The sequence below is a fragment of the Glycomyces tenuis DSM 44171 genome, assembly GCF_000427885.1.
GTDB classification, from domain to species: Bacteria; Actinomycetota; Actinomycetes; order Mycobacteriales; family Micromonosporaceae; genus Glycomyces; species Glycomyces tenuis.
Genome location: NZ_ATYW01000009.1, coordinates 227,260 through 272,968 on the forward strand (window position 1 = coordinate 227,260; position 45,709 = coordinate 272,968).

At 70.7% G+C, this 45,709-nt stretch carries 40 protein-coding genes, 1 rRNA gene and 2 pseudogenes (1 of these 43 cut by a window edge); 28 read left to right on the forward strand and 15 right to left on the reverse strand.

The features are described 5' to 3' along the window. Window positions 1-434 carry the 3' portion of a hypothetical protein gene (locus YWW_RS0112675; protein WP_035704444.1) on the forward strand. 4 nt of this gene lie to the left of the window's left edge, so the window shows 434 of its 438 coding nt (coding positions 5-438); its start codon lies beyond the left edge, outside the window; it ends in the stop codon at window positions 432-434. A 58-nt stretch (window positions 435-492) separates the two neighbouring features. Here the strand turns inward: YWW_RS0112675 and YWW_RS0112680 are convergent, their stop codons facing one another. Then, window positions 493-1,332 carry a beta-keto acid cleavage family enzyme gene (locus YWW_RS0112680; RefSeq protein WP_026930419.1) on the reverse strand — a complete coding sequence of 280 codons (840 nt, stop codon included), beginning with the start codon at window positions 1,330-1,332 and terminating at the stop codon, window positions 493-495. A gap of 1 nt (window position 1,333) precedes the next feature. Further along, window positions 1,334-2,821 (reverse strand): KamA family radical SAM protein, encoded by a 1,488-nt coding sequence (locus YWW_RS0112685; RefSeq protein WP_051325735.1) that lies wholly within the window; start codon window positions 2,819-2,821, stop codon window positions 1,334-1,336. A gap of 149 nt (window positions 2,822-2,970) precedes the next feature. Between YWW_RS0112685 and kdd the strand changes: the two are divergent. The 5 genes and pseudogenes from kdd to YWW_RS0112710 all read left to right on the forward strand — a co-directional run. Then, a pseudogene (gene kdd, locus YWW_RS30060) lies at window positions 2,971-4,008 on the forward strand (L-erythro-3,5-diaminohexanoate dehydrogenase); the annotation flags it as partial. A gap of 113 nt (window positions 4,009-4,121) precedes the next feature. Continuing rightward, window positions 4,122-5,696, forward strand: coding sequence for a lysine 5,6-aminomutase subunit alpha (kamD, locus tag YWW_RS0112695; protein ID WP_026930421.1), 1,575 nt, complete (start codon window positions 4,122-4,124; stop codon window positions 5,694-5,696). Then, on the forward strand, window positions 5,693-6,433 hold the full coding sequence (kamE, locus tag YWW_RS0112700; RefSeq protein WP_026930422.1) for a lysine 5,6-aminomutase subunit beta: 741 nt from the start codon (window positions 5,693-5,695) through the stop codon (window positions 6,431-6,433). The genes kamD and kamE overlap by 4 nt, the downstream gene beginning before the upstream one ends. Next, window positions 6,430-6,810: a 3-aminobutyryl-CoA ammonia lyase gene (gene kal / locus YWW_RS0112705; protein ID WP_026930423.1), complete on the forward strand. Its 381-nt coding sequence runs from the start codon at window positions 6,430-6,432 to the stop codon at window positions 6,808-6,810. The genes kamE and kal overlap by 4 nt, the downstream gene beginning before the upstream one ends. Then, window positions 6,807-8,147 carry a glutamate mutase L gene (locus YWW_RS0112710; RefSeq protein ID WP_026930424.1) on the forward strand — a complete coding sequence of 447 codons (1,341 nt, stop codon included), beginning with the start codon at window positions 6,807-6,809 and terminating at the stop codon, window positions 8,145-8,147. The genes kal and YWW_RS0112710 overlap by 4 nt, the downstream gene beginning before the upstream one ends. A gap of 12 nt (window positions 8,148-8,159) precedes the next feature. On the opposite strand, the gene YWW_RS0112715 is transcribed toward YWW_RS0112710, so the two are convergent. Continuing rightward, the gene (locus tag YWW_RS0112715; RefSeq protein ID WP_026930425.1) at window positions 8,160-8,759 is read right to left on the reverse strand and encodes a TetR/AcrR family transcriptional regulator; all 600 of its coding nucleotides are present in this window, start codon (window positions 8,757-8,759) and stop codon (window positions 8,160-8,162) included. 88 nt (window positions 8,760-8,847) lie between these two features. Here YWW_RS0112715 and YWW_RS0112720 point away from each other — a divergent pair, with 88 nt between their 5' ends. The 3 genes from YWW_RS0112720 to YWW_RS0112730 are packed head-to-tail and all read left to right on the forward strand — an operon-like array spanning window position 8,848 to window position 13,945. Further along, complete coding sequence (locus YWW_RS0112720; protein WP_026930426.1) at window positions 8,848-9,726, forward strand: SDR family NAD(P)-dependent oxidoreductase; 879 nt, start codon at window positions 8,848-8,850, stop codon at window positions 9,724-9,726. 52 nt (window positions 9,727-9,778) lie between these two features. Continuing rightward, a complete protein-coding gene (locus YWW_RS0112725; RefSeq protein WP_026930427.1) occupies window positions 9,779-10,960 on the forward strand; it encodes a low temperature requirement protein A in 1,182 nt (393 codons plus the stop codon). A gap of 36 nt (window positions 10,961-10,996) precedes the next feature. Further along, the gene (locus tag YWW_RS0112730) at window positions 10,997-13,945 is read left to right on the forward strand and encodes an ATP-binding protein (RefSeq protein WP_026930428.1); all 2,949 of its coding nucleotides are present in this window, start codon (window positions 10,997-10,999) and stop codon (window positions 13,943-13,945) included. On the opposite strand, the gene YWW_RS0112735 is transcribed toward YWW_RS0112730, so the two are convergent. The 3 genes from YWW_RS0112735 to YWW_RS0112745 all read right to left on the reverse strand — a co-directional run bounded on the left by YWW_RS0112735 (window position 13,927) and on the right by YWW_RS0112745 (window position 16,958). Then, window positions 13,927-14,742 carry an ABC transporter permease gene (locus YWW_RS0112735; protein WP_026930429.1) on the reverse strand — a complete coding sequence of 272 codons (816 nt, stop codon included), beginning with the start codon at window positions 14,740-14,742 and terminating at the stop codon, window positions 13,927-13,929. The two genes, YWW_RS0112730 and YWW_RS0112735, sit on opposite strands and share 19 nt — an antisense overlap. Beyond that, the gene (locus YWW_RS0112740; protein ID WP_026930430.1) at window positions 14,739-15,692 is read right to left on the reverse strand and encodes a daunorubicin resistance protein DrrA family ABC transporter ATP-binding protein; all 954 of its coding nucleotides are present in this window, start codon (window positions 15,690-15,692) and stop codon (window positions 14,739-14,741) included. Before YWW_RS0112740 ends, YWW_RS0112735 begins: the two co-directional genes overlap by 4 nt. A 267-nt stretch (window positions 15,693-15,959) precedes the next feature. Then, entirely contained in the window at window positions 15,960-16,958 is a 999-nt protein-coding gene (locus YWW_RS0112745) for a hypothetical protein (RefSeq protein ID WP_026930431.1), read from the reverse strand. 108 nt (window positions 16,959-17,066) lie between these two features. Here YWW_RS0112745 and YWW_RS0112750 point away from each other — a divergent pair, with 108 nt between their 5' ends. The 5 genes from YWW_RS0112750 to abc-f all read left to right on the forward strand — a co-directional run bounded on the left by YWW_RS0112750 (window position 17,067) and on the right by abc-f (window position 22,979). Further along, complete coding sequence (locus tag YWW_RS0112750; RefSeq protein WP_026930432.1) at window positions 17,067-17,960, forward strand: transglutaminase domain-containing protein; 894 nt, start codon at window positions 17,067-17,069, stop codon at window positions 17,958-17,960. Between the two features lie 84 nt (window positions 17,961-18,044). Continuing rightward, window positions 18,045-18,530, forward strand: a complete 486-nt coding sequence (locus YWW_RS30065; RefSeq protein ID WP_035700137.1) for a cation:proton antiporter regulatory subunit — start codon at window positions 18,045-18,047, stop codon at window positions 18,528-18,530. 3 nt (window positions 18,531-18,533) lie between these two features. Next, window positions 18,534-19,739 (forward strand): cation:proton antiporter, encoded by a 1,206-nt coding sequence (locus YWW_RS30070; protein ID WP_035700140.1) that lies wholly within the window; start codon window positions 18,534-18,536, stop codon window positions 19,737-19,739. Between the two features lie 32 nt (window positions 19,740-19,771). Beyond that, window positions 19,772-21,094 carry a M20/M25/M40 family metallo-hydrolase gene (locus YWW_RS0112765; protein ID WP_026930433.1) on the forward strand — a complete coding sequence of 441 codons (1,323 nt, stop codon included), beginning with the start codon at window positions 19,772-19,774 and terminating at the stop codon, window positions 21,092-21,094. A 262-nt stretch (window positions 21,095-21,356) separates the two neighbouring features. Next, complete coding sequence (gene abc-f / locus YWW_RS0112770) at window positions 21,357-22,979, forward strand: ribosomal protection-like ABC-F family protein (RefSeq protein WP_035700142.1); 1,623 nt, start codon at window positions 21,357-21,359, stop codon at window positions 22,977-22,979. Here the strand turns inward: abc-f and YWW_RS0112775 are convergent. Further along, a complete protein-coding gene (locus YWW_RS0112775) occupies window positions 22,963-23,799 on the reverse strand; it encodes an AraC family transcriptional regulator (protein ID WP_026930435.1) in 837 nt (278 codons plus the stop codon). The genes abc-f and YWW_RS0112775 overlap by 17 nt on opposite strands. A gap of 73 nt (window positions 23,800-23,872) precedes the next feature. Here YWW_RS0112775 and YWW_RS0112780 point away from each other — a divergent pair, with 73 nt between their 5' ends. After that, window positions 23,873-24,376 carry a VOC family protein gene (locus YWW_RS0112780; protein WP_026930436.1) on the forward strand — a complete coding sequence of 168 codons (504 nt, stop codon included), beginning with the start codon at window positions 23,873-23,875 and terminating at the stop codon, window positions 24,374-24,376. On the opposite strand, the gene YWW_RS0112785 is transcribed toward YWW_RS0112780, so the two are convergent. Beyond that, window positions 24,370-25,344 carry an aldo/keto reductase gene (locus tag YWW_RS0112785; protein ID WP_026930437.1) on the reverse strand — a complete coding sequence of 325 codons (975 nt, stop codon included), beginning with the start codon at window positions 25,342-25,344 and terminating at the stop codon, window positions 24,370-24,372. The two genes, YWW_RS0112780 and YWW_RS0112785, sit on opposite strands and share 7 nt — an antisense overlap. Before the next feature lie 264 nt (window positions 25,345-25,608). On the opposite strand from YWW_RS0112785, the gene YWW_RS0112790 reads away from it, so the two are divergent. Genes YWW_RS0112790 through YWW_RS0112805 form a run of 4 tightly spaced genes read left to right on the forward strand, consistent with a single transcriptional unit; the run spans window position 25,609 to window position 30,392 of the window. Beyond that, window positions 25,609-26,427 carry an undecaprenyl-diphosphate phosphatase gene (locus YWW_RS0112790; protein ID WP_026930438.1) on the forward strand — a complete coding sequence of 273 codons (819 nt, stop codon included), beginning with the start codon at window positions 25,609-25,611 and terminating at the stop codon, window positions 26,425-26,427. A gap of 40 nt (window positions 26,428-26,467) precedes the next feature. Next, window positions 26,468-27,790: a cysteine--1-D-myo-inosityl 2-amino-2-deoxy-alpha-D-glucopyranoside ligase gene (mshC, locus tag YWW_RS30075; protein WP_081687418.1), complete on the forward strand. Its 1,323-nt coding sequence runs from the start codon at window positions 26,468-26,470 to the stop codon at window positions 27,788-27,790. Continuing rightward, window positions 27,787-29,442 (forward strand): enoyl-CoA hydratase-related protein, encoded by a 1,656-nt coding sequence (locus YWW_RS0112800; RefSeq protein ID WP_026930439.1) that lies wholly within the window; start codon window positions 27,787-27,789, stop codon window positions 29,440-29,442. The genes mshC and YWW_RS0112800 overlap by 4 nt, the downstream gene beginning before the upstream one ends. 59 nt (window positions 29,443-29,501) lie before the next feature. Further along, a complete protein-coding gene (locus tag YWW_RS0112805; RefSeq protein ID WP_026930440.1) occupies window positions 29,502-30,392 on the forward strand; it encodes a phenylalanine 4-monooxygenase in 891 nt (296 codons plus the stop codon). On the opposite strand, the gene YWW_RS37775 is transcribed toward YWW_RS0112805, so the two are convergent. The 3 genes from YWW_RS37775 to YWW_RS0112820 form a co-directional block, all read right to left on the reverse strand. After that, window positions 30,382-30,516, reverse strand: a complete 135-nt coding sequence (locus YWW_RS37775) for a hypothetical protein (RefSeq protein WP_281171000.1) — start codon at window positions 30,514-30,516, stop codon at window positions 30,382-30,384. The genes YWW_RS0112805 and YWW_RS37775 overlap by 11 nt on opposite strands. Before the next feature lie 32 nt (window positions 30,517-30,548). After that, the gene (locus tag YWW_RS0112815) at window positions 30,549-31,211 is read right to left on the reverse strand and encodes a pyridoxamine 5'-phosphate oxidase family protein (RefSeq protein ID WP_245595416.1); all 663 of its coding nucleotides are present in this window, start codon (window positions 31,209-31,211) and stop codon (window positions 30,549-30,551) included. Between the two features lie 62 nt (window positions 31,212-31,273). Continuing rightward, the gene (locus YWW_RS0112820; protein ID WP_026930442.1) at window positions 31,274-31,882 is read right to left on the reverse strand and encodes a GNAT family N-acetyltransferase; all 609 of its coding nucleotides are present in this window, start codon (window positions 31,880-31,882) and stop codon (window positions 31,274-31,276) included. Between the two features lie 106 nt (window positions 31,883-31,988). Between YWW_RS0112820 and YWW_RS0112825 the strand changes: the two genes are divergently transcribed. The 4 genes and pseudogenes from YWW_RS0112825 (at window position 31,989) to YWW_RS0112840 (ending at window position 37,796) form a co-directional block, all read left to right on the forward strand. Then, a complete protein-coding gene (locus tag YWW_RS0112825; protein WP_026930443.1) occupies window positions 31,989-32,786 on the forward strand; it encodes a TetR/AcrR family transcriptional regulator C-terminal domain-containing protein in 798 nt (265 codons plus the stop codon). A gap of 44 nt (window positions 32,787-32,830) precedes the next feature. After that, a pseudogene (gene metH / locus YWW_RS30080) lies at window positions 32,831-36,352 on the forward strand (methionine synthase); the annotation flags it as partial. A gap of 190 nt (window positions 36,353-36,542) precedes the next feature. Beyond that, window positions 36,543-37,067 (forward strand): thymidine kinase, encoded by a 525-nt coding sequence (locus YWW_RS37980; RefSeq protein WP_342673574.1) that lies wholly within the window; start codon window positions 36,543-36,545, stop codon window positions 37,065-37,067. 72 nt (window positions 37,068-37,139) lie between these two features. Further along, window positions 37,140-37,796, forward strand: a complete 657-nt coding sequence (locus YWW_RS0112840; protein ID WP_026930444.1) for an HAD family hydrolase — start codon at window positions 37,140-37,142, stop codon at window positions 37,794-37,796. Between the two features lie 132 nt (window positions 37,797-37,928). On the opposite strand, the gene YWW_RS0112845 is transcribed toward YWW_RS0112840, so the two are convergent. Next, window positions 37,929-38,231 (reverse strand): winged helix-turn-helix transcriptional regulator, encoded by a 303-nt coding sequence (locus YWW_RS0112845; protein ID WP_081687425.1) that lies wholly within the window; start codon window positions 38,229-38,231, stop codon window positions 37,929-37,931. Window positions 38,232-38,406: 175 nt separating this feature from the next. Between YWW_RS0112845 and YWW_RS0112850 the strand changes: the two genes are divergently transcribed. The 3 genes from YWW_RS0112850 to YWW_RS0112860 all read left to right on the forward strand — a co-directional run bounded on the left by YWW_RS0112850 (window position 38,407) and on the right by YWW_RS0112860 (window position 41,169). Then, complete coding sequence (locus tag YWW_RS0112850; protein ID WP_026930446.1) at window positions 38,407-39,282, forward strand: NAD(P)-dependent oxidoreductase; 876 nt, start codon at window positions 38,407-38,409, stop codon at window positions 39,280-39,282. A gap of 128 nt (window positions 39,283-39,410) precedes the next feature. Next, window positions 39,411-40,289 carry an NAD(P)-dependent oxidoreductase gene (locus tag YWW_RS0112855; protein ID WP_026930447.1) on the forward strand — a complete coding sequence of 293 codons (879 nt, stop codon included), beginning with the start codon at window positions 39,411-39,413 and terminating at the stop codon, window positions 40,287-40,289. Between the two features lie 13 nt (window positions 40,290-40,302). Next, window positions 40,303-41,169, forward strand: a complete 867-nt coding sequence (locus tag YWW_RS0112860; protein WP_026930448.1) for an NAD(P)-dependent oxidoreductase — start codon at window positions 40,303-40,305, stop codon at window positions 41,167-41,169. Window positions 41,170-41,181: 12 nt separating this feature from the next. Here the strand turns inward: YWW_RS0112860 and YWW_RS30085 are convergent, their stop codons facing one another. Beyond that, complete coding sequence (locus tag YWW_RS30085) at window positions 41,182-42,036, reverse strand: helix-turn-helix transcriptional regulator (RefSeq protein WP_211228542.1); 855 nt, start codon at window positions 42,034-42,036, stop codon at window positions 41,182-41,184. Window positions 42,037-42,168: 132 nt separating this feature from the next. Between YWW_RS30085 and YWW_RS0112870 the strand changes: the two genes are divergently transcribed. Further along, on the forward strand, window positions 42,169-42,921 hold the full coding sequence (locus tag YWW_RS0112870) for an NAD(P)H-dependent oxidoreductase (protein ID WP_026930449.1): 753 nt from the start codon (window positions 42,169-42,171) through the stop codon (window positions 42,919-42,921). Window positions 42,922-43,030: 109 nt separating this feature from the next. On the opposite strand, the gene YWW_RS0112875 is transcribed toward YWW_RS0112870, so the two are convergent. Both YWW_RS0112875 and YWW_RS0112880 read right to left on the reverse strand, forming a co-directional pair. Beyond that, complete coding sequence (locus YWW_RS0112875) at window positions 43,031-44,326, reverse strand: KamA family radical SAM protein (protein ID WP_026930450.1); 1,296 nt, start codon at window positions 44,324-44,326, stop codon at window positions 43,031-43,033. A 213-nt stretch (window positions 44,327-44,539) separates the two neighbouring features. Beyond that, on the reverse strand, window positions 44,540-44,965 hold the full coding sequence (locus YWW_RS0112880) for an OsmC family peroxiredoxin (RefSeq protein WP_026930451.1): 426 nt from the start codon (window positions 44,963-44,965) through the stop codon (window positions 44,540-44,542). A gap of 676 nt (window positions 44,966-45,641) precedes the next feature. On the opposite strand from YWW_RS0112880, the gene YWW_RS0112885 reads away from it, so the two are divergent. Further along, window positions 45,642-45,709 (forward strand): 16S ribosomal RNA (locus tag YWW_RS0112885); the annotation flags it as partial.

Sequence of the window (45,709 nt, forward strand, 5' to 3'; positions counted from 1 at the left end):
ACACCCCCAAGCCGATCGGATACTGGCTCAAGCACCTCGACAACCTGATGGAACGGCAGTTCCAGGCCGCGCTCGAGGATCTCGCGCTCGACCGCCGCCACTGGCAGGTCCTGAACGTCCTCTACGGCGGCGCGCGGCCCTTCGAAGAGCTCGAAGCGGCGCTGGCGCCGTTCTGGGACGACGACGGGCCCGACCTCGAGGCGGTGCTCCACGGCGAGGGCGGCCTGAGCCCGCGCGGCTGGATCCGCCGCTCGGACCTGCTGGTGGGGCTCAGCTACGAGGGGTACGACGCCTATCAGAAGGTCGCCTCGCGCGTCGAGGAGACCCGCGAGACCATCCTGACCGGGATCAGCGCCGAGCAGTACGCCGAGACGCTCCGCGTCCTGTCCGTCATGTCCTCCAACATCGAGCGCGCCCTCCGCAGGCCCCGCTGACGGAGCGCCGAGAAGGGCGGCGGGGCCCGGCCGATCGCGGCCGGGCCCCGCCCGTCGCTCAGGCGGGATCGCGGACGCCCAGCAGCGTCCGCGCCTCCTCCGGCGCCATGGCCGGGCGCTGCACCAGGTCCGCCGCCTCCGCTGCCCGGCGGACCAGCTGGTCATTGCCCGTCACCGGCTGCCGCCTGGCGAACGACACCGTGTCCTCCATGCCCACCCGCAGGTGGCCGCCGTGCGCCAGGGAGGAGAACATGACCGGGAGGGTCGTCCTCCCGATCCCCGTGGCCGAGAACGTGGTCCCCGCGGGCAGGTGGCGGCGGACCGCCTCGGCGAAGGCCGTCACCGTCGAGGCGTCCCCGGCCGCGCCGCCCGGCACGCCCAGCACGAAGTCCACGTGCACGTGGCCGCCGTACGGCATGCCGTGCAGGTCCAGCAGCCGCTCCAGCGCCGCCACGTGCCCCAGGTCGAACAGCTCGTACTCGGGCACGATCGCCTTGTCCTGCATCCGCTCGTGCAGGCGGGTGACGAACGACCACCGGTTCAGGAACACGTCGTCGCCGAAGTTCACCGTGCCCATCGTGCACGAGGCCATGTCCGGCGCCGCGTCGAGCACCCTCAGGCGGTCCTCCTCGGGGTCGGTGACCGCCCCGCCCGTCGACAGCTGCACGACCAGGCCGGTCGCCTCACGCAGCGCCCCGACCGCCTCGCGCAGCCGCCCCGTGTCGAGCGTCGGCCGCGCCTCGTCGTCCCGCAGGTGCACGTGGATCACCGAGGCGCCCTCGCGTTCGCACGCCGCTGCCGTGGCCGTCAGCTCGGCGAGCGTGACCGGCAGCGCCGGGACCTCCCGCTTGTCGAGCTCGGCCCCCGTGGGGGCCACCGTGATGAGCGTCCCGGCCATGTCAGGCTCCGGCGTCGGCCGAGGAGGACGCCTGCCGCTCGCTCGCCTCCCGCGACCTGGCCGCCGCCTCGTCGCCGTCGGCCCTGACCCGCTCGGGCGACTTCATGTTCCGCCACCATTCCTGGCCGGCCTTCGGGAGCGTGTCGATCGGGTCGTAGAAGGGGTAGCGGCGCGTCAGCGCGTCGGGGTCTTCGGCCTCGATCGAGGTCCGGTAGTTCTTCGTCCAGTACGAGATGCCGAGCTCGCGGTCGTACTCCGAGAGCTGGTGGACCCAGCGCTTGCCGACCATCGGCACGTCGCAGATGATGCGCGGCGTCGCGTACCCCGGCAGGTAGCCCATGATCGCGGTCTGGAGGTCCTGCGCCTGCGCCACCGAGGTCCGCCAGTGCTCGGCGTTGGGGATCATGTCGCACATGTAGAAGTAGTACGGCAGGATGTTCGCCTCGCCCTGCATCGCGAAGCACAGGTCGAGCAGCGCCTCGGGGGTGTCGTTGACGCCGCGCATGAGCACGCCCTGGTTGCGCACGTCCCGCACCCCCGCGTCCAGCATCGCCGCCGCCGCGGCGGCGACGGCCGGGGTCACCGAGTTCACGTGGTTGATGTGCGTGTGGATCGCCAGGTTCACGCCCTGGCCGGCGGCGCGCTTGGCGACGCGGCCCATGCCCTCGACGATCTCGTCCTGGAGCCAGTGCTGCGGCAGGCCCATGAGCGCCTTGGTCGCCAGGCGCACGTCGCGGATCGTCTCGATGTCGAGCAGCCGGTCCAGGAAGGACTCCAGGTGCTTCCACGGCAGGTTCGCGACGTCGCCGCCGGAGACCACGACGTCCCTCACGCCGGGGTGCTCGCGCAGGTAGTCGAGGATCGCCGACTGCCGGTCGACCGGCTTGAGCGAGAGCCTGCGCTTGTCGACCGTCGGCGTGGAGTTCCCGACCAGGTCCATGCGAGTGCAGTGCCCGCAGTACTGGGGGCAGGTCGACAGGAGCTCGGCGAGCACCTTGGTGGGGTAGCGGTGGGTCAGGCCCTCGACGGCCCACATGTCGTGCTCGTGGAGCGAGTCGCGCGCCGCGAACGGGTGCGAAGGCCAGTCGGTGCGCCGGTCGGAGGCCACCGGGAGCATGTAGCGGCGGATCGGGTCGGCCGCGAGCGCGTCGGTCCACGAGCCCGGGGCGGTGTCGTCGAGCTCGGGCACCATCGTGTTGAGCATCTGCGGCGGCAGCAGCATCGACATCGTCGCCGAGTTCGCCATGTCCGCGGCCAGGTCCTCGTAGAACGACTCGTGCAGCCGGTCGCCGACCACCTCGCGCAGCTGCCCCACGTTCTTCACGCAGTTCACGCGCTGCCACTGCGCCGAGGACCACTGCTCGGCGGTGACGTCGGCCCAGCCGGGGAACCGCGTCCAGTCCGGTTCGACCAGCGTCCGCCTGCGGTATTGGTAAGGCTGCTCGATCGCGGTGGGCTGTTCGCCGTCGTGCGCTCGTCCGATCACCATCGCACCTCCATGTCCGGGATGTTGGCCCGGGAAACCTGCGAGACGGCGGATGGCCGTCTTGTGACGAGGATAACCTTCCGTTACAGTTGAGCGCCAGGTCTCGCATATTGAGATCCTATAAATTCCTTGCCATTGGAAGGGCGGCAACGATGTCGACAGGCTCACCAGTCGGATCGCACCGAGTCGTCAGCCCCGCCGGGGTGCTGCCACAAGCAGCGGATGAACTGGACGACAATCCCGATATAGCCGAAAACGAGGTCAGGGTCCGCGTCGAGCGCCTCAACCTCGACGCCGCCTCCTACCGGCAGCTCCACACCGCCCACCGCGGCGACGGCGCCGCCATCCGGGCCGAGGTCCTCGAACTCATCGAGCGCCGCGGCAAGATGCACAACCCCCGCACCGGCTCCGGCGGCATGCTCATCGGCACCGTCGACGCCGTCGGCGAACGCTCCCCGCTGGGCCTCAAATCTGGCCAGAAGATCGCCACCCTCGTCTCGCTCACCCTCACGCCGCTGCGCATCGACGACGGCCTCGAACGCTGGGACGGCCTGAGCGAACAGGTCCCCGCCTCCGGGCACGCCGTCCTCTTCGCCCGCTCCATCGCCGCCGTCCTCCCCGAGCACCTGCCCGAGCCGCTCGCCCTCGCCGTCTTCGACGTCTGCGGCGCGCCCGCCCTCGTCCGCCGCGTCGTCGCCCGCCGCGCCCACGCCCGCGCGGCCGTCGCCGTCCTCGGCGCCGCCGGCAAGTCCGGCTCGCTGTCCCTGGCCGCCGCCCGCGACGCCCGCGCCGCCACCGTCCTCGGCGTCGTCCGCGACGAGGCCGAGGCCGAGCGCCTCAAGGCCACGGGCCTCGCCGACCGCGTCGCCGTCGCCGACGCCACCGAGCCGCTCGCGCTCGCCGAGGCGGTCACCGACGCCCTCGACGGCCGCGGCGCCGACGTCACCGTCGTCTGCGTCGACGTCCCCGGCTGCGAGCACGGCGCCGTCCTCTCCACCGCCGCGGGCGGCACCATCGTGTTCTTCTCCATGGCCACCTCCTTCTCCGCCGCCGCCCTCGGCGCCGAAGGGCTCGCCGCCGACGTCGAGATGCTCATCGGCAACGGCTACGTCCCCGGCCACGCCGACTACGCCCTCCAGCTCCTGAGCGCCAACCCCGCGCTCATCGAACTGTTCGAGGACCGGACCGCTGTGCCAATCGATGGCTCGCAAGCGTCGCCAAGGGTGCCAATCGATGGCTCGCAAGCGTCGCCAAGGGTGCCGATCAACGGCCCGCAAGCGTCGCCAAGGGAGGGCGAGGCACGATGACCGCCGCACCGCTCCTCCCACTCGACCCCGACCTGGTCGACCGCGCCCGCCGCCTCGCCGCCCAGGCCGGACGGCCCGTCGTCGACATGGCCCGCGGCCGCACCACCGTCTCGGTCGAACGCGCCACCCTCCGCCTCGCCGGGCTCACCGGCGCCGACCCCGACGGCATCCCGTGGGTCAACCGCCTCGTCGACGCCGTCGCCGAGCAGACCGGCATCGAGCACGGCGCGGCCCTGCCCGTCTTCCACGCCCTCGCCCGAGGGCACCACCCCGACCTCACCCGCCTCGCGCACGCCAGTGCCGCCGGCGGCGTCGAGTTCGAACTGCCCACGGGCAGAGCGGCCGAGACCGCCCGCGAGCTCGCCCGCGCCGCCGTCGGCACCGGACTCGACCGGATCGACGCCCAGCGGCGCGCCCGCGCCGACATGGTCGCCGAGATCGGCGACCCGCCCCAGCGGCCCTGGATCTACCTCATCGTCGCCACCGGCGACATCTACGAGGACATGCCCCAGGCCCAGGCCGCCGCCAGAGCCGGGGCCGACATCATCGCCGTGATCCGCTCCACCGGGCAGTCCCTCCTCGACTACGTCCCCGAAGGCGCCACCCGGGAAGGCTTCGCCGGAACCTACGCCACCGGCGAGAACTTCCGGCTCATGCGCGCCGCGCTCGACGAGACCTCCCGCGAGCTCGGCCGGTACGTGCGGCTGTGCAACTACGCCTCGGGCCTGTGCATGCCCGAGATCGCCGCGCTCGCCGGGATGAACCGGCTCGACATGATGCTCAACGACTGCATGTACGGCATCCTGTTCCGCGACATCAACCCGATCCGCACCTTCGTCGACCAGCGCTTCAGCCGCCAGATCCACAGCAGAGCGGGGATACTCATCAACACCGGCGAGGACAACTACCTCACCACCGCCGACGCCGTCGAGGCCGCCCACACCGTCACCGTCTCCCAGCTGCTCAACGAGTACTTCGCGCACGAGGCGGGACTGCCCGACGAACTCCTCGGCCTCGGGCACGCCTTCGAGATCAACCCCGAACTGCCCGAGTCGTTCCGGCTCGAACTGGCCCACGCGCTGCTCGCGCGCCGGCTGTTCCCCGACGCGCCCCTGAAATGGATGCCGCCGACCAAGCACATGACCGGCGACGTCTTCCGCGGCAACCTCCTCGACGGCTTCTTCAACCTCGCGGGGGTCATGACCGGGCAGTCGATCCTGCTGGTCGGCATGATGACCGAAGCGGTCGTCACGCCCTGGCTCTCGGACCGGGACATCGCCCTCCAGAACGTCCGCTATGTCTTGAACGCCTGCTCAGGGCTGGTCGAGGACTTCCACCCGCCCGCCGGCGGCTTCATCGCGAACCGCGCCGGCCAGGTGCTCGGCGAAGCGGTCGATCTCCTGGAACGCATCGTCGACGACGGGCTCCTGAACGCCATCGCCGACGGCACCTTCGGCATCATGAAGCGCCCCGCCGACGGCGGCCGCGGTCTCGAAGGCGTCGCCGAACGCGCCGACGACTACTTCAACCCCGCGAGCGAAGCCCTCGAATCCGGCGAGGGGGACCGATGAGCGGGATCGTCCGCCCCTACGGCGACACCACCGGCGACGGCATGGTGCAGCTCTCCTTCACCCTCCCCGTGCCCCACGACAAACGCGCCGAGGGCGCTGCCGCCCAGCTCGCGGCCAAGATGGGGCTCGACAACGCGATGATCGTCCACGCCAAGGCGATCGGCGCGGGCCACACCTTCTTCGTCGTCTACGGCGCCGCGAGGCACCTGGTGAACCTCGACGAGGTCGAGGTCGTCGAGCGCGACTACCCGCTCTTGAGCCCCAAGGAGGTCAACGACCTCGTCAAGGAGCGCCTCGGCCGCAAACTGTGCGTCGTCGGCGCCTGCATCGGCACCGACGCCCACACCGTCGGCATCGACGCGATCCTCAACATCAAGGGCGTGGCGGGGGAGAAGGGCCTGGAGTACTACCGGGAGCTGCGCGTGGTCAACCTCGGCGCCCAGGTCGCCGTCCCCGACCTCGTCAACCGCGCCCTCAAAGAGGAGGCGGACGCCGTCCTGGTCAGCCAGGTCGTCACCCAGAAGGACGCCCACCTCCACAACACCCGCGAGATGGCCGCCGCCTTCCGCGAGGCCCTCCCGCCCGGCAAGCGGCCCCTGCTCGTCGTCGGCGGTCCGCGCTTCGACGAGCGCGCCGCCGCCGAACTCGGCGTCGACCGCGTCTTCTCGCGCGGCACCACACCGGGCGACGTCGCCTCCTACCTCGTCCACCGCATCATCAAGGAAGCAGCCGCATGACCAGCCACGACGGACTCACCGTGACCCACCGGCGCTACGTCCCGCACAGCCACGCCCACTACGGCGGGAGCCTCGTCGACGGCGCCTACGCGCTCGGCATGTTCGGCGACGTGGCCACGGAGATCTGCATCCGCACCGACGGCGACGAGGGACTCTTCGCGTCCTACTCGGACGTGCAGTTCAAGGCCGCGATCCGAGCCGGGGACGTCGTGGAGGCGACCGGGACGGTCACCCGCACCGGCGCCCGCAGCCGCACCGTCGAGTTCACGTTGACCGTCGTGTGCCGCGCCGACCCGGACCGGAGCGAATCGGCCGCGACCGTCCTCGGCGAGCCGATCACCGCCACCACGGCCACCGGCACCGTCGTGGTGCCATGACGAACGCCGTCATGTGCGTCGACGTCGGCTCGACCTACACCAAGGCCGCCGCCGTCGACGCCGCCACCGGTGTGCTCCTCGGGACGGCATCGCATCCGACCACACTCGGCACCGACGTCATGGACGGTCTGACCGCGGCCGCCGAGGCGGCGGTCCCGCCAGGGGCGAACGTGATCGACACCTTGGTGTGCTCCTCGGCCGGAGGCGGCCTGCGGCTGGGGGTGATCGGCAACGAGCCGCTGGTGACGGCCAGGGCGGCCTACCGAGCGGGGCTCTCGGCCGGAGCCAGAGTGGTGGAGGTCTGCGCCGGTGCCATCGGAGCGGCCGACATGGAGCGGCTCGCCGAGGCCCGACCGGACGTCCTGCTGCTGGCGGGAGGCACCGACGGCGGCGACGAGACCGCGCTCAGGACCCATGCCGAGGCCCTGGCCGCCTCCGGGGTCCGCGTCCCGGTCGTCTTCGCGGGCAACGCCGCGGCGGCGGCGGACATACGCAAGCTCCTCACCGGTGCCGGACTCGATCTGACCTGTGTGGACAATGTCCTGCCGCGCATAGGCGACCTCAGCCCCGTCCCCGCGCGGACCGCGCTCCGCGAGGTGTTCCTGCGCCATGTGATCGCGGGGAAGCACCTCTCGGCCCGAGCCGACTTCACCGACATGGTCAAGGCCGCCACCCCGGACGCCGTTCTGACCGGCATCGAGCTCCTGACCGACCTGCTCGGTGAGGACCTGCTCGCGGTGGACGTCGGCGGCGCGACCACCGACGTGTACTCGGTGCTCACGCCCGACGCTGAGCGCAGTGGTCCGCGCGCCGAAGCCGCCGGAACCGCCTGGCGCTCGAGAACGGTCGAAGGCGACCTGGGCGTGCGCCACACGGCGACCGGCGTCGTCGAGGCGGCCGAGGCCGACGGTCTCGATGTCCCCGCCGCGATCCGCGGCGCCGCTCGCCACCGCGCCGAACACCCCGACTTCAGGGCGGAGACCGAAGCGGAGCAAAGGATCGACGCCGAACTGAGCGCGCTCGCGGCGACCGTGGCGGTCGGCCGCCATGCCAGAGGCGAGCGCATCGGCGGCCCGACCGAGCCGCTCCGAGGCGGCAAGGACCTGGCCGCGGTCGAACTCGTGATCGGCTCGGGAGGCGTCCTGCGACGAGATCCCGAATCACCGCAGTGGCTCAGCGAAGCGGTCTGCGACCACACCGCCGGAGGATTCCGCCCGCCGACCGCCGCCAGAGTCGTCATCGACGCCTCCTATGCGCTCGCCCCGGCCGGACTCCTGGTCACCGCCGGGCACCGGCAAGCCGCCGAGGCACTGCTGCTGTCGGCCTTCGACGTCTGAGAACGGCCCCGTTCACGGGCGCGGCCGGAGCCCGTCGAAGACCACCCCCAGCGCCCGCCCGCGCAGCGCGCGGTCGCTCCGCAACTGCTCGGCGGTCCGCGCGGCTCCTATGAGGATGGCGTTCAGCTCCTCCACGCCCACGTCGCGGCGCACGGCTCCGCCGTCCTGTGCGCGCGCCAGCAGGCGTCCGACGGCGGCGGTCAGCTCCGCCCTCGCCACCGGGTAGTCCCCGCCTGCGGCTCTCGCGGCCACGTCGACGCCGGTGGCGGCGAGGGCGTCGGCGAAGGCGTGCTTGGTCGCGGCCAACTCCGCCCACGTCTCCAGAAAGCCGAAGAACGCGCCGCCGGGATCCGGCGAGTCCGCCAGCTCGCGAGCGCGCTCGGCCAGCCGCCGCAGCCGCCCGATGAACACCGCCTCGACCAGGTCCGGCTTGGTGGGGAAGTGTCTGAACACGGTGCCGACGGCCACCCCGGCCTCGCCGGCGACCGCTTCGGTCGAGGCCTCCGGCCCCTTCGCGTCGAAGACGGCCTCGGCCGCGGCGAGGATGCGCTCGCGGTTGCGGCGCGCGTCGGCGCGCAGCGGCCGGCCTTCACCCGCCCTGGGTTCGCTCATGCGGTCCGCCTCTCCGGTACGTTGACAAGATGAGTCTCCACTCATATTATAAAGATGAGCTTTCACTCATCTTATAGGAGACAACACCATGACCACTGTCGTGATGACCGGCGGCACCTCGGGAATCGGCGCGGTCGCCGCCGCGCGCCTCCGCGAAGCCGGAGCGAGACTGCTCATCGGCGGACGCACCGCCGGCGACGGCGTCCTGCGGCTCGACCTCGCCGACGCGCGAAGCGTCCGCGCCTTCGCCGCCACGGCCGCCGACCGCCTCGACGGCGCCCCCATCGACGCGCTCGTGCTGAACGCCGGCCTCTCCTTCGCCACCGACCGCAACCGCACCGCCGACGGCGTCGAGACCACCTTCGCCGTCAACCACCTCTCGCAGTACCTCCTGTTGCGGCTGCTGCTGCCCCGCCTCGCCGAAGGCGCGCGCGTCGTCCTCACCTCCAGCTCCACCCACGACCCCGAGCACGCGGGCGTCCTGCCCGCGCCCCGCCACGCCGACGCGGCGCTGCTGGCCGACCCCGATCGCGACCCCGCGCGAGACCCGAAACGGGCCGGCGGGCACGCCTACACCGCCTCCAAACTGTGCAACGTGCTCACCGTCGAAGCGCTCAACACGCGGGCCGAGGCCAGAGAGCGCCGGATCACCGCGATCGCCTACGACCCCGGCCCCACGCCCGGGACCGGCCTCTCGCGGGACTTCAGCCCCGGCGTCAAACTCGTCTGGACCCTGCTCGGATCCCCGCTCGGCCGCCTGATGCCGCGGTTCAGCTCGCGCGCCGCCGCCGGAGGAACCATGGCCCGGCTGGCCCTCGGCGAGATCGAACCCCCGGCAGGCCGCCGCTACGTCGCCCTCAGGCGCGGCAGGCCGCAGTGGACCGACCCTTCGGAGCTCGCCCGCGACCCGAAGGCGCGCGACGCGCTCTGGAACGACAGCGCCGCGATGCTGGACCTCGAAGCCTGACTGCGGTACAACTGCGAGGGCCCGAGCCGCGTCCGCTTCCGAGGAGGCCCGCATGTCCGCCGATACTCCGTCTCCGCCGCGCTGGCACCGGCCGATGGCCCCGCGCCGCGCCGACGAGGCCCACCGCGCCGCCACTCCGCTCGAACTGCTCTACGACCTCGTGTTCGTCGTCGCCATCGCCCAAGCGGCCGTGGGCCTCCACCACGCCCTCGCCGAAGCCCACTGGCAGAGCGGGATCGTCGGCTACGCCATGGTCTTCTTCGCGATCTGGTGGGCCTGGCTCAACTTCGCGTGGTTCGCCTCGGCCTACGACACCGACGACACCCTCTACCGGATCGCGGTCATGGTCCAGATGGCCGGGGCGCTCATCCTCGCCGCGGGCATCGAATCGGCCTTCGAGCACCGCGACTTCCTGGTCGTCACCATCGGCTACACCGTGATCCGCCTGGCGATGGTGTCCCAGTGGCTGCGCGCGGCCCGCGCCGACACCGGGCACCGCGCCGCCTGCCTGCGATACGCCGTCGGACTCACCATCGTCCAGATCGGATGGCTGTCGATCCTGGCGCTGCCCGACTCGGCCCGCGGCATCGCCTTCGCGGTCATGGTGTGCGCCGAACTGGCCGTGCCCGTCATCGCCGAGCGGGCCTCCGCCACCACCTGGCACCCCCACCACATCAGCGAGCGCTACAGCCTGTTCACCATCATCGTGCTCGGCGAGACCGTCCTGGCCTCGACACTGGCCGTCAAAGCCGCCTTCGACACCGGCCACGACCGAGTCCAGGTCCTCGTCACCGCGGCGGCCGGACTGGTCGTCCTCTTCTCGATGTGGTGGCTCTACTTCGACCGGCCCGTCCACGACCTCCTCACCAACCTGCGCATGGGATTCCGCTGGGGCTACGGCCACTACTTCGTCTTCGCCTCGGCCGCCGCGGTCGGCGCCGGTACGGAGATCGCCGTCGAATCGATCGAGGGCGAGACTCACCTCGGCCCGATCGCCTCCGCGGCCCCCGTGGCGGTGGCCGTCGCCGTCTACGTCCTCAGCGTCTGGGGCCTCCAGGTCCTGCCGCGCGGCCGCGGCCAGTTGGCCTGGGCCTATCCGCTGTGCGCGGCCCTGGTGCTCGCCTCCGCCTTCGCGCCCCAGACCCTCGTGGTCATCGCGCTGCTCCTGGCGGGACTGGTGGCCTGGACGGTCGCCGTCAATCACCGCGAGGCCGTCCGGTTCCCGGCGAGCTGAGCCCGCGCGCCCCGCGGCCGATACGATGGCGACACGATGCGAGTGGAGATCCTGGGCCCCCTGCGAGTGCGCGACGACGCCGGCCGCGACATCCATATCGGAGGCAAACGGCTCGGCGCCGTCCTGACCCGCCTCGCCCTCGACCCGGGGAAGACCGTCGCGGCCGCCTCGCTCGTCCGCGCCGTCTGGCCGGACGGCGGTCCGAGCGACGCCGCCCACGCGCTCCAGTCGCTCGTCTCCCGGCTGCGCCGAGCACTGCCCGACGGCGCAGAAGTACGCTCCGCGGACGACGGCTACCGCCTCGCGCTGCCGCCCGACGCCGTCGACGCCCACCGCTTCGAGCGCCTCGCCCGCGAAGGGCGCCTCGCGCTCGAGGACGGCCGCCGCGAGACCGCCGCGGCCCTGCTCCACGAGGCCCTCGCCCTCTGGCGAGGCGAGCCCCTCGTCGAGCTGCCCGACATGGTCGCGGCCGCCACCCGCCTCAACGAACTCCGCCTCACCGCGCTCGAAGACCGCTTCGCCGCCGAGGCGCCGGACCGCGCCGCCGAGTCGATCCCCGAACTCACCGAGCTGACCGAGGCCCATCCGCTCCGCGAACGCCTGCACGCCCTCCTGATCGACGCGCTGCGCGCCGACGGGCGCGGGGCCGAAGCGCTGGCCGCCTTCGAGCGGATCCGAGAGCGCCTCGCCGACCGCCTCGGCGCCGACCCCGGGCCGCAGCTGCGCGAAGCGCACCTCGCCGCCCTCCGGGCCGAGCCGACCGAACGCCGAGGCAACCTCAGAGCACCGATCAACCGGCTCATCGGCCGCGACGCCGAACGCGCCCGGATCGCCGAGCGCCTCGACACGGGCCGCCTGGTCACCCTCGTCGGGCCCGGGGGAGTGGGCAAGACCCGCCTGACCACGGCAGTCGCCGCCGAACAGACGCACCCGGGCGGCGTCTGGATGGTCGAGCTCGCCGCCGTGACCGACCCGGCCGACGTCGGCCAGGCCGCCGTGGCCGCGCTCGGCCTGCGCGACACCGCCATGCCGCGCGAGGCGCTGACCAAGCTGTCCGAAGCGCTCGGCGCCGGTGAGACGCTGCTGGTGCTCGACAACTGCGAACACGTCGTCGACGCCGCCGCCGCACTGGCCGCCGAGCTGCTCGGCCGATGCCCGAACCTGTCCATCCTGACCACCGGCCGTGAGCCGCTCGGCATCACCGGCGAGCTGCTGGTGCCCGTCCTGCCACTCGACGCCGACGCGGCCGTGCGGCTCTTCACCGAACGCGCCAGGGCGGCGCGGCCCGATTTCGAACCGACCGCGCTGGTCGCCGAGCTCTGCGAGCGCCTCGACCGGCTCCCGCTGGCGATCGAACTGGCCGCCGCCCGCCTGCGCACCATGCCCCTGGACACCATCATGTCCAAACTGGATGACCGTTTCGCGCTGCTGCGCGGCGGCAGCCGCACCGCCCTGCCCCGCCACCGGGCCCTGAGCGCCGTCGTCGCCTGGAGCTGGGAGCTGCTCGACGAGGACGAGCGGTCGGGCGCCGAACGTCTCGCCGTCTGCGCCGGAGGGTTCACCGCCGATGCGGCCGAACACCTCGACGCCCCACTGGGATCCCTGGTGGACAAGTCGCTGGTCCAGTTCGACGGCGACCGCTACCGGATGCTGGAGACGGTCAGGGAATACACCCTCGCGCAAGCGAAGAACACCGAAGCCGCGCGCGCCGCCCACGCCGCCTACTTCCTCGACCTCGCCGAACGCGCCGAACCGCGACTGCGCGGTCCCGAGCAGCTGCCTTGGCTCTCGCGGCTGACCGCCGAACGCGACAACCTCAACACCGCCGTCGACTACGCCTGCGAGAGCGGCGACGCCGACACCGCGATCCGCCTCTGCGCCGCCCTCGGCCACTTCTGGGCCATCCACGGCGAGCACGGCGCCGCGCTCGCCAGACTGCTCGCCGCCCACACCCTCCCCGGCCCGGCCCCGAGCGGCTCACGAGCCGCCGCCACGACCCTCTGCCTGTTCCACGCCCTGTTCGCCGGGGAACCCGACGCGGTGCTCACCGCCGAGCCGCCGCTGCGCCCGGCCGACCCGATCGGCAAGGCCCTCCACGCGATGCTCACCGGCGCCGAGACGCCCGTGCCCGAACTCGCGGCCGTACCGCCAGACCCCTGGAAACGCGGCATGTTCGCACTGGTCAGGGCCCTCGGCAGCGGCAACGGCGGCACTTTCGAGCAGATGCACCGCGAACTGCTCGCCGCCAGCGCCGGATTCCGCGAGGCCGGCGACCGCTGGGGGCTGGCCAGCGCCTTGACCTACGCCGCGCTCGCCACCGTCGCCTTGGGCGACTTCGAGACGGCGCTGGAGGAGATCGACGAGGCCGTGGCGGTCGCCGCCGAACTCGGCTCCAACGACTACCAGCGGGTGTGGCGGGCCGTCATCCGAATCGGCGCGGGCCGGCTCGACCGGGCCCGCGATGAGCTGAGCGGCATCGCCGCGACCGCCGCCGGACTGCCGGCCGCCATAGCCGGCGTGTCGCTCGCCGAACTGGCCCGCCACGCGGACGACCACCGAGCGGCGGAGCGGCACCTCGACGGCGTTGCCGGGCACACCGCCGCCGACCCGATGCTCCAGACGATGCTCTGGGACGGGCGCGGGCGCCTCGCGGTCGAGACCGGCGCGGCCCGCGAGGCGGCGACCGCGTTCAAGCGCGCCTTCGACCTCGCCCGCTGCACCGGCGACATGGGCCTGGTGGCGGCGGTGGCCGTGGGGATCGCCATGCTGCTGCACCGCCGCGGCGAACCGGTCACCGCGGCGGAGCTGCTGGGAGCGGCCTCTCCGTGGGACCTCGGCATGTCCGGCCTCGACACCAGGCGCCTGGCGGAGCACCTGCGCGCCGAACTGGGCGAGCGCGCCTTCGCCGAGGCCCGGGACCGTGGCCGAGACCTCGGCCGTGAGGGCACGCTCGCCCTGGTGGAGACTCAGACCCGCCGCTGGTAGGCCCAGACCGACAGCGGCACCAGGACCACGAGGAACCCCGCCGACCACAGCAGCGTCGCGGTCACCGGCCCGGCCACCGGGCCGCCCACGAGCAGACCCCGCACGGCCTCCACGCCGTGCGTGACCGGGTTGACGTCGACCCAGGCCCGCAGCCACCCCGGCATGGTCTCGACCGGCGCGACCATGCTGGTGCCGAACGCCAGCGGGAAGATCCCGAGGAACGCGACGGTCTGCACGATCGCCTCCTCTTTGATCAGCACGCCGACGAAGACGCTGATCCAGCTGAGCGAGAAGCCGAGCGCCACCGCCACGCCGCAGGCGGCCAGCGCCGAGGGCAGATCGGTCTCGACCCGGAACCCCATCAGGTAGCCGACGGCGAACAGCGTCACCAAGGTGACGACGTACCGCGCCGAGTCGGCGACCACCGACCCGATCAGCGGCGCCGAACGGCCGATCGGCATGGAGCGGAACCGGTCGAAGACGCCCTTCTTGATGTCGCGGTTGATGCTCATGCCCGTCGCCAGCAGCCCGGCCATCACCGTGGTCATCACCATGATCCCCGGGAAGAGATAGCGCAGGTACTCGCCGGTCGAACCCGCCACGGCCCCGCCGAACAGGTAGACGAACAGCAGCAGGAACATGACCGGCATGAACAGCGCGTCGAGGAAGATGCCCGGATTGCGCCGGACCTTGGTGAGCTCGCGGCCGGTGAGCGCGAGACTGTGCCGGGCGAGCCGCCACCGCTTCGGCTCGTTCACGATGGACGGCCTGGTCTGCTCGCGGACGTCGGTGGTCATGCCGCGGACTCCTCTCGTTCGTCATGGCGCCCGGTCAGGGCGAAGAACACCTCGTCGAGACTGGGCAGGCGCAGCGACAGTTCGGCCACCTCGACGCTCGCCGCGTCGAGCGCCTGCGTGATCTCGGTGAGCGCCCCGGCCGCGTCGACCGGGACGGTGAGCGTCCCGCCGCCGGTCGCGGTGGGCTCGCGGCCCGAGACGGCGCGCAGGACCTTGGCGGCGACCCCCGCCCGCTCGGGATCGGCGGAGCGGACGGCGATGGTCAGGCCGCCGACGATCCGCTTGAGCTCGGCGGGCGTGCCGTGGGCGATCACCCTGCCGTGGTCGATCACGGTGATGTCGTCGGCCAGCGCCTCGGCCTCCTCCAGGTACTGGGTGGTGAGCAGGACCGTCCTGCCCTCGGCCGCCATCGCCCGGATGGTGCGCCACAGGTCCTCGCGCTTGCCGGGATCGAGCCCGGTGGTCGGCTCGTCGAGGAAGACGATCCGCGGGTCGCCGATCATGCCCGCCGCCAGGTCGAGGCGCCGCCGCATGCCGCCCGAGTAGGTCGAGACGCGCCGCGAGGCGGCGTCGGCCAGCCCGAAGCGGCCGAGCAGCTCGTCGGCCCGGGCCCCGGCGGTCGCCCGGCCCATGTCGAGCAGCCTGCCGAACAGGACGAGGTTCTCGCGGGCGGTCAGATCCTCGTCGACCGAGGCGTACTGGCCGGTCAGCCCGATCAGGCGCCGCACCTCGGCGGCGCGTTTGACGACGTCGAGGCCGCCGACCTCGGCCCGCCCCTCGTCGGGGCGCAGCAGGGTCGCGAGGATGCGGATGGCCGTGGTCTTGCCCGCGCCGTTCGGCCCGAGCACGCCGAGGACGGTCCCGGATCGGGCGGCCAGGTCGACCCCGGCGAGCGCCGTCGTCTTCCCGAACCGTTTCACCAGTCCTTCTGCTTCGAATGCGTAGTCCATGCCCCGAAGGCTCCGCGCCCGCCTCACAGCACGCTCACACGGCGCTCACACCGTTCGCGCCCGCCTGTGAACCCCGACCGGGCGGCGCGTCGACAGCGGGTGCCGCTCATCGAAGGCGCGGCGAGGCAACCCGATCGGGCCCCGGCCGCGTCTTACCGTCGTACACCGCCGCTCCGCCGCGATGCCGACGGACGGCGGCGGCGCACGAACCGCGATCCCGGTGGTGGTGGACCGCCGGGATCGCGGTGCGAAACGCCCGCGCCGCCGTCAGTCCAGGCCGAGGAGCTCATCGCGGTCGAACCGCTCGGCCGCGGCCTGCGCCAGCCGCGTCCGCGTCCAGCGGTCGTGCCCCCGCGAGGTGCGGATCTCCAGCGCGAAGTCCTCCGCCAGGCGCGTCCACAGCCATTCGGTCCCGCCCGCGAGCGGGACGCAGGCGTACGACTCCTCGCCGGTCTCGGGCACCGCGTCGAGCCGGTGGTCCCCGCGCACCACCGCCAACCGTTCCTCGGGCGTGGTGCCGTGCCTGCGGGACTCCTCCTTCGCGGCGGCGGTGTGGCCGATCGGCCGCCCGGAGAGGATCAGCAGCGCCGCTTCGACATGTGAACCGTCGTCCAGGACGAACCGGGCCCGCGCGTGGCCGAAGTACGGCCGCAGCGCGGGGACCTTCGGATGGAGCGAGTCGAGGCGCACCACCTCCGCGACCGGCCTTCCGGTGACGTCGGCGACCTGACCGGACGTCAGCGGATCCCGCTCGCGGCCCCCTCGGGGCCGCAGGTGGTCGTACATGGCCTGCGTGCCGCCGACCGGCTCGCACCACCGCGTCACGCGCGTCCAGCCGACGGCCATGGCGACCGCCAGCACCACCGTCCCCCCGATCGCCACTACCGCGGTGGGCGTTCCCGAACCGAGCAGCCACGCCCCGGCCATGAACACCAGACCCCACACACCGATGTAGAGCAGCACCCGCAGCAGCACCCGCACGAGCAACGGCAGTGGGAACTCGGCCGGCCAGCCGCCCTTCGGCGCCCGAGCCCACGCGACCGGCGTGAACGACAGCGCGCCGACCGCCACCGCCGTCGCCAGACACGCCCAGGCCGTCGCCCACGGCCCCCACTCGAGCTCGTAGTGGAGCGCCACGGTCAGGAAGAGCGGCGCCGCCGCCGTCGCCGCGGCCGCCACCAGCGCCAGCAGCGCCCGCACGGGGCCGGGCAGCCGGGCGGGAGGCGGATCGGGGTAGGAGAGCACGTCGGCGTCCGGTGCGGTCATACCCGGAATCGTATTGCGCCGCATCGGTAAAACCCAACGACCTGGCAATGTTGAAATCCGGCAGTGAATGTCTCTATGCTCTCGCACACCGATCGAACGGAGCCAGAAATGACCACTGAGGACACCCTCGCCTACTACACCGAACCAGGCCCGCTCACCGCGGCCGGACCCCACGAGGCCGCCTTGCGGGCCCTCCCCGCGAGCCTTCCGGAACTCTTCGCGGCCGTGCAAGGCCTGCTGATGCACGACTTCTGCCGCGAGGCGTACGGCCTCGAACGCGTGCCCGAGTACACCGACACCGCCCACCTGCGGTCGACCGAGCACATCATCGGACGCCTCCTCGCCGACGGCCGGTCCCTGAACGAGCGGCGGGAGCCGCGCGACCGGCTCGGCGGCAGCTGCCGCCACTTCACGCTGCTCGCCGTCGCAGCCCTGCGGGCCCAAGGCATCCTCGCCCGCGCCCGCTGCGGCTTCGGCACCTACTTCGAGCCCGGCTGGCACATCGACCACTGGGCGGTCGAACGCTGGGACGCCGCGACCGGCCGCTGGATCCTGTGCGACGCGCAGATGGACCAGGTCATCACGCCCGGCCTGCCCGTCGCCATCGACCCGCTCGACCTCGCCCGCGACCATTTCGTCGTCGCGGGCGAGGCGTGGCGGCGCTACCGCGCCGGTGAGATCGATCCGGCTCGCTGCGGACTCTCCGGAGTCGAAGGGAAGGCGGGCTGGTGGTGGATCGCGGGCAACCTCGTCCGCGACGTCGCCGCCCTCGCCAACATGGAGCTGCTGCCGTGGGACGTGTGGGGCGGCATGCCCGCGCCGGACGAACCGGCCTCCGGCGAACTCCTGGAATTGCTCGACGAGCTGGCCGCGATCACCGCCGACCCCGACACCGCCGCCGAGGCCCGCGGCCGTTACGGCCGCGACGACCGCCTGCGCGTGCCCGAGCAGGTCTTCAACGTCCTGCGCCAGGCCGACGAGCCGGTCGCCGCGCCCGCATGACCGGTGGCTCGCCCGGCGATGATCCGGGCGAGCCGCTGTGAGATACGGTTCCCTGCGTACATGACGACGAAGGAGTGACCGATCGTGGATGTGGAACGCACTGAGCTGCCCGGCATCGGCGTCCGATTCGAATTCGAGACCAAGCGAGGCGTGCATCTCGGCATCGTCGCTCACCGCGAGGGACGGCGCGACTTCATCATCTACGACCCGGACGACCCCGACTCCATGCTCGACTGCATCGTCTTCGACGCCGACGAGTCCGGATCGGTCGGCGAACTGCTCGGCGGCGCCCGCATCGTCGAGAAGATCAACCAGCTTCACCACGAGATCGAGAACCTCGTCTCCCGCCAGCTGCTCATCGACGCCACCAGCCCTTACGCGGAGCGCCCGCTCGGCGACACCCGCGCCCGCACCCGCACCGGCGCCTCGATCGTCGCGATCGTGCGCGACTCCGGCGTCGAGACCGGCCCGGCCCCCTCCGAGAAACTGCACGTCGGCGACCGGCTCGTCACCATCGGGACCGAGGAGGCGGTCGAAAAGGTCGGGCGTATCCTGCGCGGGCTCGAGTAGCGCATGGACCATCTCGTCGAAGTATTCCTCCAGCTCGGCCTGCTCATCGGCGCACTCGGCATCCTCGGCGCCGTCGCCGGCAGATTCGGCATCTCGGCCATCCCGCTCTACCTCCTCGCGGGCCTGGCCTTCGGCGACGGCGGTCTGCACGACCTCGACGCCATCCAGAACTTCCTCGACATCGGCGCCGAGGTCGGCATCGTCCTGCTGCTGTTCGCCCTCGGACTCGAGTACACCCCCCGCGAACTCCTCGGCACGATGCGCACCTCCTGGAGGGCCGCGATCGTCGACCTGGTCCTCAACGCGACCCCGGGCGTGGTCTGCGCGCTGCTGCTCGGCTGGGGCCCGCTGGCCGCGGTCGTCTTCGGCGGCGTCACCTACGTCTCCTCCTCGGGCATCATCGCCAAGGTCCTGTCCGACCTGGGCTGGCTCGGCAACCGAGAAACCCCGACCGTGCTCTCGCTCCTGGTCGCCGAGGACCTCGTCATGGCCCTCTACCTGCCGATCGTCACCACGATCCTGGCCGGTCTCGCCTTCGCCCAGGCCGCCTGGGGCCTCGCGCTGGCCCTGCTCGCGGTCGGCGCCGCGTTCTTCGTCGCATCGAGGGGCGGCAGCCTCCTCTCGCGCTTCCTCGCCTCGCCGAGCGACGAGATCCTGATGCTCAAGGTCCTCGGCATCATCCTGGTCGTCGCCGGGCTGGCCGAGCAGGTCCACGTCTCGGCCGCGGTCGGCGCCTTCTTCGTCGGCATCGCCCTGGCCGGAGAGGTCTCCCACCAGGCCGAACGCACCCTCGAACCGTTGAAGCACCTCTTCTCGGCGGTGTTCTTCGTCAACTTCGGCCTCCAGACGGATCCGCAGGACCTCCCACCGGTCCTGGCGATCGCCGCCGTCCTGGCCGTGGTGACGATCGTCACGAAGTTCGCCACGGGCTGGTGGGCGGCGGGCCAGGCCGGCTCGGCCTTCACCGGGCGATTGCGCGCCGGCACGGTGCTGCTGCCGCGCGGCGAGTTCTCCATCGTCATCGCCGGGCTCGGCGTCTCCGCCGGACTCGACTCGCAACTGGGCTCACTGGCCGCGGCCTACGTGCTCATCCTCGCCGCGCTCGGCCCCATCGCGCCGCGCCTGGCCGACCCGATCGCGGCGAAGCGCCGCCGCAGGATCCGCGAGCGGAAGGAGCGGGCCGCCGCCGAGGCGAGCCGTGCGGCGTGAGGCCGCAGGTGCGGGCTTGATAGAAATCAACGATGGCAGCAACCGAGAACCCGCCCCGCCCCGCGGATGAGGTCGTCGAGATCGCGCGCGACCTCATCCGCATCGACACCACCAACACCGGCGACCACGCCACCTCAAAAGGGGAGCGCGCCGCCGCCGAGTACGTGGCGGAGAAACTCGCCGAGGTCGGCCTCGAGCCGAAGATCTACGAGTCCCTCCCCGGCCGCGCCTCCGTCGCCGCCCGCTACCCCGGCGCCGACCCGGCCCGCGGAGCCCTGCTCCTGCACGGCCACCTCGACGTCGTCCCGGCCGAAGCCGACGAGTGGAGCGTCGACCCCTTCGGCGGCGAGATCTCGGACGGCTACCTGTGGGGCCGCGGCGCGGTCGACATGAAGGACTTCGACGCGATGCTCCTGGCCGTCGTCCGCGGCTGGCGGCGCGCCGGCAAGGTCCCCCCGCGCGACCTCGTCCTGCTGTTCACCGCCGACGAGGAGGCCGGCTCCGACCACGGCGCCCGCTTCATGGTCGAGGAGCACCCCGAGGTGTTCGAAGGGGTCACCGAGGCGGTCGGCGAGGTCGGCGGCTTCTCCATGACCCTCGAGAACGACCTGCGCGTCTACGTCGTCCAGACCGCCGAGAAGGGCCTCGACTGGCTGCGCCTGCGCGCCGCCGGCCGCCCCGGCCACGGCTCGATGCTCCACGACGACAACGCCGTCACGCGCCTGAGCCGGGCCGTCGCGAACATCGGACAGCACGACTTCCCGGTCGAGATGACGCCGACCGTGCGGCAGTTCCTCGAATCGGTCTCCGAGCTGACCGGCGTCGAGTTCGACCCGAACAAGCCCGACGAGACGGTCGCGAAGCTCGGCCCCGTCGCCCGCCTGGTCGGCGCGACGCTGCGCAACACCGCGAACCCGACCCGCCTGAACGCCGGCTACAAGACCAACGTCATCCCCTCCTCGGCCGAGGCCGTCCTCGACTGCCGGTCCCTGCCGGGCCGCAACGACGAACTCGAGGAGAAGCTGCGCGAACTGGCCGGCCCCGGCATCGACTTCGACTACGAGATCCGCCAGCCCGGCATCGAGACCTCCTTCGACGGCCCGCTGGTCGACGCCATGGCCGAGGCGATCCGCGAGTCCGACCCGGGCGCCAGGACCGTGCCGTACATGCTCTCCGGCGGCACCGACGCGAAGGCCTTCGCGTCGATCGGGATCCGCTGCTTCGGCTTCGCCCCGCTGAAGCTCCCCGCCGACCTCGACTTCACCGCGCTCTTCCACGGCATCGACGAGCGCGTGCCGATCGAAGGCCTCGAATTCGGCGTCACCACCATGCACCGCTTCCTTTCGCAGTGCTGAACGAGTGATCCGGCCGGTGCGGTGAGCACGCTCACCGCACCGGCCGCCGCCGTCCTCTGGACAAGACCCCGCAGCGCCTCCTAAGGTCGTATCCATGTGGCTTTACCTCCGTTAGCAGTCTGCAGGGCTTCGCGTCGAGCACCGCTCCGCGACGGCCCGAGGCGCGCACGCCACGGCTCCTTGATCGCTCACCGCTGTGCCCTTCCGCGCGCCGCCGCTCCTCCCTTTCCCACACCGTGATCGGCCGCTGCCTGGAGGCGCCATGTTCCGCCACACTCAACTATCCCTTGTGGAAATAACCAAGCGCTACGGCGACAACCTCGTCCTCGACCGGGTCTCCTTCACCGTCAAACCGGGGGAGAAGATCGGCGTGGTCGGCGACAACGGCTCGGGCAAGTCCACGCTGCTGCGGCTCCTCGCCGCAGCCGAAGAGCCCGACAACGGCGAGCTCACCGTCCGCTCACCGGGCGGCGTCGGATACCTGCCGCAGAGCCTCGACCTGCCCGACGACCAGACCGTCGCCGACGCGATCGACCTCGCCCTGGCCGAACTGCGCGACATCGAGGCCGCTATGCGCGAGAGCGAACGCGCCCTCGCCGCCGGTGAGGACGCCGCCGAGGCGTACGCCGAGCTGCTGGCCCGCTTCGAGGCCCGCGACGGCTGGGAGGCCGAGCTGCGCGTCGACCGCGCCTGCGCGGCCCTCGGCCTGCCCGAGCTCGACCGGGACCGCCCACTGGGGACGCTCTCGGGCGGTGAGCGCTCGCGACTGATGCTGGCCGCGACCCTCGCCTCCCGCCCGGCGCTGCTGCTGCTCGACGAACCGTCCAACGACCTCGACATCGAGGCGGTGACCTGGCTCGAAAGCAAGCTGCGCACCTACCCGGGCACTGTCGTGGCCGTCACCCACGACCGGGCGTTCCTCGACGCCGTCACCACCACGATGATCGAGATCGCCGACCGCAAGGCCCACCGCTACGGCAACGGCTACACCGGCTACCTCGCCGCCAAGGCCCTCGAACGCCGCCAGGCCGAGGAGGCCTACGAGGCGTGGGCCGCCGAGGTCGAACGCCAGCAGGGCATCGTCGACGCCAACGTCGGCAACATGGACGCGATCCCGCGCAAGCTCCCGCTGGCGAACATGAGCACCGGGGCGTTCCGGGCCCGCAGTCGCGGACACGGGGCGGGCAGCCGCATCAAGATCGCCAAGCAGCGGCTGGAACGGCTGCGCGCCGAAGCGGTCCCACAGCCGCCCGAACCGATGCGCTTCACATCGGACATCGCCACGACCGGCACCGGCACCGGCCGCCCGGCGGTGTCGCTGACCGGCGTCCGGGTCGATGGCAGGCTCCGCCTCCCCGAACTGGTCGTCGAGCACGGGGAACGCGTCCTCGTCACCGGTCCCAACGGCGCGGGCAAGACCACGCTCCTGCGGGTCATCGCCGGTGAGCTCGAACCCGACGAGGGCACCGTGGTGCGCGGTGGGGCGGTCGGCCACCTGCGCCAACGCTCCGAACCCGGTTCCGATCGCCAGTCGGTGCTGCGGGCCTTCGCCGACGGCCGTGTCGGCACGCTCGAAGAGCACGCCGAGGCGCTGCTGCGCTTGGGCCTGTTCGAAGCCGAGCAGTTCGGGACGCCCGTGGCCGCCCTCTCGGTCGGCCAGCGCCGCCGTCTCGAACTGGCCCGCCTGGTGACCAGGCCCGTCGACGTGCTCCTGCTCGACGAACCGACCAACCACCTGTCCCCGGTGCTCGCCGAGCAGCTCCAGGAGGCCCTGGCCTCCTACACCGGCACGGTGATCCTGGTCAGCCACGACCGGCGCCTGCGCGAGTCCTTCACCGGACGCCGCCTGGAGATGGACGCCGGAGCTCTCATCGGCTCGCCATGACCAGCTCGCGCCCGGCCGATGCGCACTGCTCCGCGTACGCGGCCGGGGGCGAGCCGATCAGGTCCTTGAAGTCGTGTGTGAAATGCGCCTGGTCCGACCAGCCCAGCTCGGCGGCGAGCCGGGCGAGGTCGACCGCCGGGTCGGCGGCCAGCCGGTCGGCCGCGTCGTGGATCCGGTAGCGGCGGATCAGCCACTTCGGGCCCAGGCCGATATAGGACTGGAACAGCCGCTGGACGCTCTTCGGCGATATGGCGAACCGCTCGGCCGCCTGGTCGACCCTGGTGATCGAGCGGTCCTCCAGCATCGCCGCGACGATCCGCAGCAACCGCTCGTACCGCGGATCGGGCCGCTCGGGCAGCCGCGCGGACAGGAAGGCGGAGACGAGCCGGGCCGCGTCCCGGTCGCCGCCGCTCACGACGACCGCGTTCAGCTCGTCGGCCTCGGGGCCGTACAGGGCGGCCGCGCCGATCGTCCAGTCGGGGAGGGCGGCCGTCTCCTCACCGGTGAAGGCCGCGAAGCCGCCGGGCCGGAACTTCGCCCCGAAGACCCGTCCGGCCCCGGTGAGCGGGTGCCGCGAGATCGCAGTGCCGGGCCCGTGGACCTCCGCGCCGAGCACCGGCATGAAACTGAGGTTGACGGCCGGATGGGGGATGACCACCGACTCGTACGAGGCGCCCTCCGGCAGGTCCCAGCGCACCGACCAGAACCGCTCCACGTACCCGCCCAGAGCACCCTCGACCGGGTATCTGCGCAGCTCGATGTACCGGGCGGCCTCCTGTGGCCGCAGCAGGCCCTTGTCACTGGCGGTGCGTCGTTCCACGCCTCCGATGCTATGCCGCGGCTGTGTCGTCTTTTTACAAGCGCGGGCCGACGGCACCGACGAGACTGGTCCCATGAGCACTGATTTCGCAAAAGACGCCAATGTCGATCCGATCCCCGAGGGATACCACTCGATCACGCCGTTCATCGTCGTCAACGAGGCCGCGAAGGCCATCGAGTTCTACCGGAACGTCTTCGACGCGAAGGTCCTCACCCGCAACGACGGACCGGACGGCTCGGTCATGCACGCCGAGATCCAGATCGGCGACTCGATCGTCCAGCTCGGCGACGCGAACCCGGCGTTCGGCATGGCCTCGCCGGACCCCGAGCAGATCACCGCCAGCCTCGTGCTCTACGTCCCCGACTGCGACGCCGTCTACGCCAAGGCCGTCGAGGCCGGGGCGACCGTCCGCGAGGAGCCCTCGGTGTTCCTGACCGGCGACCGCTACGCCTCGATCGCCGACCCCTTCGGCCGCCGCTGGTCGATCATGACCCGCGTCGAGGACGTCTCCCGCGAGGAAGGCGAACGCCGCGTCAACGAGTGGATCGCCTCCATGGGCTCCGGCGAGGGTCAGTAACTCTCCGGATAGCCCACCGACGGCGCCGAGACGTCGTCGAGGGCCAGCCGGATCTCCGGGGGCAGGAACAGCTGCTCCGCGGCCAGGGACGCCCGCAACTGCGTCGCGTTGCGGGCGCCCACGATCGCCGAGGCCACGCCCGGCTGGTCCCGCACCCACGCCAGCGCCACCTCCAGAGGGCTGACCCCCAGCCCCTCGGCGGCGGTGGCGACCGCCTCGACGATCCCCGCCGACCGCTCGTCCAGATAAGTCGTCGCGAACCGCGACCACTGCGCCGAGGCCGCCCGCGAGTCCGAGGGCCGCCCGAAGCGGTACTTGCCGGTCAGCACGCCCCTGCCCAGCGGCGACCACGCCAGAAGGCCCAGCTCCATCGCCAGGCACGCTGGCAGCACCTCGCGCTCGACTCCCCGCTGGAGCAGCGAGTACTCGACCTCCGAGGCCACGACCGGCGTCCGCCCCGGCCAGGCCGACTGATGAGCGCACGCCCGCGCCGTCTGCCAACCGGTGTGATTGGACACCCCCACATACCGGACCTTGCCGCTGCCGACGGCCATGTCCAGCGCCGACATCGTCTCCTCCACCGGCGTGTCCGGGTCGTAGACGTGCAGCAGCCACAGGTCGATGTAGTCGGTGCCGAGCCGCCGCAGCGAGTTCTCCAGGCAGCGCATCAGCCACCCCCGCGAGGTGTCCCGCTTGCGGTCCGAGCCGTCGGTGCGCACCCCCGCCTTCGTGGCGATGTGGATCTCCGAACGCGCGACCACCTTCCCGATGAGCTGCCCGATCGCGGCCTCGGCCGCGCCCTGCCCGAACACGTCGGCGGTGTCGACGAGGGTCCCGCCGGCCTCGACGAAGGTCTGCAACTGCGCGGCGGCGTCCTCCAGGCCGACCTCGTCGGTGGTCCACGTCATCGTGCCCAGCCCGAGCGAGGAGACCTCGATGCCGCTGCGTCCAAGTGGTCGGCGTTCCATGACCACACAAGGTACATCGAGCAAGTCTCGGAAAGCTACGCGCTTTGCCCGCTCCGGGGCCGCTCCCGCCCCCGGCCGTTCGGCCGGTCCGGCCCCGCGCCGCTCCTCCCGAGGGATGAATCCGGGATCGGCTCGACGGCCGAAGCCGCAGCACGCTGCGGGTCAATACCCTTATCGCCGGGCCGCGCGGGCACCGGCGTCAGATGCGGCCCCGAGTCGGGGCCCGCTACGCTGTCGGACGTTGAAATCTGAAGGGAACGCGACTTGGAAATCTGGCAAGCGATCATCCTCGGCGTCGTCGAGGGCATCACCGAGTTCCTGCCCGTCTCGTCCACCGGACACCTGACGGTCTTCGCGGCCTTCATCGGGCTCGACCCCGCCGCCGAGGAGATCATCGCCTTCAACGCGGTCATCCAGGGCGGGGCGATCCTGGCGATCCTCGTCTACTTCCTCAAGGACATCGTCGACATCGCCAAGGGCTGGACGATCGGGGTGTTCAACAGCGACCGGCGCGGCCGCGAGTACCGCTTCGGCTGGTACGTCATCGTCGGCTCCCTCCCGATCGTGATCGCCGGACTGCTCATCGAGGACTACATCGACGCCGTGTTCAACCTCTACGCCGTCGGCATCGGCGCGATCGCGTGGTCCTTCGTCATGTGGTGGGCCGAGCGCGTCGCCACCCAGCAGCGCGGCGAGGCGCACATCAACATGAAGGACGCGCTCTTCGTCGGCGGCATCCAGGTGCTCTCGCTGTTCCCCGGCGTCTCCCGTGCCGGAGCGACGATGACCGCCGGGATGCTGCGCGACTTCGACCGCACCACCGCCACCCGCTTCTCCTTCTTCCTCGGCATCCCCGCCCTGGTCGGCGCCAGCGCCCTCGAGATGAAGGACGCCGTCGGCGGCGACCTGCCGCTCGCCTCGCTCATCACCGGCGTCATCGTCTCCGCCGGCGTCGCCTACGCCTCGGTCGCCTGGCTGATGAAGTTCGTCTCCAACCACACCTTCATGCCGTTCGTCTGGTACCGCATCGCCTTCGGCGTGATCATCATCGCCATCGTCGCCGCGGGCCTCGTCCCGGCATGACGCTGGCCGCTGCCGCCTGACGCGAACTACGATCGCCGCTATGGAATCTTGGACCGCACCAGACGTACCCGCCCTGCCCGGCCACGGACCCGCCCTGCGTCTCCACGACACCGCCACCGGCGAGCGGCGCGAGACGGTCCGGCCCGGCGGCGAACGCGCCTCCATGTACGTGTGCGGCATCACCCCCTACGACGCGACCCACCTGGGCCACGCCGCCACGATGATCACCTTCGACCTGGTGAACCGCTACTGGCGCGACCAGGGCCTCGAGGTCGACTACGCCCAGAACGTCACCGACGTGGACGAGCCGCTGTTCGAACGCGCCGACAGGGACGGCACGGACTGGCGGGTCCTCGGCCTGCGCGAGACCGCGCTCTACCGCGAGGACATGGAGTCCCTCAAGATCGTCCCGCCGCGCCACTACATCGGCGCCATCGAGACGATCCCCCTGGTCGGCAAGGCCGTCGCCGAGCTCCTCGAATCGGGCGCGGCCTACCGGCACGAATCGGGCGACGTCTACTACTCCGTCGCCGAGGCCCCCGGCTTCGGCGCGGAGTCGAACTACGACCGCGACACCATGCTCGGCTACGCCCGCGAACGGGGCGGCGACCCCGACCGCGAAGGCAAGCGCGACCCGCTCGACCCGATCCTGTGGAACGCCCCGCGCGAGGGCGAACCGTCGTGGGACTCGCCGGTCGGCCCCGGCCGGCCCGGCTGGCACATCGAATGCGCCTGCATCGCACTCGAACACCTCGGCGCCACCATCGACGTCCAGGGCGGCGGCTCCGACCTGATCTACCCCCACCACGAGATGTCGGCCGCTCATGCCGAGTCGCTCACCGGCGACCGGCCCTTCGCCCGCGCCTACGTCCACACCGGCATGATCGGCCTCGACGGCGAGAAGATGTCCAAGTCCCTGGGCAACCTCGTCTTCGTCTCCAAGCTCCGAGCCGAAGGCGTCGACCCCGCCGCCGTCCGCCTGGCGCTCCTGGCCGGGCACTACCGCGCCGACCGCCAGTGGACCCCCGCCGGCCTGGCCGAGGCCGAACTGCGCCTCGGACGCTGGAGGGAGGCCTGCTCGCGCGAGTTCGCCGTCCCCGCCGGAGCCGTGCTCACGGCCGTCCGGGAACGCCTGGCCGACGACCTCGACACCGCCGGAGCGCTCGCCGCCGTCGACGCCTGGGCCGCGGAGACTCTCGGCGCTGGTGGTGACGACCCGTCGGCGCCCGCTCTGGCCCGCGACACAATCGAAGGATTGCTCGGAATAGACTGCTCACGCTTATTGTGCGATATGTCGAGTCCCGGTACGCTCCAACCGCAGAGCGTCACCGACTCCCCACGCCGCCAGAGGAGTCGCAATTGAAGATCCTGCTGCTGGTATCGGCCTTCAACGGTCTGACCCAGCGTGTCTGGTGTTCCCTGCGCGAACAGGGACATGACGTCGGCGTCGAACTCGCCCCCGTGTTCGACTCGCCCGAATCGCTGACCCGCGAGGTCGCGCGGATCGACCCCGACCTGATCCTGTGCCCCTTCCTGAAGCACCGGGTCCCCGAGGAGGTGTGGCGGCGGTGGACCACCGTCATCGTCCACCCCGGGCCGGTCGGCGACCGCGGACCGTCCTCACTGGACCACGCTATTCTCGACCGGCGCGCCCGCTGGGGCGTCACCGCGCTCTCGGCGGTCGAGGAGATGGACGCCGGCCCCATCTGGGCCACCTCGACCTTCGACCTGCCCGAGGCCATCGGCAAGAGCGCCCTGTACAACGGCCTCGTCGCCGACGCCGCCATGGACTGCGTCGCCCAGACCGTCCGCAAGTTCGCCGCCGGCGAGCAGCCGCTGCCGCCCGCCGAAGTGCCGCGGGAGATCCGCGGCACCACCGAGCTGCCACTGCTGCGCCGAACAGCCTTCGAAATCGACTGGTGGGCCCCCGCCGACGAGATCGCCCGCCGCATCGCCGCCGCCGACGGCGCCCCCGGCGCACCGGCCGAGCTGGGCGGCAGGCGCTACTGCCTGTTCAACGCGGCCGCCGTCGGCGAGCAGTACGGCGCCACCCCCGGCACCATCGTCGGACGCAACCTCGAATCGATCGCCATCGCCTGCGGACAGGGCACGCTGTGGATCGGCTACGCCGCCACCCTCGACGCCAAGAGAGGCCCCAAGCTCCCCGCCACGATGGTCGTCGACGCCGCGGGCGCCCCCTTCCTGCCGCTCCCCGAGGCCCTCGCCGAGTCGACCTACCGCCGCGAAGGCGACATCGGCTACCTCACCATCCGCTCCTACAACGGCGCGATGCACACCGAGCAGTGCCGCCGCTTGACCGCCGCCGTCGAGAAGGCCCTCACCGAGGACACCAGGCTCCTCGTCCTCACCGGCACCGAGCACGCCTTCTCCAACGGCATCCACCTCGGCGTCATCGACGCCGCCCCCGACCCCGCCGCCGAGGCGTGGGCCAACATCGGCGCCATCGACGACCTGTGCGCCGCCATCGCCTCGGCCGAGCAGGTCACCATGGCCGCCTTCAGCGCGAACGCCGGCGCCGGCGGCGTCATGGCCGCGCTGTGCGCCGACGTCACCGTCTCCCGCGACGGCGTCGTCCTCAACCCGTACTACGACATGGGCATCTTCGGCTCCGAGCTGCACACTTGGACCGTCGCCGGACGCGTCGGCCCCGAGCGCGCCGCCTCCCTCCTGGGCGACAAGCTGCCGATCTCGGCCGCCGAGGCCGCCCGCATCGGCCTGATCCAGGCCGTCGGCCCCCGCGACTGGTCCTCGTTCCGGTACTGGCTGAGCGCCGTCGCCGTCGGCTACAACGAGCCGGTCAGCCGCGGACGCATGTTCGCGGCCAAGGAGCGCCGCCGCGCCGAGAGCCGACCGCTGTCGTACTACCGGACGATCGAGCTGGCCGAGATGGCCCGCGACTTCTTCGACGACCGCCACGGCTTCGAGGCCAAGCGGCGCGCGTTCCTGCGCAAAACCGCCCCGACCGAGACGCCCGCGAAACTCCGCTTCGCCTAGGCCGGACCGAACCGCCCGATCGCGTTGACAGGCCGCCACAGACCTGGTGAACTGGCGGTATGTTCGAAGAAGGACAGTACTTCGCGCCGGTCAACACCGACGCAGACGGCACGGTCGTCGTGGAACTGGGTGAGACCCACCCGGGCTTCGCCGACCCCGAGTACCGCGAACGGCGCAACGCCATCGCGGGACTCGCAATGGAGTGGGAGCCGGGGCGACCCATGCCCGAAATCTCCTACACCGAGACCGAACACGGGATTTGGCGGCTGGCCAGCGCCGAACTCGCCGTGAAGCACCGATCGCTGGCCGCGCACGAGTACCTGAACGGCGCCGAGCGCCTGGAACTCCCGGCCGATCACATCCCGCAGCTGTCCGAGGTCTCCGAGGCCCTCGAACCGCTCACCGGCTTCAGCTACCTGCCCGCCGCGGGGCTCGTGCCCCTGCGCGAGTTCTACGGGGTGCTCTCCGACGGGAAGTTCCACGCCACCCAGTACATCCGGCACCACTCGGTCCCGCTGTACACGCCGGAGCCCGACGTCGTCCACGAGGTCATCGGCCACGCCAACGCCCTCGCCTCGCCCCGGTTCGCCGCGCTCTACCGGGCGGCGGGCGAGGCGGCCCGCCGGGTCCACTCCGAGGACGCGCTCGAGTTCGTCTCCCGCGTCTTCTGGTTCACGCTCGAGTTCGGGGTCATCCGCGAGAGCGACGGCCTCAAGGCCTACGGGGCGGGCATCCTGTCCTCGTACGGCGAGATCGACGAGTTCCGGGACATGACGATCCTGCCGCTCGACCTGGTCACCATGGGCACGATCGAATACGACATCACCCATTACCAGGACAAGCTGTTCGAGGCCGCGTCCATGGACCAGCTGGAGGACGTCGTGGGGGAGTTCTGGACGAGCTGCGACGACGACATGATCGAGCGGCTCAAGGCCGAGGCTACGGTCTAGGAGCCCGGCTCCGCCGCTTGTCGGCGTCCTCGATGGCGTGGCGCACGGCCAGCCGGACGATCCAGTACGTCGCGGCTATGCCCGCCGCGAACATGAGGAGGTAGATGAAGGGTACGAGAAGCATGCACGCGATCGTATCGCGCGCACGCGGGCCGGTCAGTACAGCTGCTTCTCGTACTGCGTGCCGTAGTACTCGGTCAGCTGTTCGAGCGTCTCCTCGACCCGCTGCGTCTCCTTGACCATCTGCGCGTGCGACGGCAGCGCCTCGGGCGTCCATGTCTCGGGCTTCCAGATCCCCGAGCGCATGGACGCCTTGCCGCAGTGGAAGAAGATCGTCTCGATCTCGACGACGAGCGCGAGGATCGGCCTGTGGCCCTTGACGACCATGTCGTCGAAGAACGGCGCGTCGGACACCACGCGGGCGCGGCCGTTGATCCGCAGCGTCTCCCTGCGCCCCGGCACGAGCGAGAGCAGTCCGACGTGCGGGTTGGACAGCACGTTGTGGTAGCCGTCGACGCGGTGGTTGCCCTTGCGCTCGGGTATCGCGACCGTCGAGTCGTCCAGGACGTGGACGATCCCGGCCGGGTCGCCCTTGGGCGAGGCGTCGCAGTTGCCCTCGGCGTCGGAGGTCGCGATGACGCAGTACGGCGAGGCGGCGAGCCATTCGAGGTCCCGCGCGTGGAGCTTCGGGCGTTCCTTCTGCGCCGCGCGCGGCTTGACCTCGCCGACGATCTCCCGCAGCTTCTCCGGATCGGTCACTTCAGTCCACAAGCGAGTATCGACGGTGTCCATCTGCGTCCCTTCGACGAACGGGTGCATCACGACCCGATGCTACGCCCGCGTGGCGCCACCGGCCCCGGCCATTCCCACCAGGTGACCGGCTACCGCCGCCACATCGGGATCAGCACCGGCCCGTCCTCGGGGAAGGCGATCCGCGACTCCTCTGCGGTGAAGCCGGAGCGCTCGTACAGCCGCGCCGACCGCTCGGTGCTGGCCTCCAGGTAGACGGGCATCCCGGCCTCGTCGGCCAGTCGCAGCCGCTCGGCCAGCAGGGCCGCCCCCGCTCCGCGGCCGCGCCGCCGCGGGTCCACGGCGATCGAGTGCAGGTACAGGTGCGGGTAGCGGCGGGGGTGGGCCGCGGCGACCATCCGCAGGGCGCGGACCCCTCGCCGAAGGACGGGCAGGTCGTGCTCCTCGGCCACGGCCGCCAGCTCGTCCGCCTCGGCCTCGAAGCGCGCGACGTCGTGGACCTCGATCCACACGGCCACTCCCCAGACCTCGTCGCCCGCCTTGGCGATCCACACCTCGTCCTCGTCGATGGACCGGCTGATGAACTCGGCGAAATAGCCGGTGACCATCTCGGGCGGCAGCGGCAGGCCTCCGTACAGCCACGCCCGCACCGCCTCGTCGGCACTGGCCTCGTCGTAGGCGGCGGCGACCCGCTCCCGGTCGGCCGCCTCGGCCTTGCGCACGTTCAGTCTCGGTTCCATCGGTTGCACCTTTCCGTACGTCGTTCACGTGACCTTGAATCTAGCTACGCCGCATCGCGACGACTAGAATTTCGTCACATATTCGAGCGTGACGAAATGAGGCCGCATGGACCACTGCGACGTCTGCGGCGAGGCCCTGCCGCCCACCGGGCGCGGCCGGCCTCGCCGCTACTGCTCCCGTTCCTGCCAGGGGCGCGCCTACCGGGCCCGGCAGCGCTCCCGCCCCGTCGTGCGCCCGCCTCGGCCTCAGACCCTCACCCCGGCCCGCCTCACCGCCGCGGCGATCGCGCTGGCCGACGCCGAGGGCGTCGAGGGGCTGACCATGCGCCGCCTGTCCACCGCCCTGGGCGTCGCCACCACGACGCTCTACCGGCACTTCCCGAGCCGCGACGCCCTCGTCACGGCGATGGCCGACACCGTCATGGGCGAGATCGAGGCGCCGGATCCGGCCGGGACCTGGCGAGAGCGGCTGGAATCCGCGGCCTGGGAGGAATGGAAGCTCTACCGCCGCCACCCCTGGGTGCTGCCGGTGCTCGCCACCACCCGGCCGCCCTTGGGGCCCAATATTCTCGACGCGGTCGAACGGGTGCTGAGCGCCGCCGCCGACGCCGACCGGCCGCCCGCGGCGGCCATGAGCGTCTACCTGACCGTGTCCGGGCTGGTGCAGGGCCTGGCCCTGCTGCCCGCCACCGAGAACTCGGCCGCCGCCGCTTCGGGAGAGAGCATGGAACGCTGGTGGCAACGCCAGGCCGAGGCGCTCGACGACCTGGTCGGCGGCGGCGCCTTCCCGCGGCTCACCGCGACCACGCCCGAAGCGTCGATCGGCGACTTCGACGCGCTCTTCGAGTTCGCGCTCACCGCGCTCCTGGACGGCCTCGACGCCGGTGTGATGCCCATCCTGTGAAACCTGCGTCCCAGCCTGCGGCACCCCGAAGTACCCTTGAGGGCGTGTCTGCATCGAACAGCTTCCTCGAGACCCTCAGCCGCCGCGTCGTGATCGCCGACGGAGGCATGGGCACCATGCTGCAGACCTTCGACCCCACCCTCGAAGACTACGACGGCCACGAGGGCCTCTCGGACATCCTGTGCCTGACCAGGCCGGACATCGTGCTCGGCATCCACGACGCCTACCTCGCGGCCGGAGCCGACTGCGTCGAGACCAACAGCTTCAGCGCCAACTACGGCGGCCTGGTCGAATACGGCATCACCGACCGCGCCCGCGAGCTCGCCCGCGCCGCCGCCGGGCTCGCCCGGCGCAAGGCCGACGAGTACGCCACGCCCGAGCGGCCCCGCTTCGTCCTCGGCTCCATGGGCGGCGGCACCCGCCTGCCCACCCTCGGCCACGCCCCCTACGCGCTCCTGCGCGACCACTACCAAGAGTGCTCGGCCGGGCTCATCGAAGGCGGCGCCGACGCCCTCCTCGTCGAGACCGCCCAGGACCTCCTCCAGGCCAAGGCCGCCGTCATCGGAGCCAAACGCGCGAACACCGCACTGGGCACCGGCGTCCCGATCATCGCCCAGGTCACCGTCGAGACCACCGGCACCATGCTCGTCGGCGGCGAGATCGGCGCCGCCCTGACCAGCCTCGCCGCTCTCGGCGTCGACGTCATCGGCCTCAACTGCGCCACCGGCCCCGACGAGATGAGCGAGAGCATCCGCTACCTCTCCCGCCACTCGCCCGTCCCGATCTCGGTCATGCCCAACGCCGGCCTGCCCGTCCTCGGCCCGGACGGCGCGGTCTACCCCCTCACCCCCGAGCAGCTCGCCGACGCCCACGAGGAGTTCGTCACGAACTTCGGCGTCAACCTCGTCGGCGGCTGCTGCGGCACCACCCCCGAGCACATCCGCGTCCTGCGCGAACGCCTCGACGGCGCCGTCCCCGCCGAGCGCGAACCGGTCCTCGACGTCGGCGTCTCCTCCTCCTACCACCACGTCCCCTACCTCCAGGACGCCTCGATCCTCAACGTCGGCGAGCGCACCAACGCCAACGGCTCCAAGGCCTTCCGCGACGCCATGCTCGAGGCCGACTACGACCGCTGCGTCGAGATCGCCCGCGAGCAGGCCGGCGGCGGCTCCCACCTGCTCGACCTGTGCGTCGACTACGTCGGCCGCGACGGCGCCGAGGACATGCGCATCCTCGCCTCCCGCTTCGCCACCGCCTCCACGCTGCCGATCATGCTCGACTCCACCGAGGCGCCCGTGATCGAAGCCGGCCTCGAAGCCCTCGGCGGCCGCTGCGTCGTCAACTCCGTCAACTTCGAGGACGGCGACGGCCCCGACTCCCGCTACCAGCGCATCATGCCCGTCATCGCCGAGCACGGCGCGGCCGTCGTCGTCATGTGCATCGACGAGGAGGGCCAGGCCCGCGACCGCGACTGGAAGGTCCGCATCGCCGCCCGCACCATCGACGATCTCGTCGGCAACTGGGGCATGAAGGTCCAGGACATCTTCATCGACACCCTCACTTTCCCCATCACCACCGGCCAGGAGGAGACCCGCCGCGACGGCCTCGAGACCATCGAGGCCATCCGCGAGATCGCCCGCCGCTATCCCGGCGTCAACTTCACCCTCGGCATCTCCAACATCTCCTTCGGCGTGAACCCCGCCGCCCGCCAGGTCCTCAACTCCGTGTTCCTCAACGAATGCGTCGAGGCCGGGCTCACCAGCGCCATCGTCCACTCCTCCAAGATCCTGCCGATGGCCTCGATCCCCGAGGAGCAGAAGCGGGTCGCCCTCGACATGATCTACGATCGCCGCACCGAGGACTACGACCCGCTCCAGAAGCTCATCGAGATCTTCGACGGCGTCAGCCTCGCGGGCACCAAGGAGGCCCGCGCCGAGGCCCTCGCCGCCCTCCCGCTCGACGAGCGCCTCGCACAGCGCATCATCGACGGCGACAAGAACGGCCTCGACACCGACCTCGACGCCGCCCTCGCCGACGGCAAGCGCCCCCTCGACATCATCAACGACCACCTCCTCGAAGGCATGAAGGTCGTCGGCGACCGCTTCGGCGCGGGGGAGATGCAGCTGCCGTTCGTCCTCCAGTCCGCCGAGGCCATGAAGTTCGCCGTCGCCCACCTCGAACCCCACATGGACAAGGCCGACACCGCCGACAAGGGCACCATCGTCCTCGCCACCGTCCGCGGCGACGTCCACGACATCGGCAAGAACCTCGTCGACATCATCCTGTCCAACAACGGCTACACCGTCGTCAACCTCGGCATCAAGCAGCCCATCAACGCCATCCTCGACGCCGCCGAAGCGCACGGCGCCGACGTCATCGGCATGAGCGGCCTGCTCGTCAAGTCCACGGTCATCATGAAGGACAACCTCGCCGAGATGATGGCCCGCAGCATGCACACCCGCTGGCCGGTCCTCCTCGGCGGCGCCGCCCTCACCCGCGCCTACGTCGAGGACGACCTGCGCGAGATGTTCGAGGGCGGCCAGGTCCACTACGCCCGCGACGCCTTCGAAGGGCTCGCGCTCATGGACCGGGTCATGACCGCCCGCCGCACCGGCGTGCCGGTCACCGACCCCGAACGCGACGCCAAGATCGCCAAGCGGCGCGAGAGGCGCGCCAAGCAGGCCACGCTCGTCGCCGAGTCCCTCCCGGACCTCGACGACACCTCGGTGCGCTCCGATGTGGCCACCGACGTCGACGTCCCCGTGCCGCCGTTCTACGGCTCCCGCGTGCTCAAAGGCATCGCCCTCGCCGAATACGCGTCCATGCTCGACGAGCGCGCCACCTTCCTCGGCCAGTGGGGCCTCAAGCCGACCCGAGGGGACGGGCCCTCCTATGAGGAGCTCGTGGAGACCGAAGGCCGTCCGCGCCTGCGCTACTGGCTCGACCGGCTCCAGACCGACAACGTCATCGAAGCGAAGGTCGCCTACGGCTACCTCCCGGCCTACTCCGAAGGCAACTCGCTCGTCGTCCTCGACGAGAACGGCCACGCCGAAAGGGCCCGCTTCACCTTCCCGCGCCAGCGTCAAGGCCGCAGGCTGTGCCTGGCGGACTTCTTCCGCGCCAAGGACGGCGAACGGCTCGACGTCCTCGGCATGCAGCTGGTCACCCTCGGCCCCAAGGTCTCCGAGTACACCAGGGAGCTGTTCGAGGCCAACGCCTACCGCGACTACCTCGAAGTCCACGGCCTGACCGTCCAGCTCACCGAGTCCCTCGCCGAGTACTGGCACCGACGCATGAGGCGCGAATGGACCCTGCCCGGCGGCGGCACCGTCGCCGACGCCGACCCCGGTGATCTCAAGGGCATCCTCGACGTCGACTTCCGCGGCTGCCGCTACTCCTTCGGCTACCCGGCCTGCCCCGAACTGTCCGACCGGGCCACGCTCGTCGACCTCCTCGGCGCCGACCGCATCGGCGTGGAGCTCTCCGAAGGCGACCAGCTCCACCCCGAGCAGTCCACCGACGCGATCGTCCTGCACCACCCGGAGGCGAGCTACTTCAATGCCAAATTACGGCTCGCAAGCGTCGCCGTGGGTGCCAAATTACAGCTCGCAAGCGTCGCCATGAGTCTCACGTTACGGCTCGCAAGCGTCGCCGTGAGTGCCGAACAAGGGCAGGGCGGGCATGGCCCCCAGTGCCAGACGGCTCACAGGGCACAATGGCGGCATGTCGCACGAACTCGTCGCCTACCTCGGTGTCATGGACGCCGGAAAGTCCACCCTCGCCCTCCAGTACCACCACTCACTGGGAGGCGACGGCGTCCTCTACACCACCATGGACCGCAGCGGCGAAGGCGTCATCTCCAGCAGGATCGGCCTGGAGCACAAGGCCAGAGAAGCCACCCCCGACCTCGACCTCTACGACGACCTCGCCGAGCTCCGCCCGCCCTACGTCGTCGTCGACGAAGTCCAGTTCCTCACCGCCCCCAAACAGATCAACCACCTCGCCGACGCCGTCGACGGCCTCGGTGTCGACGTCTACGCCTTCGGCCTCAAAACCGACTTCCTCGGACGGCTCTTCCCCGCCTCCCAGCGGCTCATCGAACTCGCCGACCGCGTCGAAGAGCTTCCCGTGCGCGTCAACTGCTGGTGCGGCGAACGCGGCACCCACAACGCCCGCCTGCGCGACGGCGTCATGGTCTTCGCCGGCGACCTCGTCGAAGTCGGCGACATGGACTCCTACACCGTCCTGTGCCGCCGACACCACCGGGCCGGACTCGCCTGACACTTGTGAGCCTGCTCGCGACGGCGCGCCGAACCCGTCGGCCCCACCAGTCACCGCCGTACCGTCTAAGGCGTGAATGACTTCCCGCAGGCCGTCTTCTTCGACATGGACGGCACCCTCCTCGATTCCGAGCCCCTCTGGGACGTGGCGCTGGAAGAGCTCGCCATAGAGCTCGGCGGCACGCTCGAACCCGAGGTCCGCGCCCGCATGGTCGGCACCAACGAGGAAGCCTCGGTCATCATCCTCCTCGAAAGCCTCGGCGTGCCCCTCGACCGGGCCGCCGAGTACCAGGAGTGGCTGCGCGCCCGCATGCGGGAGATGTTCGCCGCGGGCGCCCCTTGGAAGCCCGGCGCCCGCGAGCTCCTGCTCGAGGTGCGCGCCGCCGGCCTGCCCACCGCGCTGGTCACCTCCACCCCGCGGGAACTGGCCGACCTGCTGCTCCGCCACCTCGGCCCCGGCAACTTCGACCTGACCGTCTGCGGCGACGAGGTCGAGCACCGGAAACCCGACCCCGAGCCCTACCGCACCGCCGCCGAGAAACTCGGCGTCGACATCACCCGCAGCGTCGTCCTGGAGGACTCCTTCTCCGGCGTCACCTCGGCGCTGGCCGCCCGCGCGGTCACCATCGCCGTCCCCAGCGAAGTCCCGCTCCCGCCCGGCCTCGAGGTCCTCACCCTCCCCAGCCTCGTCGGCGTCGACCTCGCCTACCTCCGCGGACTCGGCGCCTGAACGGGCCGACAACGCCTTGACCCGGACGGCGGGGGCACGGCCGGACCGCATGGCGCCCGGCCACGCCCTCGGCAAAGCCCTCGTCGATCCCGACCGCCCGAAGGCCTTCGCGCGGACCGCCCTGGCAGCGCCTCACACCTGCGACACCACGGCCTCACGGTGCTTGTCGCCCCACTCGCCCAGCGGCGCCAGCGCCTCGTTCAGAGACTCGCCCAGCGGCGTCAGCGAGTACTCCACCCGCGGCGGCACCTCCGCGTACAGCTCCCGGTGCACGACCCCGGCCGCCTCCAACTGCCGCAGGTTCTCCGCGAGCACCTTCTCACTCACCCCGTCGAGCATCCGACGGATCTGCCCGAACCGATGCGGACCCTCGCCCAGCACCCACATCAGGTGCATCTTCCACTTGCCGCCGACTACGTCGATCGCGATCGACATCCCGCAGATTTGATCTGCGCCACTCATGGTCTGCACCGGATTCCCCCCGACCATATTTCGAACCTGACGGTAAGTAACCCCACCGGAAAGTGCGGTCTTGCGAAGCCTACCCGCCGGAGCCACGATTGCCCCGGCACCAAGCGAACCATTGCCACCGCACCCGAAGGGACACAAGATGGCTCAGCACAAGCGATCCGTCACCGTCATCGGCCTCGGTCCCATGGGCCGTTCCATGGTCAAGGCCTTCCTCGACGCCGGTATCGAGGTCACCGTCTGGAACCGCACCGCCTCCAAGGCCGACGACCTCGTCGCGCTCGGCGCCAAGCGGGCCGACACCGTCGCCGACGCTCTCGACGCCAACGAGCTCATCGTCGTCAGCCTCGCCCACTACCAGGCCATGCACGACGTCCTCGGCCAGGCACCCGACCACATCGAAGGCAAGGTCGTCGCGAACCTGTCCTCCGATTCGCCCGAGCACACCCGCGCGGGCGCCTCCTGGGTCCTCGATCACGGCGGCAAGTTCCTGACCGGCGGCTTCATGTCAGAGGGGCCGAACATCACCCACCCGGACTCCTACCTCTACTTCAGCGGCCCCCAGGACGTCTTCGACGCCAACAAGGACCTGCTGCGCCCGCTGAGCCGCCAGGAGTACCTCGGTGAGGACTACGGCCTCGCGCAGGTCTTCTACCAGGCCGAACTCGCCCTCTTCAACGCCTTCATGCTCGGCTGGGAGCAGGCGCTCGCCATCGTCGACCGCTCCGGCGCCGACCTCGACCGCTTCGTCGCCAACGCAGCGGAGCATCCCCACACTTACCGTGACTTCATGCGCCAATGGGCCGAATTCGCCAAGCAGGGCGGCTGGGCCGACGCCGACAGTCTCAACCTGATGTACAACGCCACCCAGCACATCATCGAGACCAGCGAAGCCCTCGGCGTCGACGCCGAACTCACCAAGACCATCCAGGACTATCACCGGCGGGCCATCGCCGCCACCGAGAAGGCCGGCCACCCGGTATCCGTCTACCGCGTCCTCCGCGGCGACGCCGAATAGGAAACAGCGCGGTCTCGAACCCGACGGCCCCAGGCGCCACCGGCGAGCGCGATCTCGCGAAGCCCACCCGGCCGACCACGAAACCCGACAAGACCCACATGAAACCATCGAACACCGAGAGGCACGAAATGTCCGCCAAGAAGTCCGTCACCGTCCTCGGCCTCGGCCCGATGGGCCGCGCCACCGTGAAGATCCTCCTGGAGGCCGGACTCGACGTCACCGTCTGGAACCGCACCCCGGGCAAGGCCGAAGCACTCGCAGAACTCGGCGCCGCACCCGCCGCCACCGTCGCCGACGCGATCGCCGCCAGCGACACGGTCCTGCTCTCCCTCATCCACTACGACGCCATGTACGGCGTCCTCGAACAGGGCCCGGCCGACCTCACCGGCAAGACCATCGTCAACCTCTCCTCCGACTCCCCGGCGAACACCGCCAAAGGCGCCGCATGGGTCCTCGATCGCGGCGGCCGCTTCCTCACCGGCGCCTACATGACCCAGAGCGACGACATCCGCCACCCGGCCTCGCACCTGTACGTCAGCGGCCCCGCCGAGCTCCACGACGAGCTCCGACCGCTCCTCGAACTGCTCTGCGCCAACGTCTACCTCGGCCCCGACTACGGCCTCGCCCAGCTCTACTACCAGGCCGGGCTCGCCATGTTCCACGCCTACCTCATCTCCTTGCAGCAGGCGCTTGCCATGATCGAGCGCGGCGGCGGCGACATCGACACCTTCCTGGAACTCAGCAAGGACGACGCCGACAGCCAGCGCGACTTCTCCGTCTACTTCGCCCAGGCCGCCAAGCAGGGCGGCTGGGGCGACCTCGCGAGCCTCAAGATGATGCACGCCGGCGCCCAGCACGTCATCGACACCAGCGAAGACGCGGGCACCGACGCCGAACTCACCAAGACCGTCCAGGACTACTACCAGCGCGCCCTCGACGCGACCGAGCGCACCGGTGCCATCGTCCCCGTCTACCAGATCATCCGCGGCGACAACGGAAACGAATAGGAAACAGCACACCATGTCACAAGGCACCATCAGCATCCTCGGCCTCGGCAACATGGGCTCGGTCATGACCGAGCGCCTCCGCGCGGCCGGCTACACCACCACCGTCTGGAACCGCACCGCCGCCAAGACCGAACCGCACGTCAAGGCCGGATCGACCGCCGCGGCGACCGTCGCCGCCGCGGTCGCCGCGAGCGACCTCATCCTCGTCGTCCTCCTCGACCACGCCAGCGTCCGCGAACACCTCGACCCCGTCGCCGCCGAACTCGAAGGCAAAGTCGTCGTCAACCTGACCACCACCACGCCCAACGAGGCCCGCGACACCGCCGCCTGGGCCGCCGACCACGGCATCGTCTACCTCGACGGCGCCATCATGGCCACCCCCGACATGATCGGCGAAGCCGGCTCGCTCCTGTTCTACTCCGGCAGCGAGAACGCCTACGCCATCGCCCGGCCCGCCCTCGAGACCTTCGGCACCGCCCAGTTCGTCGGCACCGACGCCGGCGTCGCCTCCCTCAAGGACATGGCCCTGCTCTCCGCGATGGACCTCATGTTCAGCGGCTTCGTCCAGGCCATCGCCATGATGCGCACCGCCGGCGCCACCGCGGTCGACACCGCGGTCGAAGTCGAGGCCTGGCTCGCCGCCATGCTGCCCCACGGCAAGGCGCTCGCCGCGATCATCGACGGCGGCACCTACGACACCGGCGGCCAGAACGTCGACTTCGCCCTCACCGGCTCGACCTCCATGATCACCGCCAGCCGCGAACAGGGGATCCGAGCCGACCTCCTCGAGTCACACCACAAGTTCCTCAAGGAGCTCTCGGCCACCGGACACGGAAACAGCGACTGGCTCCGGGTCATCGAGCTGCTCACCATCCGCTGACCGCCGCTGGGGTCAGGCCGCCAGGCCCGACCCCAGCAGCCGCAGCTTGTCGTGATCGTCCGTCCCCGGCGAAGCCGACAGCGTCACCAGCAGCAGCCCGCTCCCGTCCGCCACCCGGAACTGCTCCTTGTGCAGCGCCAACAGCCCCACGATCGGATGGTCCACCACCAGAGCCCCGCTGAAACAGTCGCGCACCTCCGCCCGCGCCCACAACTCCCGAAAATCCGCGTACTTGACCACCAGCTCACCGATCAGCGAGGTCAACCGCTCGTCGTCGGAGAACAGCGCCGCCACCTTGCGCAGCTGCGCCACCTTCTCGGTCGCGCACGCCGGCCAGTCCGGGAAGAACTGCCGCGAATCCTCGTCGAACAGCAGCCGCGCGAGATTCGGGTGCCGCTCCAGATCCCAACCGATCGGCCGGTACAGCAGATCCGCCATCTCGTTCGCCGCCAGCACATCGTGCCGGTGATTGAGCAGCAACGCCGGGAACGCCTCGATCGCCTTGACCATCGTCCGCAGCTCCGGCCGCAGCTCGGCCGACGGATCCCCCGGCTCCAGACGCGAAACCCCCGCCAACCGATGCAGATGCGCCCGCGTCGTCGCGTCCAACCGCAGTGCCCGCGCCACCGCTTCCAACACTTGATCGGACGGCCGCTTCGCGCGCCCCTGCTCCAGACGCGTGTAGTAATCCACGCTCACCCCCGCCAGCAACGCCAGCTCCTCCCGCCGCAGCCCCGGCACCCGCCGCCGCGAATCCTCCGGCAGACCCACATCGGACGGATTCACCCGGGCCCGCCGTGCCTGTAGGAACTTGCCCAAATCGGCCACATCCTCGAGCCGATGAATCGCCCCCGCGTCCGGTTCCATGCGGACCACCTCCGTCGCCAAGTATCACCGGCCCCGCGCCCCGGTGCCTAGGACCGTCAGTCCTAGGAGCGAACGACCACAGGTCGAACAAGTGTCTGGCAGCCTCCCCGAAACGCCCGCAGCATGGTGCCCATGAAGATCCACATCGTTTACGCACACCCGTCCTCCGCCTCGCTCAACGCCTCACTGCGAGGCGACATGACCGAGACGCTCGGCCGCCTCGGCCACGAGACCACCGTCAGCGACCTCTACGCCATGAAGTGGAAGGCCGTCGCCGACTACGACGACTTCGGCCCCACCGAAAGCGACCACTTCATGGCCGCCGCCGGCGAAGCCTACGAAACCGGCACGCAGTCGGCCGACATCACCGCCGAACAGGAGAGGCTCCTGGCCGCCGACGCCGTCATCCTCCAGTTCCCGCAGTGGTGGTTCTCCATGCCCGCGATCATGAAGGGCTGGGTCGACCGGGTCTTCACCAACGGCTTCGGCTACGCCCCGAGCAGCACCTGGAAGCGCTACGGCGAGGGCACCCTCGCCGGCAAGCTCGCGATGGTCGTCACGACCTCAGGCGCCTCCGAGTCGCAGCTCTCCGAGCGGGGCATCGGCGGACCCATCGACGACCTGCTCTTCCCGCTCCAGCACGGCGTCCTCTTCTACACCGGGATGCGCGTGCTGCCGCCCTTCGTCGTCACCGGAGCGCCGATGCTCGACGAGGCCGGCTACGCCACGACGACCGCCCGCCTCCGCCGCCGCCTCGAGACCCTCGCGGAGACCGAGCCGATCGCCTACCGCACCGAGAACAGCGGCGACTACGACCACGCCCGCCGACTCAAACCCGGTGCCGAGCGCCCCGGCACGAGCGGCTTCGCCCTCCACACCGCCTGAACACGCGAAAGCCGGAGCGGCACAGAGCCGCTCCGGCCGCGAAGCCCATTCCTGCCAGGGCGACGACTCCAGGGGGACGAACGGGCACCGCCGACGCGGCGGCTCCCCGTCAGAGCTCGAACGGGAACTTGTCGGCGAACGCCGGCTTCAAGTCGTCGACCCAGACCGCGTTCTCGTCGTACTTGGCGAAGAACGGGCGACCGACGAGATCGGGATTGCGAGCCTGAAGCATCCGCAGAGCGATCACCTTCTCGCCGTTGATCTCCACCACGCCGTCCACGGCGACCTTCCCGGGCGTGGCCGACATCGACGGCCCGCGCACCGTGCGGCACAGCCCCGACACCTGGCTGAACGCGTCCCGGAAGACCTCCCAGGCCCGCACCAGCGGCACCGAGAAGTAGTCCTGCGGGCCGGTGTCGCGCTCGACGAACATGTAGTACGGGATCATCCCGAGCCGGTGCTGGGTCCGCCACATCTTCGCCCACTGGTCCGCGTCGTCGTTGATCGTGCGGATGAGCGGCGCCTGCGTGCGGATGATCGCCCCGGTCGCCTCGATCCGGCGGACCGCCTCCTGGACTAGCTCGGACTCCAGCTCCTTGTGGTGCGAGAAGTGCGCCATGAACGCCAGGTTCCGACCCGACTTCACGACCTCCTCGAACAGGCGCAGCGTGTCGTCCGCGTCGGGGTCGGTGACGAACCGCTGCGGCCAGTAGGCCAGCGCCTTCGAACCGATCCGGACCGACTCGACGTGGTCCATGCTCAGCAGCGGCTCGATGTACCGGCGCAGGACCGGTTCCCCCATGATCATCGGGTCGCCACCGGTCATCAGCACACTGGTGACCTCCTCGTGGCGCCGGACGTACCCGGTCAGCTGCTCGACGTCGTTGTTCGCGATCTTCAAGTCGTCGATCCCGACGAACTGCGCCCACCGGAAACAGTAGGTGCAGTAGGCGTGGCACGTCTGCCCCTGCTGGGGGAAGAACAGCACCGTCTCCTTGTACTTGTGCTGGAGACCCTGGATCGTCTCCTCGCCGGCCTTGGGGATGTTCAACTGGATCTGACCGGCCGGATGCGGATTGAGCCTGAAGCGCACCTGGTTGGCCGCCGCCGTGACCTCCTGCTTGGAGGCGTCGTTCTTCAGCAGCTTCGCGATGTGGTCGACGTCTTCGGACGGCAGCATGTCCTCCTGAGGGAAGACCAGACGGAACATCGGATCGTCGAACGCGTTGTCCCAGTCGATGAGCTCATCGACGACGTAGGTATTGGTGCGGAACGGCAGCACCGACGCCACCGCCCTCGTCCGGAGCCTCTGCTCTTCCGTCAGCGGCGCGCGCTTCAACAGGTCATCAAGATGACGGATGGTGTAGGCGCGGAATCGCCGACCGGTGCTCTCGGGAGTAGTCACGACGCACTCGACCTCCTCTACGTGTGAGTTTTTCAGCTGGGCAGACAAGCACACTTACGACTATGTGCGCGAAACCCACCTCCACCGTGTCGATCCCCGGTTGGGCCCCGTCCGGGGATCGACACCGTGATACTGCGATCACGGATGGTGCACATGGTGCCTTCGCGCACAGTGTGCGATCAATATGAAGATTTGTAACGCTTGGGATCGACCCTAACCCAGGGTCGCTTCAAGCGTGATGGGGACCGCCTTGAGTGCCTGGCTCACAGGGCAGCCGTCCTTGGTGGCCTCCGCGATCTCGGCGAACTCGTCGGCCCCGAGTCCCGGGACGGTGGCGCGAACGCTGAGCGCGATGCCGGTGATCCCGGTGCCCGGCTTGAAGTCGACGGCGGCCTCGGTGACGATCTCCTCCGCCGTGTGGCCCGCCTTGCCCAAGCCGGCCGAGAGCGCCATGGAGTAGCAGGAAGCGTGGGCCGCCGCGATGAGCTCTTCGGGGCTCGTCTTGCCCTCAGGGTCGTTCGCGCGAGCCGCCCAGGTCACCGGAGTGTCCGGGAGACCGGACGAAACGAAGCTGGTGACACCGCCGCCGCTCTGGAGGTCTCCAGTCCAGCGGGTGCTTGCGTTGCGAGTGACTGACATGCCTTCTCCTCTGATGATGTGCGGAGTAGTTGGTGCTCGCAGGCTAACAGCCGAAGTTCCGGGCGGGGGAGTGTCCGCGGAGGCGGCCGGGCATGTCACCGGCTCGGGAATCTGGTCGAAAACCTTGATGTCTGCCCTGTTCAGGAGTATCGTGAAGTCAAAGACGGACCCCCTGGTTTCACGCTTCCCAGGGGCGTGTATATTTGTCTCTGCCCGCGGGGGAACGGAACAGCCGAGAAGGCCGGTCCGGAGATCACGGAGGCACGCGACAAGCTCAGGAGAGCGCTGGCGCGGTCCGTGGATCGAAGCGCGGGGATCACCTGAGACTCGATATAGAGGCTCAACTGCCTGTGTGCAGGGTCATCATCCCTGTATTAGACGGTGCAGTTTGCGACTGCTAACGTAGTCAAGTTGCCTCGGCTGAGGCTGATCTGAAGTATTTTCAGTATCGCTTGGTTGTGGCGTGTTGTTTGAGAACTCAACAGGGTGTTTGGATGGTCAGCGTGTGGGCTGGCTGTGGATCTTTCGGGGTTCATGGTTGGTACTGTTTTTGACTGTCTTTTCCTTGGGGCGTACTGGTTTGCTGAACTGGTGGGTCTCGGATGATCGGTCAGGGCATGCTTCGGCACATTGCTTCGCGCTGATGCTCGGTTTCGGGTGTTGGTGTGTTTGGTTTTGGTTGGAGAGTTTGATCCTGGCTCAGGACGAACGCTGGCGGCGTGCTTCACACATGCAAGTCGAACG

What these genes read in the sequence shown, in the direction of transcription:
- YWW_RS0112870 (WP_026930449.1), top strand. Translation starts at nt 42,169, where the DNA reads ATGAAGATCCACATCGTTTACGCACACCCGTCCTCCGCCTCGCTCAAC.
- YWW_RS0112780 (WP_026930436.1), top strand. Translation starts at nt 23,873, where the DNA reads ATGAGCACTGATTTCGCAAAAGACGCCAATGTCGATCCGATCCCCGAG.
- YWW_RS0112765 (WP_026930433.1), top strand. Translation starts at nt 19,772, where the DNA reads ATGGCAGCAACCGAGAACCCGCCCCGCCCCGCGGATGAGGTCGTCGAG.
- mshC (WP_081687418.1), top strand. Translation starts at nt 26,468, where the DNA reads ATGGAATCTTGGACCGCACCAGACGTACCCGCCCTGCCCGGCCACGGA.
- YWW_RS0112730 (WP_026930428.1), top strand. Translation starts at nt 10,997, where the DNA reads ATGCGAGTGGAGATCCTGGGCCCCCTGCGAGTGCGCGACGACGCCGGC.
- YWW_RS0112750 (WP_026930432.1), top strand. Translation starts at nt 17,067, where the DNA reads ATGACCACTGAGGACACCCTCGCCTACTACACCGAACCAGGCCCGCTC.
- abc-f (WP_035700142.1), top strand. Translation starts at nt 21,357, where the DNA reads ATGTTCCGCCACACTCAACTATCCCTTGTGGAAATAACCAAGCGCTAC.
- YWW_RS0112680 (WP_026930419.1), bottom strand. Translation starts at nt 1,332, where the DNA reads ATGGCCGGGACGCTCATCACGGTGGCCCCCACGGGGGCCGAGCTCGAC.
- YWW_RS0112710 (WP_026930424.1), top strand. Translation starts at nt 6,807, where the DNA reads ATGACGAACGCCGTCATGTGCGTCGACGTCGGCTCGACCTACACCAAG.
- YWW_RS0112880 (WP_026930451.1), bottom strand. Translation starts at nt 44,965, where the DNA reads ATGTCAGTCACTCGCAACGCAAGCACCCGCTGGACTGGAGACCTCCAG.
- YWW_RS0112825 (WP_026930443.1), top strand. Translation starts at nt 31,989, where the DNA reads ATGGACCACTGCGACGTCTGCGGCGAGGCCCTGCCGCCCACCGGGCGC.
- YWW_RS0112720 (WP_026930426.1), top strand. Translation starts at nt 8,848, where the DNA reads ATGACCACTGTCGTGATGACCGGCGGCACCTCGGGAATCGGCGCGGTC.
- YWW_RS0112850 (WP_026930446.1), top strand. Translation starts at nt 38,407, where the DNA reads ATGGCTCAGCACAAGCGATCCGTCACCGTCATCGGCCTCGGTCCCATG.
- YWW_RS0112745 (WP_026930431.1), bottom strand. Translation starts at nt 16,958, where the DNA reads ATGACCGCACCGGACGCCGACGTGCTCTCCTACCCCGATCCGCCTCCC.
- YWW_RS0112855 (WP_026930447.1), top strand. Translation starts at nt 39,411, where the DNA reads ATGTCCGCCAAGAAGTCCGTCACCGTCCTCGGCCTCGGCCCGATGGGC.
- YWW_RS0112805 (WP_026930440.1), top strand. Translation starts at nt 29,502, where the DNA reads ATGTTCGAAGAAGGACAGTACTTCGCGCCGGTCAACACCGACGCAGAC.
- YWW_RS0112735 (WP_026930429.1), bottom strand. Translation starts at nt 14,742, where the DNA reads ATGACCACCGACGTCCGCGAGCAGACCAGGCCGTCCATCGTGAACGAG.
- YWW_RS0112685 (WP_051325735.1), bottom strand. Translation starts at nt 2,821, where the DNA reads ATGGTGATCGGACGAGCGCACGACGGCGAACAGCCCACCGCGATCGAG.
- YWW_RS0112815 (WP_245595416.1), bottom strand. Translation starts at nt 31,211, where the DNA reads ATGCACCCGTTCGTCGAAGGGACGCAGATGGACACCGTCGATACTCGC.
- kamE (WP_026930422.1), top strand. Translation starts at nt 5,693, where the DNA reads ATGAGCGGGATCGTCCGCCCCTACGGCGACACCACCGGCGACGGCATG.
- YWW_RS0112860 (WP_026930448.1), top strand. Translation starts at nt 40,303, where the DNA reads ATGTCACAAGGCACCATCAGCATCCTCGGCCTCGGCAACATGGGCTCG.
- YWW_RS0112845 (WP_081687425.1), bottom strand. Translation starts at nt 38,231, where the DNA reads ATGTCGATCGCGATCGACGTAGTCGGCGGCAAGTGGAAGATGCACCTG.
- kal (WP_026930423.1), top strand. Translation starts at nt 6,430, where the DNA reads ATGACCAGCCACGACGGACTCACCGTGACCCACCGGCGCTACGTCCCG.
- YWW_RS0112725 (WP_026930427.1), top strand. Translation starts at nt 9,779, where the DNA reads ATGTCCGCCGATACTCCGTCTCCGCCGCGCTGGCACCGGCCGATGGCC.
- YWW_RS37980 (WP_342673574.1), top strand. Translation starts at nt 36,543, where the DNA reads ATGGACGCCGGAAAGTCCACCCTCGCCCTCCAGTACCACCACTCACTG.
- YWW_RS0112820 (WP_026930442.1), bottom strand. Translation starts at nt 31,882, where the DNA reads ATGGAACCGAGACTGAACGTGCGCAAGGCCGAGGCGGCCGACCGGGAG.
- kamD (WP_026930421.1), top strand. Translation starts at nt 4,122, where the DNA reads ATGACCGCCGCACCGCTCCTCCCACTCGACCCCGACCTGGTCGACCGC.
- YWW_RS30070 (WP_035700140.1), top strand. Translation starts at nt 18,534, where the DNA reads ATGGACCATCTCGTCGAAGTATTCCTCCAGCTCGGCCTGCTCATCGGC.
- YWW_RS30085 (WP_211228542.1), bottom strand. Translation starts at nt 42,036, where the DNA reads ATGGAACCGGACGCGGGGGCGATTCATCGGCTCGAGGATGTGGCCGAT.
- YWW_RS0112715 (WP_026930425.1), bottom strand. Translation starts at nt 8,759, where the DNA reads ATGAGCGAACCCAGGGCGGGTGAAGGCCGGCCGCTGCGCGCCGACGCG.
- YWW_RS0112740 (WP_026930430.1), bottom strand. Translation starts at nt 15,692, where the DNA reads ATGGACTACGCATTCGAAGCAGAAGGACTGGTGAAACGGTTCGGGAAG.
- YWW_RS0112785 (WP_026930437.1), bottom strand. Translation starts at nt 25,344, where the DNA reads ATGGAACGCCGACCACTTGGACGCAGCGGCATCGAGGTCTCCTCGCTC.
- YWW_RS37775 (WP_281171000.1), bottom strand. Translation starts at nt 30,516, where the DNA reads ATGCTTCTCGTACCCTTCATCTACCTCCTCATGTTCGCGGCGGGCATA.